The following is a 54567-nucleotide window of genomic DNA, read 5'->3' on the forward strand; positions in this document are numbered from 1 at the left end:
GGCGCCATTGGCGAGCTCGGGGCACAGGCCGTGCTCTTCTCGGTGGACTACCCCTACGAGTCGACCGCCGAGGCCTGCAACTTCATCGAAGCCGCCCCACTGGACGACACGACGCGGGCACAGGTGTGCCATGGCAATGCGCGCCGGCTCTTCAAGCTAGGCAGCCCGGAAGACCTAACGCTGCTTCAGTTCTAACACTTACTCGAAAGCGAAAAAATGGCAGTCAGCGACTATCAGATGATCAAGGCGTGGGACGAGGTTCTGAAGCTCAGCAAAGTGGAGCGCGGCCAGACCGTCTCCATTCTGTGCGGCCCCCACACACACCCGCAGACACTCCAGACGGCGACGATCGCCGCCCAGGCCGCGGGCGCGATCGTGACCCGGATCGAGCTGCAACCCATCAACGCGGAGAAAGCAACCAGCCGCGACAGGATGAATTATCTGGGTGAAACACCGCTCACGAACAATCCAGTCGCACTCGCTGCAATGAAGAATAGCGATCTCGTCCTCGACTTGATGGTTCTCCTGTTCTCTCCAGAGCAACTGGAAATTCTAGAGTCCGGAACAAAGATTCTTTTGGTCGCCGAGCCGCCCGAGGTATTGGTGCGAGCGATACCTACTGAGGACGATCGCAAGCGCGTCTTGGATGCGTCGAAGCTTCTCAAAAAGGCTAAAAAGATGCACGTGACGTCGCCGGCTGGAACGGATGTGACGTTCCAGCTCGGCGAATTTCCGGTCATCACCGAGTACGGTTTCTGCGAGCAACCCGGGCGCTGGGACCACTGGCCGAGCGGCTTCCTCTTCACTTTCGCCAACGAGGGCGGCAGCGACGGAACCATCGTGATCGATCGCGGCGACATCCTACTGCCACAGAGGAACTACGTCTCGGACAAGATCACATTGAACTTGCGCGGCGGTTTCGTGCGCAGCATTGAAGGGGATGTCGATGCCGCCATGCTGCGCGAGTTCATGGAGGCCTACAAGGATCCCGAAGCCTACGCTATCGCGCACATCGGCTGGGGAATGCAGCCCCGTTGCTACTGGCACACGTTGTCGCTGATGGACCGCGAGGCGACAACTGGTCAAGATGCGCGCGCGTTCGAAGGTAACTTCCTGTTTTCCCTGGGCCCGAACAACGAGGCTGGTGGCTCCCGCACCACGCCTTGCCACCTCGACATTCCGCTGCGCAATTGCACGGTGGCGCTGGACGGCACCGTCGTGGTCCGCGACGGCAAGGTAATCGACGAGGCCTTCCAATGAGCTTCGATCAGGCTATCTACCAGAAACAAGGATTCGGCAACGCCGTCGCGCCGCTGTCGCCCTATGGCCTGCTGATCATCGACTTCGTCAATGGTTTCGCTGATCCGCTCACCTTCGGTGGCGGCAACATCGCCGACGCCATCGAAAGCACGCGCGGGCTTCTCGACCAGGCGCGACAGCGCCAATGGCCGATCGTGCACACGCGGGTGGTGTACCAGGACGATGGCGCCGACGCCAACATCTTCGCGCTCAAGGTGCCCCCCATCCTTGCCTTGCGCGAGGATGCGCCGGAAAGCCAGATCGTGCCGCAACTGCAGCCGGTGGCCGGAGAACTGGTGCTGCGCAAGACCAGCCCCTCGGCCTTCTTCGGGACCTCGCTGGCCTCCTGGTTGTCCCTGCGCAGCATACGCACGCTGCTGATTGCCGGGTGCACGACCAGCGGCTGCGTGCGCGCCAGCGTGGTCGACGCGATGTGCCACGGGTTCCGCCCGCTGGTCGTGACCGACTGCGTGGGCGACCGTTCGCTGCAGGCCCACGACGCCAACCTGTTCGACATGAATCAGAAGTACGCGACCTTGATGGCCAGCGACGTCGCCCTCGAAGCGACCAGCAAGGCAGCAGACGTCGCCCCGGTCTGACACGCCGTTCGAAGCTCCGCCAATCCGTTCGACACCCGGTGCTCACCGCACCAGCCACCCCCCACTACCTGGATAGAACAATGACCATCAAACTCGTTGCCGCCCTGGCGGTTTCACTCGCGACGATCGCCTTTCAGTCCCGCGCCGACGTCATCAAGGTGGGCGTCATCGCTCCGATGTCCGGGCCGTTTTCGGCCGTGGGGCAAACCTGGGAGGGTGCGACCAAGGCCTATCAGAAGCTCAACGGCACGACCGTGGGCAAGCACACGATCGAAGTCGTCTACCGCGACCTTCCCGAGATCAACCCTGCTCAGGCCAAGGCGCTGGCACAGGAACTGATCGTCAAGGAAGGCGCGCAGTACATCGCTGGCCTCTACTTCACGCCCGACACCCTGGCCGTGGCTGCGCTCGCGCAGGAGGCCAAGGTACCGGTCGTGATCTTCAACGCATCCACGTCGTCGCTGCTCGACAAGTCGGACTTCCTGCTGCGCACTTCGTACACCCTGCCGCAGATGGCGGTGCCCGTGGCCAAGTACGCGCTCGAGAAAAACGTCCGCAGTGTCGTCACGCTGGTTAGCGACTTCGGCCCTGGCCTGGACGCCGAGAAATCTTTCACCACGGCCTTCGTCGCCGGCGGCGGCAAGCTGCTCGAGGCCATCCGCGCGCCGTTGAAGACCACCGACTTCGGTCCGCTGATGCAGCGCGTGATGGCACTCAAGCCCGATGCCCTCTACGTCTTCGCCCCGGGCGGCCCCGCAACGTATGCAATGGTCAAGGCCTACAACGAGGCCGGCCTCCGAACTGCCGGCGTGCGCTTTCTCGGCACCGCCGAGACCGACGAAGACCAGCTGCGGGCCATCGGCCCGGACCTTCTCGGCATCGAGACCGGCATGTACTATTCGGCCACGCATAACTCCGCGCTGAACAACGCCCTCATCAAGGCATTTGGCGAAGTGGCCCCCAAGGCCATTCCGACCGTTCAGCTCGCCAACGCCTACGATGGCCTCCACGTGATCTATCGCATGGTCCAGGCCACAGATGGGCAGCGCGATGGGGTCAAGGCGCTCGCCAGCGCCAAGGGGTACGCGTGGGAGAGTCCGCGAGGCCCGGTGAAGATCGACCCTGCCTCCCGCGAGCTCGTGCAAAACGTCTACATGCGCGTGGTCGAGAAAGACCCGTCAGGGCGCTTCGTGAACCGCGAGTTCCGCACGTTCGAGATGCAGCCCGATTACGGCCGCACCCAGAACGCGTCCAAGTAACGCAGAGCCTGCAGCATGTCTCTCTCGCTCCTGAGCAGCATTCTGATCGACGGGATCGCCTACGCGATGATCCTCTTCATGATCACGGTGGGCCTGTCGATGACGATGGGCCTCATGCGGGTGGTGAACCTGGCGCATGGCGCCTTCGCGATGCTCGGCGGCTTCTTTGCAGCCACCATTCCGCAGCGCCTGGGGGTGCCGGCCTGGCTGGGATTCCTGCTGGCCATCGCCCTGGTCGGGCTTGTTGCGCTGCTGTTCGAGCGCATCCTGCTGCGGCGCTTCTATGGACGCGACGATCTCGACCAGATGCTGGTGACGATCGGGCTGATGTTCCTGGCGACGGCCGCGGTGAACCTGATGTTCGGTTCTACCGTGACATCCGTGGCGCTGCCCGACCTGTTCAACGGCACGGTCGATCTGGGCTTCCGCTCCATCCCGCGGCATCGGCTTATCGTCGTGGGCTGCGGGCTCGTCGTCGTCTGCGTGCTCTGGCTGGCGGTGGACAGATCTTCCTTCGGCATCCGGGTGCGCGCCGCTGTCGACAACGCGCCCATCGCACGCGCGATCGGCATCGACACCACGAAGATCTACGCAGCCACCTTCGTGATGGGCGCAGCGCTTGCGGCACTGGGCGGCATCGCTGGTGCAGAACTTCTGCCCATGGAGTCGACGTACGCCTCCAAGTACCTGGTGATCCTGCTGGCCGTCGTCGCCGTCGGAGGCAACGGAAATTTCTTCGGCTCATTCTTCGCAGCGTTGCTGCTCGGTATTGTGGAAACTTCGATGAAATACATGGTCCCGCAGCTCGCATCGGCTGCGTTTTTCTTCACGATGATCATCGTCCTGCTGGTTCGGCCGCAAGGGCTGTTCGGGAGGCACGCATGAACACGGTCACTGCGCCGCGGGCGGTGCCCGCACCGTCTCGCGCCCGCCCATGGATGCAGCTGCGCGGAGAGCTCGTGCTGCTGCTGGTGGGGCTGCTGGCCTTCGTGCTGTTTCCGCAAGACCTCGGCTTGCTGACCAACATGGCGACCATGTCAATCTTCGCGCTGTCGCTGAGTCTCGTGCTGGGGCAGGCCGGCATTGCGACCCTGGGCCAGGCCGCGTTGTACGGCAGCGGCGCCTACGTCGCGGGCTGGACGGCGCTGTACCTGACGGCAGACCCGATCGCCGGCTTGCTGCTCGGCGGGCTCGGCGGCGGAGTGATCGCGGTGCTGAGCGGCGCCGTGATGCTGCGGTCGACCAAACTCACGTTGGTCATGCTGACCATCGCGGTCGCCCAACTGCTGCTCGAACTGGCCAACTGGGCGAGGTGGCTCACGGGCGGCGACGACGGCCTTGCCGGTTTCAACATCGCGCCGCTGTTCGGCATCTGGGAGTTCAGCTTCCTGAGCTACACGGGCTACTTCTATGCCCTGGGCGCGCTCGTGCTCGTGTACTTCCTGCTGAGGAACCTCGTGGAGTCGCCTTTCGGCCTGACGGCCAAGGCCATCCGCCAGGACCCTGGACGGGTTCAGGCGCTGGGGGGCCGCGTCTACCTTCACCTGCTGGCGGTCTACACCGTCGGCGGCATTGTGGCGGGGCTGGCCGGCGCATTGACGGCACAGACCAGCAAGGTCGCCAATCTCTTCATGCTGGACTTCTCGACGTCGGCGGGCGTGGTGGTCATGATCGTTCTGGGCGGAACGCGCCGCCTGTCGGGCGCCGTGCTCGGCACTGTCGCCTACATGACCATTCATCACATCGCATCGACCCTGAACCCCTACCACTGGCTGTTCATCATCGGGTCGATGCTGATCGTCGTGCTCATCGTGTTGCCCGAGGGGCTGATCGAGCTGTTCGACCGCGCCGTGGCGTACGCCCGGCAGTCTCGACGCAGCGGGGTGGCACGATGACTCACCGGCTCCAGACACACAACCTGAGTCACTCCTTTGGCGGCCTCGCGGTCACGCAGAACGTCTCGCTGTCGCTTCCCCACGGCGCGCGCACGGCATTGATCGGCCCCAACGGCGCCGGCAAGACGACGCTGGTCAACCTGCTGAGCGGCGCCCTGCGCCCGCAGTCGGGCGACATCCAGCTGGACGGGCGCTCGATCGTCCAGTTGCCGCAGTACGCTCGCGTGCGCAATGGCATCGTCCGCACGTTCCAGATCAGCCGCCTGTTCAAGGAACTGACCGTGGCGGACAACGTCAAGGTCGCGGTGCTGCAGCGGCATCGGGCCTCCATGCAGTGGTGGCCCTCGCCTTCACGTTCCGCGCGCGTGCAGCAGGATGTGGACGAGACGCTCGGCATGCTGGGCCTGCACCCGTATGCGAACCGGGTGGTGGGACAACTGGCACTGGGAGAACAACGGCTCGCGGAAATCGCCCTGGCACTCGCGATGCGGCCCCAGGTGCTGCTGCTCGATGAACCGGGCGCAGGCGTGCCGCAGGGCGAAGGCGGCCGCATCATGGAAGCCATTGCGCGCCTGCCGAAGGATTTGTCGGTATTGCTGATCGAGCACGACATGGACCTGGTGTTCCGGTTCGCGTCGCACATCATCGTGCTGGTCGCCGGTGCGGTGATGGTCGAAGGAACGCCGCAGGAAGTCGCTGCCAACGAGCAAGTCAAGCAAATCTATTTCGGACGAGACGGTCATGCCCCAGCCCACCACTGAACTCCGGTTCGACGACGTCACCGCAGGCTATGGCGGCCTGCCGGTGCTCGAGCATCTCAGCTTCAGCGTGCGCGAAGGCGAGCGACTCGGCCTGATCGGGCGCAACGGCGCGGGCAAGACCACCACGCTCGCGACCGCCATGGGCCTGGCCGACCTGATGAAGGGACGCATCCACTTCGGCGGCGCCGACATCAGCAACGCGAGCACCTATGCACGCTCGCGCGCCGGCCTCGGTTACGTTCCGCAGAGCCGCGACATCTTCCCCTCGCTGACAGTCGAGGAGAACCTGCTGTCCGGCTTGCAGGGGCGCTCGGCAAGCGTCGCCCTACCACCGATCTATGCACTGTTTCCGCGGCTCAAGGAGCGCCGACGCAACGGAGGCACGCAGCTGTCGGGCGGCGAGCAGCAAATGCTGTCGGTGGCACGCGCACTCGTGGGGCAGCCGCGCATCCTGTTGCTCGACGAACCGCTCGAAGGCCTGGCGCCGATGGTGCGCGAGGAGTTGATGGATGCCATCGTCCGGATGAGCGATCAGCTCGGCGTGGGCTGCATCATCGTGGAGCAGCACGTGGATGTCGTTCTCGAGTTTTCCAACAACGTGATCGTGCTGGAACGCGGACTGACCGCCTACGCTGGGTCTGCGGCGGTGCTGAGTGGCGAAGAGGCATTGCTCAACCGCACCATCGGCATCCAGAAGTGCTGAAGACGAACTCACCGGTGGCTCAACGTGATTCGCTCCAGAAGGAAGGCCCACGCTCATGCAGCAATGCGCATCTTTGATTGACTCGGTGCGGTCGAGCACTGAAGCCACCGATGAACCGGCTCCGTTCGATCGCGGTGTAGGCCAAGGCTGCTGCGCGTTTCTTATCGGCGTGCGTGACGACCTCGCCGTTCCACCGTTCACTTTCACTTCGTCATAAGGATCCGCACATGACGCCCTCTCCTCATTCGCCTTCAGAACTGCGGCAGCATTGGCGCTACGTCCTGGGTTGCTTCCTCGGACTGACCAGCGGCGTCTCGTCCCTGTACTTCTACAGCTCAGGTCTGTTTCTGAAGCCGCTCGCAGCCGAGTTCGGATGGACCAGAGGCACCGCGTCCCTAGGCTCGCTGATCAGCAGCGTGCTGCTCGGATGCGCGGCGCCTTTCATCGGGCAGGTGATCGACCGGTACGGCGCGCGACGCGTGACCCTGCTCTCCCTGGTGGGCCTGTCGATCTCATTCCTGCTCCTGGGCGTTTGGACGCAGGGGTTGGCCAGTTTTCTGGGGCTGGTCACTGTCCTGACATTGCTCGGCGGCGCGACCTCGCCCTTGTCTTTCACAAGGATCCTGGTGGGCAAGTTCTCTCGCCAGCGCGGACTAGCGCTGGGCATCTCCATCACCGGAACCGGGGTCGGGGCCATCCTGATCCCATTGATCGTCACGCCGGCTATCGCCCATTTCGGATGGCGAGCCACCTACCTGGGCCTTGCAGCGGTCGTCCTTGCACTGTTGCCATTGATTGCCTACTTCCTGCGAGGCGCGGATGCGGCCCCTGCAGACAAGGGCCGCCGTGCCTCAGCCGGAAATAATCTGAAGGCGCTGGCCGATCCGCACTTCTTCCGCATTGCCGCGGTCTTCCTGTTGTGCTCGGTCGGCATCTTCGGCACGATCGTGCACGTCGTTCCGATGCTCACCGACCTGGGGCTTTCCCCGAACCGTGCCGCCGGTCTCGCCAGCATCCTTGGCGTGGCGGTCATCGCCGGACGGATCGTCACCGGCTTTCTGCTGGACGTGTTCGATGCCGCGCGCTTGTCGGCGACGCTCTTCATGCTGTCCGCCACCGGCATGCTGCTTCTGGCAACGGGCCAACCGGCGCTGGTGCTTCCGGGGTTGCTCATGACAGGCTTCGCGGTCGGCGCGGAGTTCGACCTCGCAGCCTATCTGGTGAGCCGAAAATTCCCACTGAACCTCTACAGCACCCTCTTCGGGGGCGTCTATGCCACGGTGGCCATCGGCGCCGGCGTCGGCCCGTTCCTGGCGGGACGGTTCTTCGACAGTTCCGGCAGCTATATCTCGTGGCTCTGCCTGGCAGCGGGACTGCTGCTTGCAGCCGCAATGATCTGCCTCACCGAGCGTCCCGGCGCCAAGCACGCGACCGGCACCGTTGCAGTTGCAGGCTCAAGCGACAGCTGAGTTCGCTCAGCCCTCAGTTTGGTCGCGATGCACAACCTCCGTACGCTCCTAAGCCCTCTGCGGGTGTTCGATGCAGTGTGTCGCGCCAAGGGGATCACGCGCGCCGCTCAGGTGCTTCATGTGACGCCTGGTGCAGTCAGCCAGCAGGTCAAGCAGCTGGAGATCGGGCTCGGAGCGCAGTTGTTCCAGAAATCCGGCCGCGAAATCGAACTCACCGCGGTGGGCAAGCGACTGGCCCACCGCGTCTCGGATGCTTTCGATCGCCTGAATGATGCGCTGAAGGACGTGGCCGACATCCAACTGGACAAGCGGCTGCGCCTGAAAGCGACGCCGAGCCTTGCGATCCGATGGTTGGTACCTCGCCTGCGCGACTTCTCCGCGCAACACCCCGACATTGACCTTGAGATTTCGACCATTGCGATGGCCGACGACATCCGGCTCGAGGGCTCAGACTGCGCGATCCGACATGGCATGGGAGAGTGGGCCGATGTCGAGTTGGACCACCTCTTCGACGACGAATTTCTTCCTGTCTGCGCACCCAACCTGGCCGAGCATTTGAAGACACCTCAAGACCTGCTGCAAGCCAACCTGCTGCACTCCATGATGCGCCCGGAAGCCTGGTCGCTATGGTTCAGTTCGGCGGAACTTGTAGATTCCCCTCGCCTGCATGGAATCACATTGGCGAATGCTGCGCTGTGCTACCAGGCTGCGGCCGATGGATTGGGGGTTGCCGTCGCCCAGCGAGCCTACGTTGACAGCGACCTCCGCAGCGGGCGGCTCGTGATTGCCGTGGATCACGTCGCCAGAACGGAGTCTGGTTACTACTTGGTCTGCGATCCACTGAAAGCCGCAGAGGCTCCCGTGAAGCTTTTTAGAGATTGGATCCGCTCTGTCCGGTAGCAGCGATGCGAGGCGGCGCGCCGGATTCCCCCCTCGCGCGTCGGCAACACTTCTACGCAGGCTGCCGCACGAAGCCGCCGGGAGCCGATCAAGAAGGCATGCACCGCTGATCCATGGGGGTCCCTCGTACCAAGGCTGACACTCGTTAGAGACAACCAGTCGGCGCAACAGGCTGGGCGTCAGGATCAGGCTCTGCAGCAGCAGCGTAAAGGCGTAGTAGCTCAGGGGCGCCAGGTGCAGCCCGATGACCGAGTAGCCGTCCCAAAGCGTGTACGCAGCGATGGACGCCCCCGTCGCAGCGCCCCAGAGCAAGCCCTGCAGCGGGCGGCCGCCCCCGCGGCCGAACGGGTTGCCGGTGACCACGAGAATGCCGGCCACGACAAGCGACGCACCGAACATCGCGCCTGTGCTGAGCCGTTCACCCAGGAGCAGGATGGCGAAAAGCATCGTCAGCACCGGTCCGGTACCACGCGCGACCGGATAGACCCCTCCCAGCTCGGCACGGTCGTACCCGGCTTGCAAAATGAGCGAGTAGGCAGTGTGCAGCACGGCAGAGACAGCGGCACAGGCCTACAGCCGCCCGTCTAGCATCTGCTGCGGGCTTGCGCCGAAGACAAGGCTGATCGGGAAGCACAACAGCGCCGAAGCACAGGTATAGGCGCAGACGAACAGCACGGCATCACCGCGCTTGAACTTGGAGGCCAGGTTCCATACCGCGTGGGCGACCGCCGCGTCGAGGACCATCGCGACGGTGCCGGGCAGCATCAGCCGATGTCGGGCAGGTCGATGCCCGCCCGTTCCGCACGGCGGCTGCGCTCCGGGTCGCGCAGAGCAAGGGCCGCGACCAGTGCGTCAATCACCACGAGCTGCGCCAGCCGACTCCCGGCCGCAGCCATCTGGGCCGGCAGCGGGGCACCCCCAACAACCAGGGCGACGTCCGCGAGGGCCGCCAGGGGTGTGCCGTACTGGTTGGTGACGGCGATGAGCGAGGCACCGGCAGAAGACGCCGCATCGGCGATGGCGAGCGTCGTCGACGTGCGTCCGGTCGAACTGACGGCGATGACGGCGTCACCGGGTCCGAGGAGGCGCGTAGCAATCATCGCCGACAGGTGATCCGGGATGCCGATGGTCATCACGCCGACCGCGCGCAGACGGAACACCGCATCGGCGGCGACCGTCGCAGAGGGGCCGGCACCGAAGGCGATCACCTGGCGCGCACGCTGGATGGTGCTCGCCGCCTCGTCGAGCGCGGCCAACTCGACGGCCCCGCCGAGCGCGGTCAGCGCGTCGGCGCCTGCGCGGATCGCTGCCTCGAGCACCGCTGCCGTCGTCGCGCCTGCGGCGAGTGCGTCAGGGGGCGCGAAGAACCGGGTAGTTCCGCGTGCACGAGCGATTTCGATCTTCAGTTCGGTGAACCCGCTGAACCCGATTGCCCGTGCGGCACGGACCACGCTCGGCGGCGAGACCCCGGCACGGGCGGCCACCTGCGCTGTCGTGCTAGCCCCAACGAACAAGGGATCGGCAAGCAGGAGCTCAACGACCTTTGCTTCGCTTGCAGCGAGGTCGCCGCTGCGGGCCTGGATGCTTCCGATCCACTGCATCAGTCGTGCGTCACCCGGAACTGAATTACGATTGTCATTCATATTTCGTAATGTATTACATTGCCTACCGGTCGTTGCAAGCGCGACCGACACGACACCAAACACGCTAGTCGAAGGAGCCTGTCTTCATGAATGCACCCAACGTTTTATCCATCGCCGTTGTGGGCCCGGGGGCCATTGGCACCGCCATTGCGGTGGCCCTGCACGAAGTCGGTCGTACGCCGTTGCTGTGCGGCCGAACACATCGCGCCCGCCTAACGCTGGAGGATGGCGACCGCCTCATCACCGTTCCCGTCCCGGTATGGGTAGATCCCGCACAGTTCGGGTGCAACGTCGACCTCGTGTTTCTCGCGGTCAAGGCGACACAGATCGAGGCGTCCGCCGCATGGCTTGCCGCGTTGTGCGGCCCGAACACGGTGGTATGCGTGCTGCAGAACGGCGTCGAGCAGTTGGAGCGAGTCGTCCGCCATGCCCCACGCGCGCGGGTCGTTCCCACCGTCGTGTGGTTTCCTGCACAAGCGCAACCCGATGGCTCGGTGCGCCTGCGCGGGGACATGCGCCTCAGCCTGCCAATCACGCCGGAGGCAGGCGTACTGGCAGAGGCGCTACAAGGCAGCCGGTGCCGCGTCGAGCTGTCGTCGAGCTTCACCGCGCTAGCATGGCGCAAGCTGCTGCAAAACGCGGCGGCCGGACTCATGGCGCTCACGCACCGGCGCTCCGGCATGTTTAGGCGGTCCGATATCGCCGAGCTGGCCCTCGCCTATCTCCGGGAATGCCTTGCTGTAGCCCGCGCCGAGGGTGCGGAACTCGGCGACGAAGTGCTGCGGGAAATTCTCGACAAGTTCCAGGCATCTCCCGCGGACATGGGCACCTCCATCCTCACGGATCGCGAGACCGGCCGGCCGCTGGAATGGGATGTCCGCAACGGGATCATTGCGCGTCGCGGCCGCGCTCGTGGCATCCCGACGCCGATCAGCGACATCCTTGTGCCGCTCCTCGCGGCCGCGAGCGACGGCCCTGGCTAATCCTGCGGCCGACGAGCGCACTGTCGCGCCTCTTTCTCTTCGAAGCCGCAATCCTTGGTGGAGCTGCTCTCCGGAAGCGTGCGATCACCGGCCCTCACGGCCAAGGTCCTAGTCCGCTTTGAATCCCGAAGCTTTGACTACAGGCTCCCAGAAGGCACGCATCTCGCCGAACCTGGCTCGAGCCTCAGCCGGCGAGCTTCCCGTCTCCACAAAGCCGAGCGTGCGGATCTTGCGGGCGAACTGCTCGGTTGCAACGGCTTTTCGGATCGCAGTGCTCCGTTCGGAGACGACGACGGCAGGCGTTCCAGAAGGCAGGCATATGGCCAATACGCCAACTGCGGTGAGCTCCTTTCGGCCCAGCTCGCCGAACGTAAGAACATCAGGTAGAAGCGCAGAGCGTTGCGCAGAGGTCACCGCCAGCACGCGAAGCTTGCCGGCGTTGTGGTGCTGTGCGAAGTCTCCGACAGTTGAACTTCCCGCTGCGACATTGGCGCCTACGCGGTTCACGATCATCGGGGCAGCGCCCTGAAACAGCACGTCCTGTAGGGGGGTCCCGATGACTTTGGCGATCTGCAAACCCAAGAAATGGGTCGGGCCTCCCGATGCGGCATGGCCGAAGTTGGCATGCTCAGGATGGGCGCGCACCCCATTGGGCATATTCAGCAAAGGTTTTGACGGGCGAGGACGCTGGTACAGCCAGCGCCATCCGAAACTCGACCACCGTCGACGCCGGCAGGATATCCCGCTGCGCAGCGTAGTTGAGCTTGTTGAAGACGAATGCATAGATCAATTGCAGGAAGTCAGGACACAGCATGGCCACGCTTCCGTTGGCCGGGGCGGCACGCAACACATCAATCGCGAATTTTCCGCCGGCTCCTGGCCTGTTCTCCACCACGACGGTGCGGTTGAGCGGCTCGTGCAGCTGATCCGCAAGCGCCCGTGTGACGACATCGAGTGTCCCGCCAGGCGAGAAGCCCACCAGAATCCTGGCGGGCGGTTGGCTGGCCGACTGCGCGATGGCAGACGGCGCGCCGAAAGACGCGGCAACGATGAGTGCAAGGCTGTAGCGCCAAGCGGTACTTGGTTTGTTCAAGAGCTGCTCCAGAGAAATTCGGCAGGGTCACGTCGGTTGTCGCGACGTCAGCACGAGGCCACTCGAAGGACTCGATTGCTCAGCCACACACGACGCCTGCGCCCTTTGTGCGAGGCAAAGTCAGCGACCCCGGAAGACCGGCGCGCGCTTGTCGGCGAACGCACGGCGCCCTTCCAGTCGGTCCTCGCTGTCCCTGAGCACGCCAAAGGCCTGTCGCTCCAGTTCCAGTCCACCGGCAAGCGGCAGCTCCCGTCCGGTCATCGCCAGACGCTTGGCGGCGGTCATCGCCAATGGCGCATTGGCTGCCATTGCTCGCGCCAGGTTGATCGCCGTTTCCTGCAGCGCGGCAAGGGGAACCACCTTGCTGACCAGGCCGATCCGCAACGCTTCGTTGGCATCGATGCGTTCGCCCGTGAGCAGCATCCACATCGCGTCCGACTGGCCCACCGCGCGGATCAGGCGTTGCGTGCCCCCGGCGCCTGGGATGCTGCCGACGCGCACTTCCGGCAAGCCGAACTGCGCGTTGTCGGAACAGATGCGGATGTCCGCGAGCAACGCCAGTTCCAGGCCACCGCCGAGGGCATAGCCGTTGATCGCGGCGATGACAGGCTTGTCGGTCTGCAGCGTGCCGAAGTTGGAATGTCGGGTGCCGGCGCGAAAGACCTGCCGGGCTGCGCTGTCGGCAGGCGGCATCGTTTTCTTGAGGTCTGCACCAGTGCAAAACGCACGCTCGCCCGTACCGGTCAGGACGACTACGCGGACGTCCTCGTCGCTCGAGACTTGGTCCCAGATCGCGAGCAGCTGCTCGTTCGATTCCGGGTCGATGGAATTCATGGCTTCGGGCCGATTCAGGGTGACGATGGCGACGCCATCCTGGAATGTCTTGACGACGGGCATGGGCTTGTCTCAGTTGGAAGGAGAGTTGGCGGCGATGACCGCCTCGATGTTTTCCGGCGGCATGCCCAGTTCGACCAGCACCTCGCGGGTGTGCTGTCCGAGCGTGGGAGCCGCTCGTCGCGCCTGGGGCCGCTCGCCCACCGCACCGATGACGCTGCGCGGCATCGTCAGCACACCGGCGACCGGGTGCTGCAATGTCTCTGTGAGCGCGGCGTCGACGAAGGGCGCGGACTGCGCGACCTCGGCATAGTTGTTGATGGGACCGCAGATGATGTCCACGGCCGCGAACTGGTCGAGCCAGAAGGCACGGGGATGCGCAAGCATGCGTGCTTCGAGCAGGCGCAACAGCGCTTCGCGGTGCTGCAACCGACTCTTGTTTTCAGCGAAACGCGGGTCGGATGCGAGCTCTGGCGCACCGACTGCGGCACACAGGGCCTGCCATCGCGCAGGGTGATATGCCGCCACCATGATCCACCCGTCGGCGCAACGCAAGGCCTCGTTCGGCGTCGAATACGGCGCGGCATTTCCCTGCGGACCGGGCACATCGCCGTCTGCGAAATAGGATGCGAAACTCACATGCTGCAGCGCGATAGCGCTAGCGAACATGCTTGCTTCCACGTGCTGGCCCAGCCCCGTGCGTTGACGCTGTGCGAGGGCAGCCAAGATCGAGATGGTCGCGAACGACCCCGTGACAAGATCGACCACGGGCACCGGCACCTTGCACGGGTGGCCGCCCGGCGCGCCAGTGACGCTCATGAGCCCACTCACTGCTTGCAGCACGCCGTCCACCCCGGGCAGGTCTCTTGCGGCCCCATGCTGACCGTACGCGGAGACGGAACAGTAGATCAACCGCGGGTTCTCGGCAGATACCTCGGCGTATTCCAGGCCGAACCGGGCCATCACGCCCGGGCGAAAGCTCTCCACCACAACATCGGCTTCGGCGACGAGACGCGACGCCGCGAGCCGATGAGCTGGCTGCTTGAGATCCAGGACGATGCCGCGCTTGTTCCGGTTTAGCGCGAGAAACGGCACGCCTTCGCCATGGACCCAGGGCGAGAGAGCCCGCGAGAGATCGCCTGAGGGTGCCTCGACCTTCACGACATCGGCACCAAGATCGGCCAGGTATTGGGTGCAGCTTGGGCCAGCCATGACTTGGGTAAAGTCGATGACCCTCAAGCCATTTAGAGCATTCGCCAGCATTGTCATGAGCCCATTTGGATGTTGCCGGCGCGGATGACCGGCTCCCATTTCGCCCGCTCGGCCTGCAACATTCTTTGGTACTCTTCCTGTGTGGCCGTCATAGGCTCGAGCCCCACCGCCGTGAGCGTCGTCCGGACCTCGGGGTCCCGAAGGGCCCTGGTGACCTCCGCATGCAGGCGATTGACGACGACATTGGGTACATCCTTCGCCACGCAGACGTCATACCAGTAGCTCGCGTCGTACCCTTTCACTCCGCCTTCGGCCAGCGTCGGGATATCGGGTGCCAACTCGGAACGCTTTGCACTGCCGACGCCCAAAACCTTAAACTGACCGCTTCGGGCATATTGCATGGCGGTCGACAGCCCGACGATCGCAAGCGGCAAATGCCCGCCGATGACGTCCTGCACAGCAGGAGCGGTGCCGCGATAGCCGATGTGGGTCAATTGCAGCCCGGCCATTGACGCGAGCAGCACGCCAGCAAGGTGATGCGGAGTCGCGGGCCCAGGTGTTCCATAGCTCATACCCGGGTTCTGCCTGATATGCAAGATCAGTTCGGCCATGGTGCGGGCAGGAACCTCATTGCCCGCAATCAGCACAATCGGCACGCTCGACAGCGGAGCGATCTGCACCAGGTCCTTGGCGGCATCGAACGAGAGTTTGCTGTTCAGCAGATTCAGCAGCGACGTAATGCCGGAACCTGTCGTCAACGTGTATCCGTCGGGCTTGCTGCGCAAAACTTCGGCATACGCCAAGGTCGCCCCGGCTCCCGGCTTGTTCTCTACGACGATCGGCTGCCCCAACTGTTCGCCCAGCTGCTTCATCACCACGCGCGCCGCGAGGTCGGTGCCTCCCCCAGGGGTGTAGGGCACGATCATCCGAAGTGGCCTAGAAGGGTAGTCCTGCGCGATCGCTGGTTTGGCCGGTACGGACGCGAGCGCCGCGAAAGAGCTGATGAATGTCCTACGTCTCACCATGGTTCCCCCGATGCCGCTCGCCATCAGACAGACGGGCTGCTCAGGCTGCGGCCACCACAAACGTAAAGAAGTTGGCCGGTGACGTAGCTGGAGGCTGGTTCCGCGAAAAACCGGACTGCGCGAGCGATGTCTTCGGGCTGGCCGATGCGCTCCATCGGCACCGTCTTGTGAAGACTCTTCCGGACTTCCTCGGTCAGCGTCTCAAACAGTGGAGTTTCGACAATACCCGGCGCAATGGCATTCACAGTGATGCCCTTGCGCGCATATTCCAGCGCCAGCGAGCGGGTCAGGCTCACCACGGCGCCCTTGGACGCGGAATAGGCTGCCTGGCCGCGATTGCCCAGCCACGCGCGAGAGCCGATATTGACGATGCGCCCGAACCGGTTTTCCGCCATTCGGGTTAACACCGCCTTGGAGCAGATGAATTGCGAATGAAGGTTGACTTCGATCACGCGGCTCCAAAACGCCAGATCCATCTTGGAAACAAGCTTGTCTCCACCAATGCCGGCATTGTTGACCAGGATGTCGATGCGTGCATGAGATGCCAGTTGTTGGGCCACCGTCGACTCAACTTGCTCCACCGAGCTCACGTCAACCTTGAAGGTCTGCACGTCGACACCTTCACTCGCAAGACTGCGCTGGGCCGTTCGCAGGGCTTCGTCGTCGAAGTCCCACAGCGCGATGCGGCAGCCGCCCTGCGCAAGCTCGCGGGCGATGCCGAGGCCGATGCCCTTCGCCCCTCCGGTAACGACGGCAACGAGGCCCTGCAAAGAAGCAGGCGCGGTTGAATTAGTCTGGTTCATGTCGACCCGTTCAGAGCGAAAGAATATGGATGGAGCAGGCGGCGTGATCCACGCCCCAGATACCGCCGCCAGTCACCTGCGTGAGGCCGATGCGCGCCCCCTGCACCTGTCGTGCTCCCGCGCGGCCTTGCAACTGCTCGCAGACCTCCACGATCTGTGCGACGCCGGTCGCGCCGGGCGGATGCCCCTTGGCAAGAAGGCCGCCGCTCGGATTGACAGGTACCCGCCCGCCCAGAGTCGTCGCACCGCTGCGCAGCAACTCTGCCGCGTCGCCGCGATCGCAAAGCCCCAGCGCTTCGTAGTAGAGCAATTCGGAGATAGTGAAGGCGTCGTGCACTTCCAGCAGACTGAGGTCCTGCGGTCCCACACCGGCCTGCTCATAGGCCAGCCTGGCCGCACGCGCCGTGATCTCGGCCTCCGTCATGTCGACGGGCGTAGTTTCGAACAAGCCGGACTGCACCACTGACGCCAAGACCTGAACCGGCTTGGCAACGCCCTGGGAAGGCTTGGTGCTGAGCACGAGGGCCGCTGCCCCGTCGACCACGGCGGGACAGCATTGCAGCAGCGTGAGTGGCTCGGCCACAGGACGGGACGCAAGAATTTCCTCGCGGGTGGCCAGCTTCGCGAATTTGGCGATAGGATTGAGAACGCCGTGCTTGCGATTCTTCACGGAAATGTCCGCAAGCGTCTCGACCTTGAGGCCGTGGTCGTGCATGTAGCGACGCGCGCGCATGGCGTACAGGGCGGGCATGATCATCCCCCGTCGATTGTTCCAGTCTTGCTGGCTCAGCTGCAACGGCCCGCCGCCGAGTGCGCTCAGATGGTCCATGCCGAACACCAGGACGGTTTCGTACTGCCCGACCTTAAGCGCCTGCAATGCAAGGTTGAGTGCGGTCGCGCCGCTGGAGCAGGCGTTGTCCACGTTGTAGACCGCGCCCCCGTGCGCATGCAGTTCACGCAGTGCGCGCTGCCCCGGCAACATGGCGCCGAGCGCGTTGCCGCAGTAGAACGCCTGCACCTCGGAAAGCCGCGCGCCTGCATCTTCCAGGGCACCAAGAATGGCCGACTGGACCATGGCTTCTTCGGTAAGTTCAGGAAAGCGGCCGAAGTCGGTGATGCCGACGCCGGTGATGAGTGGCTGCTTCATTTCATTGCTCCTGGAAGGCGTAGTCGGGTGTGCCGTCCGGCAGTGCGAAGGGCACCACCCTCACGCGGCTTTCGATGGCAGGCAGAGTCCCATCGAAGAGGAGCCGACCGAAGGCACGAACGCCGGAATCGAAGTCGACCATCGAGAGTGCGTAGGCAGGCTTGTCCTTGCCGGGATGGACCACGGTGAAGCTGTAGAGAGACCCGGTGGGGCCGATCTCGATTTCCTCGATCGGCTGGTCGTGGTGGACAAATTCGATAGGCGGAAACTGCGCGGGCTGACCGCCTGCCTGTGTGGCCACAAGTACCATGCCGCCGGGGGTGTCACGGAAGTGCGAATCCGTGCGCTTGATGATCTTCAAAGGTGTCTCCTGTTCCGGTGGCGATGGCCACGGCAGCAGGAAGTGTGTTGAAGCAGGGCTGCTCCGTCATTGGATTTATGCTGGGAATTGTTTAGTTCGCCTAAACTACTCCAAGCATGTAGTTCTGCTAAAGCCAGCGCAGCCGAACTGCAAGGACGAGCGCCACTTGCCCTTGCATACTGAGCGGATGAAAGAACAAACAAGCGTTCCCGTCACCTTGATGCGCGGTGGCACCAGCAAGGCTGTTTTTCTCGCGCAGCGCGACGTGCCAACCGATCCACAAGCGCTGCAGCGATTTCTGCTCGCGCTGTTCGGCAGCCCCGACGTGCGACAGATCGACGGGCTCGGAGGCGCCGACATGCTCACGAGCAAATGCGCGATCATTGGGCCGCCTTCACGGCCCGACGCGGACATCGACTACACCTTCGTGCAGATCGGGGTCGACCAGCCCACCGTGAGCTTCGAGATCGTCTGCGGCAACATCTCATCGGCCACCGGGGTCTACGCGCTGCAGCAGGGGTTGCTTCCCGTGCAGGAGCCCACCACCACGGTGCGAGTGCACAACACCAACACCGGCAAGATCTTGCGCATGGTGGTGCAATGCGCCGACGGCGAACCGCGCGTGGAAGGCGACACCGAAGTAGACGGGGTGCCCGCCAAGGGAGCCGAGGTCGCGCTGGACTACTCCGGCACCAGCGGCGCCACGTCGGGCAGGCTGTTGCCGACCGGCCGGCCACGCGATTCGGTCTACGTCTCGAAGCTCGGCCGCGAAATACCGGTGTCGATCGTCGATGTGGGAACGGCGTGCGTATTCATCCGCGCGGCGGATCTGGGCGTGACGGGCACGGAGCTTCCCGGCCAGCTCGGTTCCGACGTCTACGACATGGCCGAGGAAGTCAGGCGCTGGGCCGCCGAACGCTGCAACCTGCCGGCCTCGGGAATCCTCACGCCCTACCAGATCCTCATCGGCGAAGCGCAGGCGTATCGAACCATCGGCGGCAACCGAATCGTCGAGCCGTCGGAGATCGACTTCGTTGCGCGCATGGTTCTCAATGGCGGTGCGATGCATAAGGCTTTTCCAGGCGGAGGCTCGGTCTGCCTTTCCGTGGCGGCGCAGATCGCGGGGACGATTCCGGCGGAAGCGCGAGGCAGTCATGCCGGGCCCACGCGCATCCGCATCGGCCACCCCAGCGGCGTGATCGGCATCTTTGCGGATGTGGCTCGCACTGCCGACGACGAGTGGGCGGTCCAAGAAGTGCATTTCACTCGAACGGCTCGGCGGCTTTTCGATGGCACCGCCTACGTGAGGCGTGCCCTTCTCGAGGTGGGCTGATCTCGACCGAGGCTGTGTGCAAACAGCTTTGACTTGCGAGTATGCCGAACACACGGGCTTGTTCCCGTCATTGGCGCCACGGAGTCATCCAGTGGTCTTGTCGCGCAAACTCGGCGTTGCTCACGCCTCAGAGTCGCTGCACGAGTCGCGAAGGTCACCGAAGGGGCTCATGCCCCCAGCAATCTCATCGCCTTCGTCGTTCTGGCAATACCCAGGATCGCGATCACCCGCTTCAGGTTGTATGCCAGCACGTGCAGACTCATCTCGGTGTTCACGTGCTCCAGTTTCTTCGTGAGGAAGTGCGTCCAACCCATCCAGTGTTTGAGTGTCCCGAACACGTGCTCCACGGTGCATCTGCGCAGTGTCATGGCAACAGGCTTGCGGTCCAGGCGTTGCTGTACGCGCTCGAGCACTGCTTCATGCTCCCATCGCCGGATGCGCCGATAGTCGCTGGGCGTGCACCGGTCCTTCAGCGGGCAGTTGGGGCAGGCACTGGTCCAGTAGAGATGTGCTTTCAGGCCACTCTTCTCGATCGTGCTGAACCTGAAGATGGCTCGCTGCCCTGCGGGACACTGATACTCGTCGTCCTTCGCGATATAGATGAAGTCGCTCTTGTCGAAGCGCCCCTCGGCCTTGGCGTTCGAGGTCATCGGCTTGGGTACGTAGGTCGTGATGCTCGCGTCCTCGCAGGCCTTGAGCTCCATGCCGTTGAAGTACCCACGATCAGCGAGCGCTTGCAGTTTGGTCTTGCCCATCGCCTCGCGCGCAGCCTTGGCCATTTTGCTCAGTTGTGCACGGTCATTGCCGACGTTCGTCACCTCGTGCGCCACGATCAGGTGGCGCCTGGCATCGACGGCCGCCTGGACGTTGTAGCCCACCAGACCCGAGCCTTTGGCTTGCGAGTTCATCGAGCGCGCATCGGGATCGGTGAGCGAGTGCTGCCCATCGGGTTCCTTCTTCAACTCTTCCTTGGTGTCGTCGAGCCGCTTCATCTGCTCGCGCAGTTTCTTGATCTTGTCCTGCAAGCGCTCGGTCTTGGCTTCGACCTCCGTCGGCTGTGTGCGGTCGGCCGTCTCCAGGGCGTCGAGATAGCGCTGGATGCTCTGCTCGATCTGCCGCTGGCGCGCGTCGATCTTGCCGGCAGTGAAGTTGCGGTCGCGGCTGTTGACCGCCTTGAACTTGCTGCCGTCGATGGCGACGATGGCATGAGAGAACAGCTTGAGGTCGCGGCACAGGCCGACGAAGCGCTTGCAGACGTTGCGGATGCCGGGACCGTTGTCGTGACGGAAGTCGGCAATGGTCTTGAAGTCCGGCGCCAAGCGACCCGTGAGCCACATCAGTTCAACGTTGCGCTGTGCCTCGCGCTCCAGGCGGCGGCTCGACTGGATGCGGTTGAGGTAACCGTAGATGTAGAGCTTCAACAGGACCGACGGGTGGTAAGAAGGCCGACCCGTTGCCGCCGGATCAACGCCTTCGAAGCCCAGTGCGTAGAGATTCAGTTCCTCGACGAACGCGTCCACGACTCGCACCGGGTTGTCTTCGCCGATATAGTCGTCAAGGCACTCGGGCAGCAGAGTGACCTGCTGTCGGTCCTCGCCTTCGATGAATCGCTTCATGGGCCACCACCTCGCTCAGACGGGTTGGCTCAATATAGGCGACCATCGAGGGAGTTTCCACACAACCTCGACCAATTGCCGATGGGACAGTTCTGAAGACAGCGGCGCAAAGGCCTATGCTCACCAACCTGGCGCGACATGGGCCAGCCGAGAGCAAGGGCTGCCTGTGCTCTGCCAGAGATCCCATCTCATTTTTATCGAGACCAGTACGTCATGGCGCCCAGAAGTCAGACAGGAGATATCTCACATGCGCAAGCACATAACGGCTGAGGCATCGCAATGACGACGCAGAATCTATTTTCTCTGCAAGGCCGCACCGCGCTCGTCACGGGTGGCTCACGGGGTATTGGCCGCATGATCGCCGGGGGATTTCTGGCGCAGGGTGCACGCGTCTACATCAGCGCGCGCAAAGCCGCGGCATGCGATCTGGCGGCTTCGGAACTGTCGAAGCACGGCCATTGCGTCTCGCTGCCCTACGACGTCTCGACGGTCGGCGGATGCCAGGCCCTGGCCGCCGCCTACGCTCGGCATGAGAGCAAGCTGGACATCTTGGTCAACAACGCCGGCGCCGCATGGGGAGAAGACTTTGATGCTTTCCCCGAAAGCGGCTGGGACAAGGTGGTCGATCTCAATATGAAGACACCCTTCTTCCTGACGAAGGCGCTGTCAGAGCCGCTGCGCGCCGCAGCCAAAGGGCGTGTGGGAAAGATCATCAACATCTCCTCCACGGACGGCATCGCGCTCAATCCTCAGGAGAATTACTCCTACGTCGCCAGCAAGGCGGGCTTGATCCACCTGACCCGGCGGATGGCGCTGCGCTTGGCGCAGGACAACATCGCGGTCAGCGCCATTGCACCTGGCGCGTTTCCATCCGAGATGAACCGCAACGCGCGCGACCGCGGCGACGAACTGTCCGAACACATACCCGCCAAGCGCATCGGCACTCCAGAGGACATCGCAGGCGCGGCGATCTTCTTGGCATCGCGTGCAGGTGACTACGTGATGGGCGCTACCCTTGTGGTGGACGGTGGTGTAACCCACGCTCGAGCCTACAGGTGAGTGCATCTATGGGATGGGCGCTGATGTCCGGCGACGCGCTGACCTGAAATCATCTGTCATCCATCTACGCGAAAGCGGTCGTTGATGTAGGTGGCGGGAGGTTTTCCAAAAGCCTTCTTGAACATCGTATTGACGGCAGAGGGCGACTCATAGCCCAAGTCATAGGCGACCTGCTGGACAGTTGCGCCACCGGACAACTCGCGAAGCGCCACGATCATCTGCAACTGGCGCCGCCAGCGGCCAATACAGCTAACATAACCCTGTCATCGTCAAACGCGTGATCGGCGTTGACTGACGTCGCGCTCGTTCAAGGAACGGTGGCGTACTTGATAGCACAGGACGAATGCCAAGGGCCAACTGAAGACTACGGTCACAAGTTTAAGGCGATGTCGGCGATTGCAGTCGCAACGGCAGGCACGTCGGTGTATCTAAACTGCGCTGTCTGATCGTCGCAGGAGGCTTTGAGGAATGGAGGGACGCCCTGGATCTCGGCTCTGCGCAAAAACAGAAAATCTTGAATCGCCTGATTTCCCCGGGCCATCCTGATGGCCAGCACATGCGAGCTTCCAGAAGCGGGCTCATGGGCCATCCTCCACCCCGAGCACCGGTAACTGATGGGTTCGCGGTGCCGGCAGACGCGGACCTCGATGGCGAACCGGTCTGCGAAAGCGATGAGGTTCGGCGCTGTCACTGAACACTCGATCGAGCGCGCTTCAAGGGCCTGCATCAAGGATTCTTGGGTTTGCTTCCTGACTGCGGCCAAGGCTCGCTCAATGTCATAGAACCGGTATCGAGACCCGATGGCAAACCCCAGGCGTTGATATGCACCCGTCACTCCGCCAAAGTGCGCCCTGATCGTGCTCGCCGCGGGAAGATCGGGATCACGCTCAATGATTTCGACCGTGAGCTTTCCTTCTCTTTTCAGAGCGACGCGAAGTGCCTCCAGAAGTTCAGCATCCGTGTAGGCTTTGACGTTGAAGCTTCGCACGCGCGCAGCAGCCTCAAACAGATCCCGGCTGACGATGGGCACGAACGCTCCTTCGAAGCGAGTCCACTTTTCGGGAGGGTTGTTGATGTTCGGCGCGGCAAGCCGTTGGATCGTGCGCCCGAGGATGTTGACGCCGATGTACTTCTCGTTGGTGAGAATCGTCCGCACGAGATGGCGAGACCAGGCTTTGCCGAAGAAGCTGTAGCCTTCAGCATTCAGGGCCCGCGCAATCTGAAGCTCGCCCTTGCGAAGGTAGATGTAGTCGCGATAGATCCTCGCCACGACGGCGACCTCTTCCGCAGGTCCAGGAACCAGGGTCACACGATCGGTTTGAAGGTACTTGAGCTGCCCTTTTCTCAAGAGCATGCCCCGGGCTTGACCATCCTCCAGCACCTGGCGTCGAAGGCCATAGCCGGCGATCCCACCCACTCGATAACCCAAGCTTGCGATTCGAGCCTTGCCCGCCGCGACTTTCACCGACAGTTCTCGACTGAACTCGCCCGCCATAGCTCTCTTGAGGGCCTTCAAAACGCTCGCAAGGGGATGGCCGTCTGCCCCGAACTGCTCGGCACAGTAGATCACCCGTATTCCGGCTTGGCGGCAGAGAAATTCGTAATGAGCGCTCTCGTCGGCATCTTGGAACCGACCCCAACGGCTCACGTCGTAGACGAGTACCACTTCGAAATCGACCTTCCCAGCGACGATGTCGGAGAGAAGCCGCGAGAGACCAGGTCGGCTGCGAAGCGTGAGCCCGCTCTTCCCAGGATCGGCATAGGTGGCAACGATCTCCATGCGGTTCGTCTCGGCGAACACATGGATGAGGGCTGACTGGTTGAGGATCGAGTACTTCTGATGGTCCGTGGACATGCGGACGTACTCAGCTGCTCGTATGACCCTTTCCGGGTCGAGCTGAGGCTTGAGTGACTTGACCATCTCGCGCTCCCAGCGTGTCGGTAGGAAGATGGTGCGCCTTTTCCAATGCGAAGGCCAGAATTGGACAGTCACCGGCATCGAGGAACCTACCCGTCAAGGGCTGGCTGCCGAAGCATCCTCTACCAGCGCCGGGACTGTGAGTTGATCGTGCGAGGCGCCCCTTAAGCGAAACTTAGGCCTCTGAAATTCGGAGCCCGCCATGGCCGCAACACCGGAAGAAGTCGCAGCGCTTCGTCGAACCTTTGAGCAGGATCACCGCAAGCCCGCGCGGGCCCTAGCCGAGCTGCTGCTGATGGGCAACGTCCTGCTTGAGTCACACGAGGCTCTTGAAGGCCGGCTCGGCGAGCGGTTCGAGGCCTTCGTGCTTGAGAGCCTTGATGATGAGGGCGTCAGCCATGCCGAGTTTGCGCGCGCAGTGCAGGCGCTACAGGATCTCCGCGCTACGCTGGCGAATTTGGACGAACTGCCCGACTAGCTACGGCAGGCGTTCGTCAAAATCTTTCATCGCTTTTCTGACGGTGGTGATGAGGGCTGTGATTCTGCAACTCTCGCGGACTCACGCAACCCCATCGGCCGAAGCCACTCGGCGGCAGCAGCAGCCGGCGTCAACACCTGTAGCCGCTCATCCCGCCAGATTTCGGCCGCCACGCGCTCGAGTTCCGCGGGGTCCACGCTGCGCCATCGGTGCTGCAAGCGATGTGCACAGATTGCAATCCAGTCGTCTCGGTCCATGGCTTCCAGCATAGCAAAATACTGTATGCTTAACCAGTATTTTGCGCAGCCCGTCGGGGATCAGGCAACAGGGTCAGAAAAGAGCCCGGGATGAGGTGCGGGCCGATCGGAGCATGGGAGAGCTGCTGTACAACGTGTGCCGCTGGGGGCCTCGCGCCCGCTACCGAGTCATGAAGGCAATGCTGCTGGCCGGCGATGGCGAGACCTATGTGATCCCCGTTCTCGATCACGCAAGAGTAGTGGTGCGGCTCCACGGGCCTGGCATCTTGATTACTGGCACGGGGCTGATCCCACACGGGCGCAGCCCGATCAAAAACATCAAGGTCGAGCGTTATCCGCAGACGTGGTGGTGCATCCCAACAACGTGGCCCGTCAAGCGCGGCGCCCCCGATCCCGCTGTCGCACGCGCGGATGCTCGCCGGTGAGGCGAAATTGTGGGGCCTCGATGGTCAACCACTATGCCCGGCGCGGTACGTTCAATCCCCGGACAGATCAATGAATCTCCCCACTCTGCTTCGCATGCCCTCGTGGCTCGGCCTGGGCATCCATGAAGAGCACGACTTGCCATTTGCCCCTCGCGACTACGAAGTGCCCCCGGTGACGAGTCATGAGCCGCCTTTGTGACGTTGTCAGTTGTACGGAAGCGATCGGCTCAGGCCGCTTCCTTTACCTCACCCACAGGCGCATAGTGTCGTGGGCTACGCAGCGCGCGATCAATTCGCGGTACCGCGCGGGACGCCCGGACTTCTCCTTTCTCAGCGATGTGGCCTATCTGCAAGCATGCGTCGATGCAATCGACGGGATCGCGAGGATTGAAGGGCACGCCGGGTCGTATGGTGCCGAGGGTTCGTATCACCGGCTGCTGCGCGTCGCGCAGCGGAAAGCGGGCGGTCAATGATCGGCTCACAGCTCGGTGAAGTCAGTATCTCCTGTGTGCTCACGAGCATCCCATTGGACGATGAATGCCAAGCTCCGGAGGCGCAGCGATTCGATTGCTTCGTCGTCGTTGGAAAACTTGGATGCCAGCGCAATGCGGCACCTGTGTTCGCTCTTCAAATGCAGATCTGCACAGCCCGCGCAAAATCCGTCTTCTCCGCGCTTCGTCAGGCGGATAAGAACCTGCCAACCTTCGTAGTCGAAGCGATCGACCTCGCCGTCCGTTTCCATCGACCATCCTCCGCACTATTATCGATCCGCCGCAATGCGGTTTCTCCGATCCCATCGACGCCAGCTTACGACCTTCGTCAGGGCGCCGCGCTAAGACATCTGCGCAAAAAGGGGCAACCATGGTGCCCTGGTACCGCGCCAAAAGCATGCCGGCCCTGATCCACATGAAGGGTAGCAAATTGCCGCCCAGCGGCGAGCAGTTGCTGCTCGATGGCAAGACAGCAGTTTGCCTCGCTGCCAGCGCCTACCTGCGCGATGGCCCCGTCCAAGATCGTCCCACTTGCGACCGGCCTCTGTGCGAAGCACATGCGACCCAGGTCGGTCCCAACGCGCACCTATGCCCCAGGTGTCGTACCGAAGCACTCGACGAGATCGGGCAGCGCAACCTTTTCACCCACCTCGTTCAATCATGAGCACCTATTCCATGCCTGTCGTCACCACCGCATCTGGCCGCATTCCGCTGGCGCTCAGTTGAGAGCGGCTAACACAACTGCCTCAGGGATCGGGCGCAGATGACGCAGCAAGCCAAGGAGAGCAAGGCAACATGAGTGTGGATGCTTCGCTCGAAGCGCACGCGCAGCTTGCTGTGATACGAACGGCCATGGCGACATCGACGGCGACGATCACGATGACGCTGTGGCCAACCGATCGACTCAAGACGGTCCAGGGCGTGGTGAGCCGCATGGAACGCGTCAGTCATTCCAGACAGTGGTCAGCTATCGTTTCCTCGTCCGAATCCGCGGCGTCACAATTTTTTTGATTTTCGCGTGATCGGCTCCGAGGAATATTTAGCTGTGTGCGACTTCCACCGTCAGCTTGAACCCCAAGGCCCGCATAACCTTGAACAGCGTTTCGCTGCTGGGTGCTCGATCGCCCGAGAGGCCCTTGTAGAGGCTCTCGCGCGAAAGGCCGGTGTCTTGTGCGAGTTGGGCCATCCCACGGGCTCGCGCGATCGCCCCGAGCGCGCCGGCGAGTTCGGCGGGATCGTTGTCTTCGATCACCTGCCGAAGGTATTCAGCCATGTCCTCATCGTTGGTGAGGTAGTTGGCGATATCAAACTGACGGGTCTTGATCTTGCTCATTTCGCAACTCCTGAGCCATTCTTTTGGCTCGCTCAATGTCGCTCTCCTGGGCGGACTTGTCGCCGCCGCCCAGCATAAAGATGATGGTCCCTGACCGTTCAAAGTAATACATACGCCAGCCGGGTCCAAAGAACTCGCGCATTTCGAAGACACCGCCGCCGACAGGCTTGACGTCCCCCAGATTCCCGCGGCGCGCCTTGTCGAGCCTGCGCGCCAGCCGAATTCGGGTCGGGCGGTCCTTCACCCCTGACAGCCATGCCTCGAACTCCTCTGATTCGACGACCGTGTACATGCTTCGATTGTAGCCTAGTGGCTACAAAAAGCAAGTGTCACGCATGGCTTGGCGGAGCGCCAAGGGCGTCATCCATGATTTGCGCAGCGCGTGAACTTGTGGGCAGGCCATGGCCGCTGCGTTCCGAGGAGAAGCTGAATTTGTCCGTTGAGCCGCTTGAGGTAGCCGCATCTCCCTCAACACTGGGCCTTCGCCGGCTCCGCGCGATATATTTAGCTGCCCAAAAAGGTCTTCCGGTAACGCGTTGATCGGGCAAACTCATCCAGTCCAGGTAGCCTCTACCCGCCATCTATGACAACTGAAAGCACCGTATCGCCGCACAGGAAGTGGGCGCACGAGCAAGCACTTGCGAGCGCCAGGATCGAAGGCCACGAACCTTCGCCCGACTTCCTAAAAGACTGCGATGAGTTGATGGCCGAGCAAATCGACCTCGAAGAGTTTCAGCGACGCGTTGCTCGCCGCGCTGCAGCTCTTGAGCAAGCTGCAAATCCTCGCAATGGCTAAGGTGTGGGCTCGATCTCCCTTCCTTGGCCTGCTCGCCCGCGCACAAGGCCTGTGGTTGCGGATCGACTTCGGGCTTGATCGCAAACGGTCCCGCTCGTATGTCTGCATGTCGTCCATGAAGTTGGCGCAGCTGGAGAAGTGGCGCGCGGAACACGCTGCATGAATGCCGCTGATGAGCAGCAACAGAAGGTCGACCCGAAGCGCGAGACGCTCAATCGGTGGAAGTCGTATCACTACGCTGGCACTGATGTCCTCATCAACAAGCCAGGCCTGCGCGACGCCGGCGGGCTGCGCGCGTTCGAATATGAAAGCGCGTACCTGCGCACGCTGCGGCTCCGGCAGCAGCCGATCCGCGGCAACTTCGATCTGGCCCACCTTCAGGCCTTGCATGAATTCCTGTTTCAGGACACGTATGAGTGGGCCGGCCAGCTTCGCGATGTGGGCATCGCGAAGGCGCACTCAAACTTCACTGAGCCAGCGCACATAAAGTGCGAAGCCGACCGGATCCACAAAGGGCTCGCGGCGGCGAATTTCTACGAAGGATCGGACAAGCGAAAGTTCGTCGGCCAACTCGCCAAGCACTACGCCGAACTCAACCGCCTGCATCCCTTTCGCGAGGGAAACGGTCGCGCGACGCGCGAGTACCTCAGTCAACTCGCTGAGCGCAATGGGTTCGCGCTCGACCAGAGGCGCATAGACGTAGACAAGGCTGCGTGGAACGCTGCCTCGGCCAAGGCGGTGGCCGGCGATGCCAGCGGCATCGAGAAGATCTTTTCCGAGGCCATCCGGCCTTGCATGGCTGTCGCGTTCGAAATCTTCCCGCGTGATCGCGCGCTCGCCAAGCATCCTGACCTGTTGCCGGCTTACACCCAGCTCGACGGCAAGGCAGCAGGCATCGCGCAGCGCTACGCCGGCAACGAGAAGGCGCAAGCACACTTCCTGGCGCATGCAAAGGCCGAGATCATTCGCACGCTTGATAGCGGCGCAACGATCGCCGCGATTCCGACCTCTGCACCGTCGATCGCGCCGGCGCCAACTGTGCCCGCACCGCGAGATAGCTTCCGGCAGCAGGCCGAAGCCTTTGCCTTGAAGCGGTACAAAACGCCCGAAGAGCGTGAATCGTTCCTCGCGCAGCTCGAAAGCCGCTACAAGGTTCGCATGCAAGAGGCGCCTCGCCGAGGGCAGCGGCTCAAGATCTGAACGCTTGCCACTGGTGAGACGCATGAGGGTGCGTCCTGCCGGTCGCGCCCCTTTTTCATACCCCGCCCTCCCACGCCTTCGGCCGCGGCGAGTCGTGCTTGCGCACCAGCGCGTGCAACATGTTCGCGCGTGCTTCGTCGACGCCGAGCCTGCGCAGCTCCTCGAGTCCATCTGTCGCCCAGCTGTGTAACGCCTCGACCTCTCCTATCAGGCTTTCGATTCGTCCTGGGCGTCTCCTCATGCGCTGCAGGCACGCAACACCATCAGTCAGATGCGGCCTGTCTATTCCAAGTCATAGAGGATGCTGGCGCGGCTGCTCAAGGAGTGGACCTTGACGTTGTCGTGGATCGGCATTGTCATGTCGACGCTGACGCGCCACATCGGCGTGCTCATGCTCGGAAACTCTTCATCAAGATCTATTTTCATGGCGTTCAGACGCGGGCGATCGATGCCCTGAGCGCGGCCGACGCGCACGCCGCCTTGCTGCGGTCCCGTTGTGGTCTGTGCCCTCCTGGATCTTCCTGTCCCAAAGGGTGCAACCGAAGATCCACATCGAGGTCGTAGTTTGCGTCCGGGTCTCCTGGTAGACATTGGGGTCGACCTTACCGTGGAAGATGCCCTTTGCAAGCTGGTCGAGCCAGATGGGCGTGTCGTTTTCAGTACTGCTGAGCCGGCCGTCTCTCGGTTGTCGTTCTCGAGGGACTCTCGGATCTGTTTCGAGGTGATGAAGTCGAAGCTGGGCATGCAGCGGCCGTTGATGGTTCGGTACCGCGTTCTACCTTGCCCAATTTGGCGTGCGAAGACTCAGGACTCGTGGCTTTCCTCTTCGAGAAATCGGGATGCCCGTTCTTGGCGCGCGCATTCGCGCTTGGTCCTTTCGTGACTGCCGGCTGCGCCGTCCCCTTCCAGGCCACCCTAGCCCTGCGCGGCGCGTTCCGCACCTTGCCCAACAGCCATCGCTAGATGCGCCTGCGGCACATGGAGGCCCTCGCCGCGCGGCAGTTTGCGTCGCCATCGGCCGGCTGGTTCGTGCTCCCGTTCGCCTGTGTTCTCTCGCTCTTTCCGAGGACTTTGCTTCGTGCTGTCAGGGCTGGTGAGATTCCAGTTCGTGCCCGCAGCTCTTGCGAGTCGGTCCAAGGCCAACCCGCACCCCATGTCGGTCAAGACATCGATGCGGCCGCCTGATCCTGATCCGTCGTCTCTGCCATGCATGTTTACTCCCACGAACAGCTTCTTCGCGCTCTTCTGTAGCCGCGCGGCTTATCCCAACCTCCAACAGCTAGACGCACCTGGCGGTGCGTAGGGGCGCTTCCCGCACGGCGGTTTGCATCGCCATCGGCCGCTTGGTCCGGTATTCCCGGCTGTGTTCTCTCGCGATTTCCGGTGACGTTGCTACGCGCCGTCAGGGCCTGCTCGCGCAACTACGCGTTGTCGCGCCCTGTGATGGTGAGCAATGCATCCCATAAACATGTGAACAAGGGTGGAATGCCGCTCTTGTTCCTCGCAGTGATTGTTGTCGGCACCCGGAATAATCGCTGCATCATGAACGTTGACTTATCGGCGCATGACAAGTTGTCGCTCGCCGAGCTGCACTTCCATGCGCAATCCAAACTCCAACCCGGACCCGACGAACTCGCTCAGCTCGCTCAAATGATGGCGGCTGAGCGGTTCTGCGCGATCAATGCAGGCGTCACCGACGCAGAAGCCGCTTCGATTCGACTGGCTGCGAAAATCATCGTCGCTGCACAGCGCAGGCCGCCGAAGTAGGGCCGATTCGGCACAGGGGCGCGGACGCGCCGTCAGAGATAAATGCGAGCCCCTGTTGAGACATGCACGCTTCAGCTCCCGGGTCAGACGTGGACTTTCCGCAGCGCGTCTCGCAACCCTTGTTCGCTTTACCCCGACCGGTGGTGAGCGGCTCCGAGGGTTGGACTCAGCAGATCGATCCCGGCTCCCTTGCACTTGATCCAAGGGCGATTTGGATGGTCTCGGCCGTTCCATACATCGAGCGCCTCGATCGCATCCTCGGCGAACTCGTGACAGTAGCGTCTGTCGTATCCGAGCCGGAAGACGCTAAGACCGTCTTTCATGAGGTCTCGATGCCTTTTGGGGGGAGCCGCCCTATGGACCGCCTTTTCTTCGACGCATAGCGCGAACCTGCCGACTCCCTGCAGCAAGGCCTGCGGCCGCGTCCTCACCCGTTCGGTGCTCGCCTTCGGCTGCGCTCCGCATGCGGCTTGCGGGCGCGCTGCGACTCGCAGGCAGAACCCCGCTTCACATGCGTCCAGGCGGACCAAGAGGTCGCCTCTCAACCCTCTCAAAGGATCAGCATGCACGCATCAATCGACAGCACTCCCAGCGCCGAAGGCGCAGCGGGGATTCCCCGCACCCCTGACGAACGCCATGAGGAAGGCCTGGAGGTACAGGCAGCCGAATTCGAATTGCTTGGTGATGACGAAGCAGAGCCTTTCTTTGCTCCGGTCTCCTCTGACGCGATCGATTCGCTTCTCGGCCAATACAACCAGGCGCGCAGGCAGATCGAGGAATTGGCCGGCGTCGTCGCGGGCGACCTCGGCAACGCGGTTCACTACTTCATCGAAGGCAATGCCGGTGACGATCGTTTCCATCGCTCGATCTACCTCGACAAGCTCTTCAAGCTCGAAGGTGCCGTGGCAGCCCTGAACGCGGCCTATTGGTCCAAGACGCTCGCCCTGACCGATGTCGTCGACTGCATGCCGCAAAAGCGCCGCGACGAGTGGAATCAATCGATCAGGGAGATGAGCACGCCAGATTTCAATGAGGAGTCTGTGCGGCCGACGATTGCGACCTGAGCTGGCCCCTTGAATGACAGGACACGGTCCATCGCTTATCTTTGAAGATAGGAGTAGGACTGTGAGTACGAATAGGAATACGGATACCGTCGAAGTGATCATGAGGGACCAGCGCCGCAGGCGCTGGTCCCTCGCTGAGAAGTCTGCCCTCGTCAAGCGCACCTACGAGCCGGGCATGAGCGTGTCGCTGGTGGCCCGCCAGGAAGGTGTTGCCGCCAGCCTGCTGTTCCAGTGGCGCAAGCTCGAGCGGCAAGGCGCCCTGATGGCTGTGTCCGCTGGCGAGGCGGTGGTGCCGGCCTCTGAACTGGCCGCGGCACGCGCCGAGATCGCCAAGCTGCAACGTGTGCTGGGCAAGAAGACGCTGGAGAACGAAATCCTCAAAGAGGCCGTGGAGTACGCCGCCGAAAAAAAGTGGATTGCGCGCTCGCCCTTGTTGCCCGGGGATGGCCAATGATGGTCGTCTGCCAGGCATTGGGGTTGGCGCGCTCGAACGTCCATCTGCTGCGCAACCGATCGGCCTCGTGGACCGATGGCCGCACCCACCGCACGCCGCGCGGTGACGAGCAACTACTGTCAGACATCCGCGAGCAGATCACCGACTTGCCGAGCTACGGCTATCGGCGAGCGTGCGCGCTGGTCAATCGCCAGCGCGCGAGCGCCGGCACGGCGCGTGTGAATCCAAAGCGCGTGTATCGGGTCATGGCCGCCAATGCCTTGCTGTTGCCGAAGGCGCCGCGACGCCCGGAATCCAGCCGCAAGCACACCGGCACCGTCTCTGTATCTGCCAGCGACACGCGCTGGTGCTCGGACGGCTTCGAGATCAAGTGTGACTCGGGACAAACCGTCACCGCGACGTTCGCCAAGGATTGCTGTGATCGCGAGATCATGGCCTTCCGGGCATGGGAGGGCAAAGGGCTGCCGGGCGAGCCGGTGCGCGAGATACTCATCGAGGCGGTGGAGAAGCGCTTCGGCGCGGTGGAGGCCCTTCCTGCGGGCTACCTGCTGCAATTCCTGACGGACAACGGCAGCGCCTACATCGCCCACGAGACTCGACGCATCGCGAGGTCGCTGGGTTTGACGCCGGTCAATACGCCGGTGTGCAGTCCGCAGAGCAATGGCATGGCCGAAAGCTTCGTCAACACCTTCAAGCGCGACTACGTTGGACGCATGGACCTCAGCGACGCCCCAACCGTCCTGGCGCAATTGCCAGCCGCGTTCGAGCACTTCAACGAGATCCATCCGCACTCGAGCTTGAAGATGAAATCGCCGCGCGAGTTCAGGCGGCAACGGGTTGAGCAGACACGCCGCGCTCAACTTGAACAACCGGCGCTACATTGCGTATAGGCCGTGTCCTGAGATACGGGGGCAAGATCAGAACATGCTGGCCATGCGGCAGCAGTTCTTTGCAGAGCGTATCGATGGGATCTTTCGCACGCTCTCGCACGAGCACGTGACCAACGTTCCGGAGGGGTTCAACAAACGAATGATCCTGGCGTACGTGGTGAGCGAATGGGGAAGCCCGGACAGCAGTCGCTGCGGGTACATCAACGACCTGCGCGCAGTCATCGCAAAGTTCATGGGGCGCGACGAGCCGAAGTGGAATGCGACTTCCTCGGTGATCGCTGCATGCCGACGCCGCAGCGGCGAATGGATGACAGTGGACGGCGGCGCGCTTCGCATCCGCGTCTACAAGAAGGGTACCGCGCACCTTGAGGTCCACCCGGACATGGCGTATCGCCTGAATCAAATCCTCGCCCACCTGCACCCGTTTGCAATCCCTGCCGAGTTCCGCACCAAGCCGAAGCAGAAGGCTCGCGAATTCAAGATGATGAATCGCCCTCTTCCCTTTGCTGTCGTCTCGTTGCTTGCTTCCATGCGCGTTGCGCGCGAGCGGGTCGGCAGCGACTACATTGAGCGCTATGCCGAGATCCGCAACGCCCGATGCTTCGAGTACGGCGATAGGGACAAAGCCGTGACCCGCGAAGCAGAGCGAGTCCTGGAAGCCATCGGTGGCGTGCGTGCGGGCAAAGGCTGGGGATACTTTCAATTCGACTATGACCCGGACCAGGTCATCGACGAGATTGTTTCGTCGGGCTGCGTTCCACATATTCAGTCCCACCAGTTCTATCCGACCCCTGCGCGGCTGGCTGCCATCGCGGTCGAGCTGGCCGGCATCGGTGACGCGGACACCGTTCTCGAGCCAGAGGCTGGACAAGGCGGTTTGGCCGAGTTCCTGCCGAAGGGGCGGACAACGTGCGTGGAGATCTCGCCCCTGCACTGCGCTGTACTCGCAGCACGTGGCTTCAGGCATGTGGAGGCGGACTTCCTTCAGTGGGCAGAGACGGCGCCGAAGTTCTCGCGGGTGGTGATGAATCCCCCGTTCTCGCAAGACCGGGCAGCGCTTCACCTTGCAGCGGCTGCCGAGCTTGTGCAACCAGGCGGGCGACTTGTGGCAATCCTGCCTGCATCGATGCGCGGCAAGGACGTCCTCCCAGGTTGGGAAACGCAATGGTCCAGCGTGTACGCCGGCGAGTTCGCAGGCACGAGCGCGGCCGTGGTCTTTCTCACTGCGGATCGTCCGCTCGAACCCAACGGGAAGACAGACGCCGGCTACTAACCGCGCTGAGGAAACGCCCCGCATTTCTGCGGAGCGTTCACCCGCGCGGCCATAACGGAGCCAAGCAAGGCGCGCGGCCTCATGACGAAGAAGCACCAGAATCAAGGTCAAGAATCATGACGAAGATCATCATCAAGTCTCCGGGGGTCGCCCACGCGGTGGCGCCTGCACCAAGCAACCCGTCGCGCCGGCTCGCCTCGCTGCTGCGTGTGTCGTGGATCCTTGTCGCTCTCGTGTCGCCGCCAATCCGGTGGTTCCTGGGGTTCGACGTGGTGTTCCAGTTCGGGCGCTTTCTCTTCCATCAGAACCTGGCGAATGGCCTCACGTGCCTGGCGCACTTCTCGGTGTATGCCGCGCTCGCCTACTACACCGTGTTCTTCAAGCCGAGGGACCTATGAATTCCAGTTCGGCTATATCCGCTATTTTTTAGCGGCTAAAATTCTGCGCCGATGGATGTTTAGCTAAACAAGCTGTATGTGGGAGATTGGCGGACCTGCATCATCAACCGAGCCGCGGCGCAAGTTCTATGGACGAGTCATGAAGAAGCGATTGACGGAATCTCAGTTCGAGGCCGCTCTCGGACGGCTAAAGCTGAAGGATGGGCACACCCGGCAGATCGCGCGCAACGTGCTCGTAGCGGGGATGGAGCAGGCGCTGGTCGCTAAGAACCTGGATCTGACGCGCGGAGCCGTTTCCCAGGCCGTAAAGCGGGTTTGGGCGGCACACAAAGAGGCGACGCTGCCAGCGGGGTTCGAGCAAGTCTCAGTCGTCCTGCCTGGGTACATGGCATTCATCGTGAGAAAGTGGGCGAAGGACACGGCGAAGCTCATGGAAACCGCCCAATGAAAACTCATGTCGTTTCACACGAAAAGGGCGGTGTCGACAAGACGGCCGCTCGCAAGGCCGGCAAGGAAGTCCGCGCCCTCGTCGCCGATGTATCCAAAAAAATGGGGATTGCTTGATGACCGACGCAACAACGAAGGCACAACCGACCGTGACCTTCAAGACTTCCAAGTTGGCCTCCATCAAAGCATTGGCGCCGACGCAATCGCCTGGGCCCGGCCTGCCCGGGATGGGTGATCGGGGTGACGCCCTTGACGCTCCTACGGCCGCTGCGAACGCAGGTGGACCCATTGAGCTTTCGCTGGATCTGATCGACCAGGATCCCAACCAGCCGCGCAAGACCTTTGATCCGACCACGTTGGCCGAGCTGGCAGCAACGATCACGGCGCGCGGCGTCAAGACGCCGATCTCGGTGCGCCTGAATCCCGAAGCCGAAGGCCGCTATCTCATCAACCACGGCGCGCGTCGATACCGTGCATCCATCCTGGCGGGCAAGTCGACGATCCCCGGATTCATCGACAAGGAATACACGAAGGCCGACCAGGTCATCGAGAACCTGCAACGCGACGCCCTCACACCGCGCGAGATCGCCGACTTCATCGGCGCTGAGCTGTCGAAGGGCATCAAGAAGGGCGACATCGCCTTGAGCATCGGCGTGTCGAAGTCCTTCGTCTCGCAGCACGTCACTCTTTTGGATTTGCCAGACCCGATTGCGACCGCTTTCAATACCGGCCGCGTCAATGACGTCACCGTCGTCAACGAGCTGGTCAAGGCCTACCAAAAGGATGCGAGAGAAGTCTCGGAGTGGCTCGGCAACGACACTCAAGAAATCACCCGGGGGACGACCAGAATGCTGCGGGAGTACTTGGACGACAAGACCGGTGACGGGGTCGACGGGGTCGACGGTGACGGTGGTGGCGGCAGCTCGGACAAGGATCAATCCGGCAAGTATGGGAAGAGTGCACCCAAGGAAAAAGATCCCGAAACGATCAAGAAGGCGGTCGTGCAGGTTCGGCACGATGGCCGAGCTGGCCGGCTGATCCTTACACGCCGAGCGCCTGCAGAAGGCCTTGCGTGGGTGAAGTACGACGACGACGGGCACGAGTTCGCAGCACGCTTGGCTGAAGTGCAGCTCGTCGCACTGCTTGAAGGCTGACCGATTTACGCCTTCATTTTCCTGACTCCCGCCTAACCAGATGGGGGTTTCTTGAACCGAACCGGCGCCGGCGTGGATTTCTGCGCATGGAGTACGTATGTTCTAACCTCGCGTTACAAATTGGCAACCTCTCACACCTGAACGCAAATTTCAGTCGACATAATCGGCGGCCCCGCAAGCTCCAATCGAAGGCTCGATTCGCTTCTATGTCCTCTGATACCGCCGACCCTCGCGTCTCTCGTTTAGTCGTCATGAACGGACAACGCATCCTTCAGGCCTTGAAGGGAACGACCTGGGCCGTCGAAAAAGTATCCAGAGCTCAGAACGTCAAGCCAGGTTTTTACAACCTGCATGAAGCCAAGGCGGCGTCGAAGGCCGAAGCCCATGAGGGCACCATCATTCATTCGGACGAGGCCAAGGTTTACCAGAGCGTCGGCCGCGCCGTCGTCTTTCACGCGCGCGCAGATTTCAGCAAACTTCCTGAAATCGGTGCCAACTTGGTCATCAGTTACGACGACCAGTCCCGCGCTGTCGTCACTCCTGCCCTTCGTGGCTTGAAGCAATCGCGGTCCGCGAAGATTTAGCCGCTAAAAAGCGGCACGCTCATGGACCGCCTTCCCTCCCGCGTCCAAGCTGCCACCGTGGCAATCCCCTCTCCGCTTCGCGGATCTCGAACCTGGACGCGAGGCCCTTTCTTCTGAGCCTGCATCGCCTCAGGGGATCAGCGGGGCTTTGAGACAGGACCCTCCTGAGGCCGGCCTTCTTTGTCATTCCTCATACCCGACTTCCCGCTGGTGCCGCACCGCCAAGACGACCGCCGTTTCGCCATCCAAACGGTACTTCGCCACATAGCCACCGGCACCGAAGTCGATAAGCCATTCCCTGTATTCAGGCTCCATGTCGGCAATGGGTCGCCCGATGCCTGGCTGTTGCGCCACAACCATCATGCCGTCGCGGATGGTTCGGACTGCGCGTCGGGCAGCATCCGGGTTCTTCCCGCAGAGGAAGCGGTAAAGACGCTGCACGTCGCTAAGCGCGTGCGGCGACCAGATCAACCGTGGCATTCAGGCGGCTCAACGTCCTGCCCGGTCTCGAGCTTGGCCATCCAGGCATCTGCCTCCGCCGCTGTGACGTGCAAGCCGGTCAGTCGGTATTCGTCCCATGCCCTGATCGCGTCCTGGCGAAATGCTTCTCGCTTTTCCTCACGTTCGACAAACTGGAGAATGGCCTCGTGCATCACCCAATGAGGCGTACGGTGGCGTGCCTTTGCCAAACGCTGCACTCGCAGTTTGACCGAGGGTTCGATCTTGACCGTGACGGGACGAAGAGCTGAAGTATTCATAGGTAATACCTCATCTTACGTCATTCGCCGCGCCAGTGTCCAAGTCGTTCCATCATTAATCATCGAGCCTGTCGGTTTGCCGTCGCACTGACGCGCGGTCAGTGCCTGAGCACGGACCACAACACGATCACAGCGGATGCGATGGTGAGGCCTCCGGCCACGAGGTTCATGGTTGCCACGTGGCGCGCGTTTTCGATCGCTCCAGCAAACTTCTGAGACATGGTTTGAATCTCAGCGCGCACGGCCCCTGCCGCTGCCGTTGCGCTTTCGTTCATGGCTAAGGCCATCGCTTCCTTGCTGGAGGAAAGAGCCGCCGTCAGGATGCGTTCCGCCTTTTCCTTGGCGTCGCGGCCCCATTGCTGAGCAATGGATTCCAGCTCTTCCTTGTGCTGGGCAAGCAGGCTTTGCTGAGCTGCGTCAGCCTTTTCCTGCAGGAGTTGGTTGATCGTCAAGAGGACAAGGATCGGATCGTCGCGGCCAACGGCCACGCCGTTCTTCGACGCAATCTGTCGGATCGCATCGTCGATGTCATCTTTCTCGCCCATCAGAGCACGGCAGCCATGTCGAGCTGGAGAAAGAGCTGCGAGCGGATGGTCTTCAGGCGCTGTCGCGTCATGATCGTCAGGGCGGGATCCCCTTCCGCTTCCGCGAAGGTCAAGCGGTCCTGAAGCATGTCCGAGAGATCCCGGCCAAAGGTTTCGCCCTTGAAAGTCGGAAGCGTAATGACAGCGGACACGCGCTCCTTGTTTTCCTTGTACGCCCGCATGCTTTCGAAATCTTTGCCATCGTGCTCGATCGGACCCCAATACGGGTTCAACCAAACCACGAAATTCGCCTCGCCGGGGAATTGCTTCACCAAGTGGGTGAAGCCGCTGAGCGTGTCGGATTGCGCCTGACTGCCCGTCACGACGGTATGCACCACCAGCTCATGCCCCATGCTTTGGAGCAGCTCGGGCACGTGGTTCGTGACCAGGTAGTGGGAGAGCTGGACGAACGAGCTGGCGCCGTTGTCGATGACAACGTCATGCTTGGCGGGCGCGATCAGCTCGACCAGCGCATCGAAGTTGCGCGTGTTGATTTCGTCACCCTCCATCAGCTGCAGGCGCTTGACCCGCAAAGCCTTGTAACTTGCGAATGTCGCGTTGACGGGGTCGGTGTCGATGCAAATCGGCGCCTGGTTCTTGCCCAGCTTGTACTGCGCGAGGATGGTGGCTATGAAGGACTTTCCGACGCCCCCCTTGCCCTGCAGGATCATGTGGATCTTGGCCATCAGTAGAGTTCCTCCTCGTTGGGGATCGGATTGAAAGTGAAGCCGGCCATGCCGGCTTTTGTCTTGGCAACGGTCAGTTCGACCGCTGTCGGTTTCCTCGAGCCCGCCTGGCCAGACGACTTCGTCGGAACTGGCGGTTCGGGTTTGGCGTTGCATGCCGGCAGTAGCGCCCGCGATCGCCCGGGGGCGGCCCGCGCGCGGATCGCGCTGATATGCCTCACGAAAGTCGGGTACGCGAAGTCGACGATGCCCTCCTCCTTGAGCGTCTCCCAGAGCGCTCGCAGGCTGAAGCCGCCCTCAGCCGTCTCTTCGATCTCCTGCCAGTGAACGAGTACGACAGCGCGATTGGCCGCGCGTGCAACCACCGGCTCTCCCCTCTCCTGCAAGCGTTTCGCGACACGATCGACCAGACGCCCCTTTTGAGCCGTGGCTGAGCCGGGACTGAGATTTGACTGAGATTTCTTGGTACGCGGCATGGAGGACATTGCGCCCGACCCAGAGGGCGGAAGAGGCTTTTTTGTGGCCAATAGCATATCTTATATCGGATGAAATGAACATGGCTTATCTGCTTCTCACATAGACTATGGCGTATGACTCACTTGTTTTCCGGGCAAGATAGGCGAAGTACCCCTACCGCAAGCGGCAGAGCTACTTCGCCTTGCCCTTTATTCGCACTACGTGCTCAACAGGGCTCTTGCTCTGCGAGGCAGACGGCTGCCGCCTCCTTCATCGCGGCTGTGCCGCGGCATCGCCATGAATGAAGACGCGGGGACGGCGCCCCGCGCGACGAGAAAAGGCAGCACCGCCCTGAACGTCTACTGCCTGCCCGAGGAACACCAAGCGATCCATGTCCGGGCGGCGCAGTCTGGGCTCAGCACGTCTGCCTACCTTCGGCAGCTCGGCCTTGGCTACCAGCCGAAAAGCGTCTACGACCTTGACCAGGTCGAGGTGCTCGCCAGGGTCAATGCGGACCAGGCGCGGCTCGGAAACCTTTTGAAGATGTGGCTCGCCGATGACGCTCGGCTGAAGCGTTTCGATGAAGCGCAGATGCGCGCCACGATCGTTCTTGCCATGGAGCGGATTCAGGCCTGCCAAGCGGCGCTGCTGGACGCGGCGAAGAAGGCGTGACGTTTTTAGCCGCTAAATTTTTGCCTGGCCGCGGATGATCGTCCGGCGCGTCGCGATGAAGGATCCGAAGAAAAGCAGCTTCGCCGGGCTCTCCCGCTATATCACCGACTCACAGGGCAAGGCCGAGCGCCTCGGCGAAGTTCGGCTCACCAACTTCGCGAGCGATGCGGTCGATTGGGCAGTCCGCGAAGCTGAGGCTCTCCAGGCGCACAACACACGCGCCCAGTCAGACAAGACCTATCACCTGCTGATCTCGTTCGCCCCGGGCGAGTCCCCGGCCCCTGAAGCCCTGCGCGTCATCGAAGACAGGATCTGCACCGCACTCGGTTACCAAGAACACCAGCGCATCAGCGCCGTGCATCGAGACACGGACTGTCTGCATATCCATGTCGCGATCAACAAGATCCATCCCAAGCGCCACACGATCCATGAGCCGCTGCGCGATTTCAAGCTCATGGGAGAGGCTGCGGCTAAGCTCGAAGTCGAGTTTGGCCTGCAGCGGCTCGATCACGCGGGCCGCAAGTCGCAATCCGAGAACCGCGCCGATGACCTGGAGCGGCACTCGGGCGTGCAGAGTCTGCTGGCTTGGATCAAGGCGGAATGCCTGGGAGAGTTCCGTTGCGCAAAGTCATGGCATGAATTGCACGCCACGATGCGCTCGGCTGGCCTTGCGCTGCGACTACAGGGCAATGGCCTGGTCATTGAAGATGACAAGGGGTGTTCAGTCAAGGCATCGTCGGTCGCGCGAGAAATGTCCAAGGCCCAGCTCGAAAAGAAGCTCGGACCGTTCACGCCGAGCTCGGACAAGGGTGCTCAGATCCGCCAGCCCGCAAAGCGGTACGAAGCAAAGCCGATTCGCTCGCGCTTGGACACCTCCCGGCTCTACGAGGCCTACAAGGCCGAGCAGGACGCCATGGCAGTCACGAGGAGTGAGGCGACGCGCCTCGAGCGTAGTCGCTATACACAGGAGGTGGAGGCGGCCAAGAGGGCCGGGCGCTTGCGCCGAGCCACCATCAAGCTCATGGGCGATAGCCCGGCGAACAAGCGTCTGCTGTACCTCCTCTCCAGCAGGAAGCTCAAGGACGACCTGCAGAAAGCACGCAACCACAACGTGCTGGCTCGGCAACGCATTGCCAATGAAAACACCCAGCGCGCCTGGGCCGACTGGTTGCGTCTGAAGGCGGCCAATGGGCATAAAGATGCTCTTGAAGCGCTGAGGGCTCGCGAGGCAAGCCGCGGCCTGCGTGGCAACACCGTCGCCGGTGAGGGAATCCGAAACGGCCCGGAGACCAGGATGCTTGTTCAAGACAGCGTCACCAAGCAGGGGACCGTGATCTATCGCGCTGTCGGCAACGCAACTGTGCGAGACGACGGCAAGCGGATCCAGCTCGAGAGCGGCTCTCGCGCATCGGCGATGGCCCAGGCACTGAGGCTCGCAGCGCACCGCTACGGCACTCGAATCTCACTCACCGGCACCGCCGACTTCAAAGAGCTCGCGGTTCGTGCTGCCGCAGCCGCTCGCCTTCCCATCACCTTTGCCGATGCGGCGCTTGAACAGCGGCGCATCGCGCTCATCCAGTTTTTAAACCAGCGAGAGAGAAATGACGAACGCACACAACGACAACGACAGCGACGACCTGGAACTGGCGATGGCCGCGCTGGACGAAGCGCCCCGCCCCGCGAGCGCAGCACCCGAGGTTTCCGAGGTGCCCTCGGAGAACTCATGGCCACAGGAGCCTACTGGCTGGGGTCGCCCTCCCGAATCGGTAAGCCCAACATTGGCCGGGCTGGCACCCGACCTCCGCCCACAAACCAAAAGCGCCTGCGAAACCTGCATCAACTCGCTGTGGTTCGCATCGCCAGCGGAAGCGAAGTGCTACTGCCGCGTGATGTTCCTGATCACGTGGAGCAGCGCCACCCAGGACCTGATCACCACGTGCGACGGCCAGTGGATCGGCCAGGAGTAGCTGTCGGCGCTCCGAAGTCGACATCCGCCACCGCTGCAGTGGACATGTTCGTCGCCGAACGCGATAGCAAACGCCTCAAAGGAATAGATATACCGAAATACATCCGATATACTGATGATTTTGGGGCCGCTGCGCTGTATGCTGGAACTCGCAGAAGTGCCGGCGCCACGCTCGCCTTGGTGAAGCGGGGCGATGTGGTCGCGGTGTTGGAGATCGACGCGGCCACGGCTCGGCGTCTGAAGCGCATCAAGGTCGGCGATCCCGTCTCACTCACACCCGATGGAGCGATCCGGATCAAGGGAATTAAAGCGATTAAAGGACGCAGCCGATGACCGACAAACGCAACAACGCCGTAGGCCCGCAGATACGCGGCAAGAGGGAAAGGCCGAGCAGGGGCATCCCGCTTCTAGCAGGGGGCACGCTTTTGGCAGCGCTCGGTGCGTCGTCGCAGTACTTCGCTCACACCTTTCAGTACAACCCACAGCTCGGCTCAAGCCTTGGCCACGTGTATGCACCTTGGTCGATCATCGGCTGGGCCATGAGGTGGTACGGGATCTACCCAGACGCGGTCACCCGCGCTGGCGGCATCGGCATTTCAATCGCCGCCGCGGGCCTCCTGGCTCTGTCGATCACCCGCATGGCGCTGGCCAACAGCTCGAAGCCCAATCAATATCTTCATGGCTCGGCGCGCTGGGCGAACGAAGAGGACATCCGAAAGGCCGGATTGCTTCCTCGGAAGGAACCCCTCCTTGACCGCCTACGCGGCCTTGCGCCAGTTCGAAATGACGGGGTCTACGTCGGCGCATGGGTCGATGACGCCGGCGTGATGCATTACCTGCGGCACGCAGGCCCGGAGCATGTGCTTTGCTACGCGCCCACGCGTTCCGGAAAGGGCGTGGGCCTCGTGGTGCCCACGCTTTTGTCCTGGTCGGGCAGCACGATCATCACGGACCTCAAGGGCGAGCTTTGGGCGCTCACGTCGGGCTGGCGGCAAAAGCACGCGAAGAACAAGGTGCTTCGCTTCGAGCCTGCTGCGGCTGATGGCAGCGTCCGCTGGAACCCGCTGGACGAGCTGCGCATCGGCACTGAACATGAGGTCGGCGATGTGCAGAACCTGGCGACGTTGATCGTCGATCCGGACGGCAAGGGCCTCGAATCCCACTGGCAGAAGACGGCGCAAGCGCTCCTGGTCGGCCTCATCCTGCATTCGCTCTACAAGGCCAGGGACGAAGGCACGACGGCGACTCTGCCGGCCATCGATGCGATGGTTTCGGACCCCAGCCGCAACGCCGCCGAAGTCTGGATGGAAATGGCGACTTACGGCCACATCGACGGCACGAACCACCCGGTTGTCGGCGCCGCTGCGCGCGACATGCTGGACCGTCCCGACGAAGAAGGCGGCTCGGTTCTGTCGACGACCAAGTCATACCTCTCGCTGTACCGGGATCCGGTTGTTGCTCGGAACGTCGGCGCCTCGCAATTTCAGATCCGGGACTTGATGCACGCGGACTCACCCGTGAGTCTCTACATCGTCACCCAGCCCAACGACAAGGCTCGGCTGCGCCCGCTTGTACGAGTGCTCGTGAACATGGCGTTCCGACTCCTCGCCGACAAGATGAGCTTCGAGAGCGGCCGGCCCGTTGCGCACTACAAGCATCGCTTGCTCTTCATGGCCGACGAATTCCCAAGCCTCGGAAAGCTGGAGATCATTCAAGAGTCGCTCGCCTTCGTCGCTGGCTATGGCATCAAGTGCTACTTGATCTGCCAGGACTTGAACCAGCTCAAGAGCCGTGAGACGGGCTACGGTCCCGACGAAACCGTGACCTCGAACTGCCACGTGCAGAACGCCTATCCGCCGAATCGCCTGGAGACGGCCGAACACCTTTCGAAGCTGACCGGTCAGACGACGATCGTCAAGGAGCAGGTCACGACCAGCGGGCGGCGAATGTCGGCGATGCTGAGCCAGGTGTCGCGCACCACGCAGGAAGTGCAGCGCCCGCTTCTGACCGTCGACGAGTGCCTGCGCATGCCCGGTCCCGTCAAAGGCTTCCAGGACGGCAGGGACGTCATCAAGGCACCAGGCGACATGGTTGTTTATGTTGCTGGCTTTCCGGCGATCTACGGCCAGCAGCCGCTTTATTTCATGAACGGGACCTTCCAGGCACGCGCGCAAGTGCCGGCGCCAACGAACAGCGACGTGATTCGCAACATCGGCACGCCGGCAGCTGAAGCGGGCGTCACGATATGAGTGCTCTTTCCCTCACGCTCTGCGTGGCGCTTGCGGCTGCAGTTTTCAAGCTGGTCGCGCAATGGCAGACCCTGTATGAGATGCGAACGCGACTGGTGCATGCCGAGCATCGAAACTTACGTCTGCGGCCCTTGGAGGAAGAAATCCTCGAATACCGTCGCGTGCTCGGCGTGACCCTCGTGACGCAGGGCGGCGTCGGCAAGAGGATCAAGGAATGCCGCGAGATCACCGCGGCGATCCACCAGAGCGCGCCAGATCTGTTCGTGAAGGAAGAAGGCCTCATCCACTGGCTCAGCGCTACCGACCAGTTCCTGACCGAGTTACGCGCGGCCCAAATCGCTGCACAGGCGAATGTCGAGCAAGAGCCGAGCGCCATCGACCCCTCGATCTACAGGAAGATCTCCAGTCGCTTGCCAACGTCCATGGTGCCGCTTTGAGCTGGTCCACTCGGCTCGCCAAGCGCGGTGCGATCGGCGCGACCGCCCTCTTTCTGTTCGCGCTCGCAATCGGCTGCGCAGGCGCTCGCCTGAACACCACGCCGAGCATTCCCATCGGTCTCTACTGGCGCACAACGGCATCTGTCGAGCGCGGCGCCTACGTGATGTTCTGCCCTCCTGCCGGCGCTTCCTTCAGCCAGGTCAAGGACCGTGGCTATGTCGGTCCCGGTTTTTGCCCGGGCGGCTACGGCTACCTCATGAAGCGAGTTTTAGCCGCTGGCACTGACCGCATCAGCGTTCGCCTTGACGGCGTCCGCGTCAACGGCGCTCTGCTGCCTCTGAGCGCGCCCCTGCTGGCAGACAAAGCCGGAAGGCCCCTGGCGCACTTCCAAGCCTTCAACCGCACCTTGGGCGCGCAGGAGGTTCTGCCCATGTCCGATGTGAATCCGCTCTCCTATGACGGCCGCTACTTCGGACCCATCACCCGTTCCCAAATCGAGGCCGTGATCGTCCCGGTCCTCACCTGGTAGGCGCAGCGGCTTGATCTTGCGGCGCGACACCAAGAAACCATGGGAGCAGGTCGCAGGGCCGTGGTGGAGTCGTTCTGACTTTCCCACGTGCAAGCAGACCTATCCCGACATGGGCGCCAAGCCCGATGACAGCAGCAGGAAGAAAGAGAGCAAGCATGAAGGACCACCCTATCCCGGTCGGGATGATTCCGGGCGACCGTGCGAATGACGATGCGGCGTTGCGCGAGAAGCTCACCGATGCGCTGACGCCCGGGTTCGTCGCGGAGTTCGATCCGGACGAGGCCGAGCGTGCCGGTGCATTTGAAGAAGACGCCTTGAGCGAAGCCGATGCGGCCGACAGCTCCGAGGATTTGCCCGCCGCTCTCGATTCGGCCTCTGTGACCAAGGAGGCCTGACACCATGGTGAAAGCGAAGGCAGCGAAGGCAGCGAAAGAACCGAGAAAGCCGTTTCACGAGCTGGTCGCGGACAAGCTCATCGAGCAGCTCAGGCAAGGCACGGCGCCGTGGCAGCGGCCGTGGGTGCCGGGCGAGCCATCGGCGTTCATTCCGATGAACCCGACGACTGGCAAGCGCTACAGAGGCATCAACGCCGTGTTCCTGATGGCGCAGGGCCGAGACGACCCACGCTGGCTGACATTCAAGCAGGCAATCGCGATCGGCGCCCAGGTTCGCAAGGGCGAACACGGCACGCCGATCCAGTACTGGAAGTTCGCGGAAGAGCAGCAGAAGGTTGACGGGCAAGGCAGGCCGATCGTCGACGCAAACGGACAGCCGGTGATGCAACGCGTCGAGCTGGAGCGCCCGCGCGTTTTCTTCGCGACCGTCTTCAATGCGCAGCAGATCGACGGCATGCCGCCGATGGAGCGCAAGCCGGCCGAGCAGACGTGGAGCGCCCAGGAGCGGGCCGAAGCCATCCTCGACGCATCCGGCGCCGTGATTCGCCATGGCGAACACGACCGCGCCTTCTATCGCCCGTCCACCGACAGCATCCACCTCCCCGATCGCGCCCAGTTTCCTACGGCCGACAACTACTATGCAACCGCGCTGCACGAGCTGGGCCATTGGAGCGGACATGCGTCGCGCCTGAACCGCGACCTCGCGAATCCATTCGGAAGCGTCGCCTATGCGAAAGAGGAGTTGCGCGCCGAAATTGCCAGCATGATCCTCGGCGACGAGCTGGGCATCGGACACGATCCCGAGCAGCATGCGGCCTATGTGAAGGCGTGGATCCAGGTGCTGCAGGACGATCCGATGGAGATCGTTCGCGCTGCAGCGGACGCTGAGAAGATCCAGGATTTTGTTCTTGGCTTCGAGCAGACGCAGAGCCAGCAGCAGGCAACCGCGCAGGACGAATCGCAACGCCCGACCGTCGTCGAGCTCACGGCGACGCAGTACCAAACCATGAAGGCCGCTGACACGGTGCTTCATCAGGAATTGCTTCGCGCCTATGGCGAAGCCAAGGCCGGCGACGCGCGCTATCAGCTGACCCACGAAGACGGTGCCGTACAGCAAGCCGCAGAGGACTTCCGCGCCGCGACAGGCGCTTGGCACGAAGCCGTGACGGCAGCGAGAAAGACGGTCGACGGATACAAGGCGATCACACCGCAGGCGGTGCGGACGCACGCTCCCGAAGACCTCGCCGACACACGTTCGCTTCCTGTCGTCGACGGCCAACCTGGCCGTCTGGTCGACAAGCTCGAATGGAGCGGCGTCATGAGCCGGGCCGATGCAGTCCTTGCCAGTGCGTGGCGCGACCTTCACGCGGGCACCGATGCAACGCGATCGATCGACGTCCAGGCACTGCACGAGGCGTCGCAGAAGGCCTTTGGGTTCGACCTCCCCGATCGTTGGAATGGGCACTTGGAAGTGCAGCCGATGGTGCGGGTCGAGGTCGATGACCGCTGGGCACTCGTTGCCCCGACCATGGGCCAGATTTCAAACGCATGGGTTGTGGTCGCCGCGCTGGAATCCGGCGCGACGGCCGTCCTTCAACCCTGCGACACGCAAGCCCAGGCCCAGAAGGTTGTCGATCGGCTGAAACTGATCGACGCCTACGCTGAGATGAACCATCAAATGAGGGATAGCAAGATGCAGAGGATTCGCGAGGACTGGCTTAGGAACGACCCGCCGAGCACGGACCCTGAAAAGTCAGCCGCAAGGCAAGCGCGCAAGCTCTCGGAAGCGGCAGCGTTGCGAAGCGATTCGCTGCAGCAAGAAGTGTCCGAGGCGCCTGCGCGCGACTTCATCAACGTGCCGTTCAAAGAGAGGAACGAGGCGAAGGCCTTGGGCGCGAAGTGGGACCGTGCAGAGCAGTCTTGGTATGTGCCGGCAAGCGTGGATCTGACGGCGTTTTCCAAGTGGGAAAAGGGCCTAGCCAGCACTGCGGTCGTAGGCTCGGCGTCGGCGCAAGCCGCCGGTGCCGATCCAGAGCGCAAGTCGGCAAACAAACGGCAGTATCTGGCCGTTCCCTACGGCGAACGCGAGCTGGCCAAGCAGGCCGGCGCGCTGTGGGACCGCGCAGTGAAGTCTTGGTATGCCGGCGCGAACGCTGATCCTGAAATGCTTGCTCGCTGGGCACCAGAGAAGGTCCTCGCTGAGCAGTCGCCAGCGCTCGATCCGCGCACGGAGTTCACCGAGGCCCTGGTCGCTTTGGGGTTCGTTGTCGAAGGTGAACATCCGATCATGGATGGCAGGACGCACCGCGCGCCCGTCGAAGGCGACAAAAGGAGCGAAGCCTCAGGCTTCTACGTTGGGCATTTGGACGGGCACCCAGCCGGCTATATCCGCAACAACCGCAGCTCGATAGAAGTCAAGTGGAAGAGTAAAGGCTACACGTTGGATCCGGCCCAGAAGGCGGCCATGCAGGCTGAAGCCGGAGCAAAACTCGAGGCGCGTGCGGCGGCCCAGGCGCAGTTGCACGAGGCCACTGCCCAGCGCATTGCCGGCAAGCTGCAGGATCTCAAGCCCGTCGACAACCCGACGCCTTACCTCGCCGCAAAGGGCATCCGACCCCATCCAGGCGCGTTCACCGATGGCGATGGCAAGACGACGCTCATTCCGGCGATCGACACGGACAACCGCATCTGGACCATGCAGTACATCCAGGAGGACGGGACCAAGCGCTTTGCAAAAAACAGCCGCAAGGACGGGTGCTTTCACGCCGTGGGCGGACTGGACGCCCTTGCGAATGCTCCCGTCATTGTGATCGCCGAGGGCTATGCCACGGCAGCCACGCTTTCAGAAGTCCTCGGCCACGCCACCGTCGCTGCCTTCGACGCCGGCAATCTGCCTGCCGTCGCATTGGCGTTGAGAGATCGCTTCCCTGACAAGCCATTCGTGATCGCTGGCGACAACGATCAACATCAGGAGTTCACTCTTGGCGTCAATGCGGGCCGCTCGAAGGCCGAAGCCGCTGCTGCCGCGGTTGGCGGCAAGGCCATGTTCCCGATCTTCGCGCCAGGCGAATCCACCTACCCGGCCGATCTCCCTGTTGTAACGCCAAAGCACTTCCGCGCGCATTCGATCGCAAACGGCGAGCTGGAGAAGGCCGATGCAGACGGCGTTCAGCTCTCGGATGCTCGCCGGGAAGAACTGACCGCACAGCTACTTTCCGGCGCCCAGCTCGGCGCCATTGCACGGATGAAGAAGCACACGGATTTCAACGACCTGGCGAACAACAGTTTGTTTGGTCGCGAAGGCGTCGAGCGTCAGGCTCGCGCGGTCGTCGAAAGCGCGGTTGCGAAGCATGCTGCTGGCGTAAGCCAGCAGGAAGAGCAGCGCCTTGTCCAAGCGCGCGAGAAGCGTCAGGGCCAAACCCTTGACACGGACGCGCCAGAACCGCGCAAACGTCGAGCGACGGTCAAGATGTGACCGCCCTCGCCTGACGAGGAAGCCGGGATCGAGCCCGGCTTCCAATTTTCTCTGTGCAGATCGCTGCGCGTGATCTCTGCTCGCATCCTGGCCACGCCTGAACGCTCGGCGCAGCTGCTTGCCTCATATAGAGGCAATGCGCCGCGAGTCCGCGTGGATGCACGCTCTGCCATCGCTCCTTGCGAACTAGACACAGCGTTATCCACAGAAAGGAAGGACAACCTCGCAGCGCGTGCACCCGCGCAACGCGCGAAGAAGCCATGGCACGCAAACGTGCTTCCTTTGAGCAAGATATTCGAACCACAGCCCGGCGTGGTCGTCCTTTGACAGATGCAAGTCGCAGTCGCAACGGCAGGAGAATCCATAGCGTTTCTGAAATGCGAGTACGCGTTTGGTTTAAGCATCCTCCCCGAAGTCCAGCAACACCTTGCAGCTGTATCGTGGATTGCGTTCGGCGATGTCGAACGCGCCTGCCACGTCGCGGAAGTCCACCTTGTGGCTGATGATGCGACCCGGATCGACCAGGCCGCGCTCGATCCAGTCGATCACGGTCGGGAACATCGCGCAGTTCAGCCGCGACGCATACAGGGTGAGCTCTTTCTTGGTCAGCTCCTGCTGCGGAATGGCGGAAGGCGTTGCCGAGAAGCCCAGGATGCCGATGCGCCCCGCGGGCGCCGCGATCTGCACGGCTTCCTCGATGATCGAAGGGTGGCACACGGCGTCGTAGATCAGGGTCGGTCCGCCTTCGACGCCACGCTTGAGCAGTGCCTCGGCCAGCGCTTCGCGCGAGGTGTTGATGATCTCGTCCTCGGCGGCACCGCAATCCAGCGCCAGCGCGAGCCGCTCGTCGAAGTGGTCGGTGATGAAGGCGCGGATGCCGTAGACGCGCTTGAGCACCTGCATCAGGTTCAGGCCCACCGGCCCCGCGCCGTAGATCAAGGCCACGTCGCTGGGGAAGACGCCGGTGCGATGCGTCACGTTGGCCGCCACCGCGAAGGGTTCGATCACGGACGCGCTGGCATGCGCCAGGCCCTTGGGCACGACGTACGCGTTCTTTTCGGGTGCGCACGCGTATTCGCTGAAACCGCCGTCGCGGTGCACGCCGATCACCTGCAGTCGGCTGCACACGTTCTGCCGGCCGATCAGGCAGGCGTGGCACTGGCCGCAGCTGATGACGGGGTCGACCACCACCGTCTCTCCGATCCGCGAGGCGCTGACGCCGGTGCCGACGGACTCGATGCGGCCGACGAACTCATGGCCGATCACGCGCGGATAGGACACGAAGGGGTTGTGCCCACGGAAGATATGCAGGTCAGAGCCGCAGATGCCGGCAAAGCGCACGCGTACGCGCACTTCGCCGGCCTGGGGCTCGGGCATCGGCAGCTCGCGCACGGCCATGCTGTTGGGTTGATCGACAACGACGCTCAACATGATGAAGGGTTCCTTTGGGTTGGGATGCGGTGAAGCGGCTGCGTCACCAGTTCCACATCGAGCCGTCGGCGAGCCGGGCCACCGGCAGGTACGCGCGCTCGTACGGATACTTCGCCGCCAGTTCCTCGTCGATGTCGACGCCCAGGCCGGGCACCTCGTCCATCACGAGATAGCCGTCTTCGTAGCGGTAGTTGTGCGGGAAGACCTCGTCGGTGAGCGGCGAGTGCGGCATCAATTCCTGGATGCCGAAGTTGGGCACCCAGAGACCGAAGTTCACCGCCGCGGCCATGCACACGGGCGACAGGTCCGTCGCGCCATGGAAGCCCGTGCGCACTTGGTACATCGCCGCAAAGTCCGCGATGCGCCGCACGTGCGTGATGCCGCCGGCATGGACGATGGTGGAGCGGATGTAGTCGACCAGCTGTTCGCTGATCAGGTCCTTGCAGTCCCAGATCGAGTTGAACACCTCGCCGATCGCCAGCGGCGTGGTGGTGTGATGGCGGATCAGCCGAAAGGCTTCCTGGTTCTCCGCCGGCGTCGCGTCCTCGATCCAGAACAGGCTGTAGGGCTCCAGCGATTTGCCGAGCCGTCCGGCTTCGATCGGCGTCAGGCGATGGTGCGCATCGTGCAGCAAGTGCGGCTCGAAACCGACCGCCTCGCGCACCTTGCGGAACAACTCGGGCGTGTGGCGCAGGTAGAGCGAGGTGTCCCACGGCTCTTCGGGCGGCAATCCCTTTTCGGCCGGCTCGTAGTGGCCCTGGGTCTTGCCGACGCCATAGGTCTTGGCCAGGCCCGGCACGCCGGACTGCACGCGGATCGCCTTGTAGCCCTCTTCCACGTGCTTCTGCACGGCTTCGACGGCCTCGGCATGGTCGCGGCCGTTGGCATGGCCGTACACCATCAGGCCGTTGCGGCTCTTGCCGCCCAGCAGCTGGTAGACGGGCATCCCGGCGAGCTTGCCCTTGATGTCCCACAGCGCCATGTCAATGGCGGCGATGGCCGTCATCGTCACCGGTCCGCGCCGCCAGTAGGCACCGCGGTACAGGTACTGCCAGATGTCCTCGATGTTGCGCGGGTCGCGGCCGAGGAGGCACGGGAACAGGTGCTCTTCGAGGTACGACTTGACCGCGAGTTCGCGGCCGTTGAGGGTGGCGTCGCCGAGCCCGACCACGCCTTCGTCGGTGACGATCTTCACCGTCACGAAGTTGCGGCCCGGGCAGGTCACGATGGTCTGGATGCGTTCGATTTTCAAGGGAGTCTCCAGGAGAAATGAGGGATGTCGCGCATCACAGGAATCCGACCGAGAACCACGGGACGAAGACCAGCAGCAAGAGCGCGATGAACAGCGCCGCCATGTGCGGCCAGACGCGCGGCATCGCTACGTCCGGCGACACCCGGCCGATGGCGCAGGCGGCATAGAAGCCGACGCCGAAGGGCGGCGCGAAGAGCCCCAGCCCCATCGCGAAGATGACGACCATCGCGTAGTGCACCTCGTTGACACCGACCAGCTTGGCGATCGGGAACAGCAGCGGCCCGAACAGCACGATGGCCGGAATCCCTTCGAGCAGGCTGCCCAGCACGACGAAGGCCAGCGCCGACACCAGCAGGAAGCCCAGCTTGCCGCCCGGGACGGCGGTCATGATCTTGACCAGGTCCTGTGCGAAGCCCGATTGCGTGAGCGCCCAGGCCATCGCCGTGGCGCAGCCCACGATCAGCAGGATGGCGCCCGACAGCGATGCGGTGTCGAGCAGCATCGGATAGAGGCGGCGCCAGTCGAACTGCCGGTAGATGAAGAGGCCGGCGAGCACGGTGTAGAAAATGCCGATCGTCGACACCTCGGTCGCGGTCGCCACGCCCTCGACCACCGCGGTGCGGATGATCACCGGCAAGGCCAGAGCGGGCAGTGCCACCAGCAGCAGCTTGCCGATCTGCTGGCGCGTGGCCCTCGTCACGCCCGTCATGTCCTCGCGGCGCGTCTGCCACCAGACGACGAAAGCCATCAACACGAGGCCGACGACCGCGGGCATCAGGCCGCCGACGAACAGCGCGGTGATCGACACGCCGGTCACCGAACCCACCGTGATCAGCACGATGCTCGGCGGAATGGTCTCGGACATCGCGCCGGAAGCCGACAGCAATCCGATCAGGTCGCCGTCCTTGCTGCCGCGCTTCTTCATCTCCGGGAACAGCGCCGGTGCGACCGCGGCCATGTCGGCCGCCTTGGCGCCCGAGATGCCCGAGACGATGTAGATCGCACCCAGCAGCACGTACTGCAGGCCGCCGCGCACATGGCCGATCAGGCTCACGAGGAAGTTGATCATCGCGCGCGCCAGCCCCGTCATCTCGATCAGCGAACCGAGGAAGACGAACAGCGGCACCGCCAGCAGGATCAGGTGCGACATGCCTTCCTGCATCCGGTTGGGCATGATCGACATCGGCGTGCTGGTCGAGAACGCGAGGTAGGACATCGTGGCCAATCCGAACGCGAACGCGATCGGCACGCCGATCACGATGCAGCCGACCAGCATCACGAGGAAGAAGAGCACGAGGTTGAGGTTGCCCAGGCTGGACAGCGCCGGCGTAAGCAGCCACAACGCACCGCCGCCGAGTGCCACCGCCACGCCGCATACGGCGATCTGCTTCCAGGAAGCCTGTTCGACCAGCCGCGTTACTGCGGTCACCAGCATCAGGATCGCACCCGCGAACACCGCGCCCGAGCGCCATCCTTCGCTGATGCCGAGCACCGGCGTCGAGACCTCGAGTTCCTCCTGCCAATGCTCCCACGCCGGCCCGCTCAGCATGACCAGGAACGCGACCACGAGGCACATGCCCAGCGCGTCGACCCAGGCGCGCGTCGATGGCGTCAGGTCCTTGACGAAGGTCGTCAGGTGCATGTGCGCGGTTCGCCGCAGCGCGATGCACGATCCCAGCATGGCCAGCCAGAGGAACAGGATGCTCGCGAGTTCGTCGGTCCAGGTGATCGGCTCGTGCAGCGCATAGCGCGAGAAGGCGCCACCGCCGAGGATGATGATCTCGGCCACCACGATGGCGGCCGCAGGCACGTCGGTCACCCACGCGAGCAACCGGTCGAACCAGCGCGGGCTCGTCTCCGGGGCGATGTCGAGGGGGTCGACGGTGGACTGCATGGTGCCGCTCCCTCAGACCAGCTTGCCGGAGTACTTCTCCAGCTTGGCCCACACTTCGTCACCGTACTTGGACTTCCATTCGGTGTAGAAGCCGGCGCTCTTGAGCATGTCGCGGAATGGCGCCGCGTCGGGCTTGTTGAAGGTGACGCCGAGCTGGGTCAGCTGGGCCTGCGCATCGACGTTGAGCTTGGCGATGTCCTCGCGCTGCCTGAGCGCGGCGGCGTTGAGGTTCTTCGCCAGCGAGGCCTGCACTTCCTTCGGCAGAGACTGCAGCTTCTTCGCGTTGCCGAAGATGAAGTGGCCGTCCCAGGTGTGGGCGGTCAGCGAGCAGAATTTCTGCACCTCGTAGAGCTTGGCGCTCTGGATCAATGCGAGCGGGTTCTCCTGGCCATCGACCACCTTGGTCTGCAGCGACGAGTAGAGCTCGCCGAACGGAATCGCCGTCGGCGATGCGCCGAGCGCCTTGAACATCGAGATCCAGAGCGGAATGCCCGGCACGCGGATCTTGAAGCCCTTGAGGTCGGCCGGAGTCACGATCGGCTTGCTGGCGGAGGTGATGTTGCGGTAGCCGTTGTCGAGGCACTTGTCGTATGCGAGCAGGTTGACCTTGAGCAGTGCACCTCGCACGTAGTTGCCGAGGTCGCCGTCCATCGCGGCCCACACGGCGTTGTAGTCCTTGAAGGCGAAGGCCACGCCGTTGATTCCGGCCGTGGGCACCAGCGTCTGCAGGTTGGTGCCGGCGGTGGACATGATGTCGATGGCACCGGCGCGGGTCTGCGAAATCATGTCGGGCTCGCTGCCGAGCTGGCTGGTCGGGTAGACCTGCAGGTCGACCTTGCCGCCGGTGTCCTTGCGGATC

At 62.8% G+C, this 54567-nt stretch carries 59 protein-coding genes and 3 pseudogenes (2 of these 62 running past the window's edge); 36 read left to right on the plus strand and 26 right to left on the minus strand.

The window, feature by feature from the left end; genetic code table 11:
- The 10 genes from E5P2_RS34350 to E5P2_RS34395 form a co-directional block, all read left to right on the plus strand.
- On the plus strand, window positions 1-195 hold the final stretch of the coding sequence (locus E5P2_RS34350; protein WP_162571520.1) for an amidohydrolase family protein. 801 nt of this gene lie to the left of the window's left edge; 195 of the gene's 996 nt are visible here — the last part of the coding sequence; its start codon lies off the left edge, out of view; the stop codon is at window positions 193-195.
- A gap of 21 nt (window positions 196-216) precedes the next feature.
- Window positions 217-1260, plus strand: coding sequence for a 2,5-dihydroxypyridine 5,6-dioxygenase (locus tag E5P2_RS34355; RefSeq protein ID WP_162571521.1), 1044 nt, complete (start codon window positions 217-219; stop codon window positions 1258-1260).
- The gene (locus tag E5P2_RS34360) at window positions 1257-1898 is read left to right on the plus strand and encodes an isochorismatase family protein (protein WP_162571522.1); all 642 of its coding nucleotides are present in this window, start codon (window positions 1257-1259) and stop codon (window positions 1896-1898) included. The genes E5P2_RS34355 and E5P2_RS34360 overlap by 4 nt, the downstream gene beginning before the upstream one ends.
- 80 nt (window positions 1899-1978) lie before the next feature.
- Window positions 1979-3157, plus strand: coding sequence for an ABC transporter substrate-binding protein (locus tag E5P2_RS34365; RefSeq protein ID WP_162571523.1), 1179 nt, complete (start codon window positions 1979-1981; stop codon window positions 3155-3157).
- A 15-nt stretch (window positions 3158-3172) separates the two neighbouring features.
- On the plus strand, window positions 3173-4042 hold the full coding sequence (locus tag E5P2_RS34370; RefSeq protein ID WP_162571524.1) for a branched-chain amino acid ABC transporter permease: 870 nt from the start codon (window positions 3173-3175) through the stop codon (window positions 4040-4042).
- Window positions 4039-5052 carry a branched-chain amino acid ABC transporter permease gene (locus tag E5P2_RS34375; protein WP_162571525.1) on the plus strand — a complete coding sequence of 338 codons (1014 nt, stop codon included), beginning with the start codon at window positions 4039-4041 and terminating at the stop codon, window positions 5050-5052. Before E5P2_RS34370 ends, E5P2_RS34375 begins: the two co-directional genes overlap by 4 nt.
- A complete protein-coding gene (locus tag E5P2_RS34380) occupies window positions 5049-5813 on the plus strand; it encodes an ABC transporter ATP-binding protein (RefSeq protein ID WP_081270295.1) in 765 nt (254 codons plus the stop codon). The genes E5P2_RS34375 and E5P2_RS34380 overlap by 4 nt, the downstream gene beginning before the upstream one ends.
- The gene (locus E5P2_RS34385; protein WP_162571526.1) at window positions 5794-6516 is read left to right on the plus strand and encodes an ABC transporter ATP-binding protein; all 723 of its coding nucleotides are present in this window, start codon (window positions 5794-5796) and stop codon (window positions 6514-6516) included. Before E5P2_RS34380 ends, E5P2_RS34385 begins: the two co-directional genes overlap by 20 nt.
- 227 nt (window positions 6517-6743) lie before the next feature.
- Complete coding sequence (locus E5P2_RS34390) at window positions 6744-7985, plus strand: MFS transporter (protein WP_162571527.1); 1242 nt, start codon at window positions 6744-6746, stop codon at window positions 7983-7985.
- 63 nt (window positions 7986-8048) lie between these two features.
- The gene (locus tag E5P2_RS34395; RefSeq protein ID WP_232080996.1) at window positions 8049-8885 is read left to right on the plus strand and encodes a LysR substrate-binding domain-containing protein; all 837 of its coding nucleotides are present in this window, start codon (window positions 8049-8051) and stop codon (window positions 8883-8885) included.
- Between the two features lie 159 nt (window positions 8886-9044).
- Here E5P2_RS34395 and E5P2_RS34400 read toward each other — a convergent pair.
- Window positions 9045-9650, minus strand: a pseudogene (locus tag E5P2_RS34400) (EamA family transporter); the annotation flags it as partial.
- A complete protein-coding gene (locus tag E5P2_RS34405) occupies window positions 9650-10528 on the minus strand; it encodes a MurR/RpiR family transcriptional regulator (RefSeq protein WP_162571529.1) in 879 nt (292 codons plus the stop codon). The gene E5P2_RS34405 and the pseudogene E5P2_RS34400, both read right to left, overlap by 1 nt.
- 86 nt (window positions 10529-10614) lie before the next feature.
- On the opposite strand from E5P2_RS34405, the gene E5P2_RS34410 reads away from it, so the two are divergent.
- Window positions 10615-11511: an oxidoreductase gene (locus E5P2_RS34410; RefSeq protein WP_162571530.1), complete on the plus strand. Its 897-nt coding sequence runs from the start codon at window positions 10615-10617 to the stop codon at window positions 11509-11511.
- 108 nt (window positions 11512-11619) lie between these two features.
- Here the strand turns inward: E5P2_RS34410 and E5P2_RS38030 are convergent, their stop codons facing one another.
- The 8 genes from E5P2_RS38030 to E5P2_RS34445 form a co-directional block, all read right to left on the minus strand.
- A complete protein-coding gene (locus tag E5P2_RS38030; protein WP_232081014.1) occupies window positions 11620-12168 on the minus strand; it encodes a tripartite tricarboxylate transporter substrate-binding protein in 549 nt (182 codons plus the stop codon).
- Window positions 12140-12604, minus strand: coding sequence for a tripartite tricarboxylate transporter substrate-binding protein (locus E5P2_RS38035; RefSeq protein ID WP_232080997.1), 465 nt, complete (start codon window positions 12602-12604; stop codon window positions 12140-12142). Before E5P2_RS38035 ends, E5P2_RS38030 begins: the two co-directional genes overlap by 29 nt.
- 120 nt (window positions 12605-12724) lie before the next feature.
- Window positions 12725-13501 carry an enoyl-CoA hydratase/isomerase family protein gene (locus E5P2_RS34420; RefSeq protein ID WP_162571531.1) on the minus strand — a complete coding sequence of 259 codons (777 nt, stop codon included), beginning with the start codon at window positions 13499-13501 and terminating at the stop codon, window positions 12725-12727.
- A 9-nt stretch (window positions 13502-13510) separates the two neighbouring features.
- Window positions 13511-14707 carry a CaiB/BaiF CoA transferase family protein gene (locus E5P2_RS34425; protein ID WP_232080998.1) on the minus strand — a complete coding sequence of 399 codons (1197 nt, stop codon included), beginning with the start codon at window positions 14705-14707 and terminating at the stop codon, window positions 13511-13513.
- Window positions 14704-15576 carry a Bug family tripartite tricarboxylate transporter substrate binding protein gene (locus E5P2_RS34430; RefSeq protein WP_162571532.1) on the minus strand — a complete coding sequence of 291 codons (873 nt, stop codon included), beginning with the start codon at window positions 15574-15576 and terminating at the stop codon, window positions 14704-14706. Before E5P2_RS34430 ends, E5P2_RS34425 begins: the two co-directional genes overlap by 4 nt.
- Before the next feature lie 122 nt (window positions 15577-15698).
- Entirely contained in the window at window positions 15699-16478 is a 780-nt protein-coding gene (locus tag E5P2_RS34435; RefSeq protein WP_162571533.1) for an SDR family NAD(P)-dependent oxidoreductase, read from the minus strand.
- 10 nt (window positions 16479-16488) lie between these two features.
- Window positions 16489-17625 carry a thiolase family protein gene (locus E5P2_RS34440; RefSeq protein WP_162571534.1) on the minus strand — a complete coding sequence of 379 codons (1137 nt, stop codon included), beginning with the start codon at window positions 17623-17625 and terminating at the stop codon, window positions 16489-16491.
- A gap of 1 nt (window position 17626) precedes the next feature.
- Window positions 17627-17986, minus strand: coding sequence for a Zn-ribbon domain-containing OB-fold protein (locus tag E5P2_RS34445; protein WP_162571535.1), 360 nt, complete (start codon window positions 17984-17986; stop codon window positions 17627-17629).
- A 172-nt stretch (window positions 17987-18158) separates the two neighbouring features.
- On the opposite strand from E5P2_RS34445, the gene E5P2_RS34450 reads away from it, so the two are divergent.
- On the plus strand, window positions 18159-19319 hold the full coding sequence (locus tag E5P2_RS34450) for a PrpF domain-containing protein (protein WP_232080999.1): 1161 nt from the start codon (window positions 18159-18161) through the stop codon (window positions 19317-19319).
- Window positions 19320-19486: 167 nt separating this feature from the next.
- On the opposite strand, the gene E5P2_RS34455 is transcribed toward E5P2_RS34450, so the two are convergent.
- On the minus strand, window positions 19487-20935 hold the full coding sequence (locus E5P2_RS34455; protein ID WP_162569187.1) for an IS1182 family transposase: 1449 nt from the start codon (window positions 20933-20935) through the stop codon (window positions 19487-19489).
- Between the two features lie 279 nt (window positions 20936-21214).
- Between E5P2_RS34455 and E5P2_RS34460 the strand changes: the two genes are divergently transcribed.
- Window positions 21215-21994 (plus strand): SDR family oxidoreductase, encoded by a 780-nt coding sequence (locus tag E5P2_RS34460; RefSeq protein ID WP_162571536.1) that lies wholly within the window; start codon window positions 21215-21217, stop codon window positions 21992-21994.
- Window positions 21995-22050: 56 nt separating this feature from the next.
- On the opposite strand, the pseudogene E5P2_RS34465 reads toward E5P2_RS34460, so the two are convergent.
- Together E5P2_RS34465 and E5P2_RS34470 are read right to left on the minus strand one after the other, a co-directional pair.
- Window positions 22051-22236 (minus strand): annotated as a pseudogene (locus tag E5P2_RS34465) (helix-turn-helix domain-containing protein); the annotation flags it as partial.
- A gap of 128 nt (window positions 22237-22364) precedes the next feature.
- Window positions 22365-23915: a recombinase family protein gene (locus E5P2_RS34470; protein ID WP_162571537.1), complete on the minus strand. Its 1551-nt coding sequence runs from the start codon at window positions 23913-23915 to the stop codon at window positions 22365-22367.
- Window positions 23916-24114: 199 nt separating this feature from the next.
- Between E5P2_RS34470 and E5P2_RS34475 the strand changes: the two genes are divergently transcribed.
- From E5P2_RS34475 to E5P2_RS38240, 3 genes are all read left to right on the plus strand, one after another.
- Window positions 24115-24390, plus strand: a complete 276-nt coding sequence (locus E5P2_RS34475) for a hypothetical protein (protein WP_162571538.1) — start codon at window positions 24115-24117, stop codon at window positions 24388-24390.
- A gap of 427 nt (window positions 24391-24817) precedes the next feature.
- Window positions 24818-25072, plus strand: coding sequence for a hypothetical protein (locus E5P2_RS34480; RefSeq protein WP_232081000.1), 255 nt, complete (start codon window positions 24818-24820; stop codon window positions 25070-25072).
- A gap of 70 nt (window positions 25073-25142) precedes the next feature.
- Window positions 25143-25271, plus strand: coding sequence for a hypothetical protein (locus tag E5P2_RS38240; protein ID WP_269475716.1), 129 nt, complete (start codon window positions 25143-25145; stop codon window positions 25269-25271).
- A 279-nt stretch (window positions 25272-25550) separates the two neighbouring features.
- Here E5P2_RS38240 and E5P2_RS34485 read toward each other — a convergent pair whose 3' ends face one another.
- Entirely contained in the window at window positions 25551-25814 is a 264-nt protein-coding gene (locus tag E5P2_RS34485) for a hypothetical protein (RefSeq protein ID WP_162571540.1), read from the minus strand.
- Between the two features lie 119 nt (window positions 25815-25933).
- Here E5P2_RS34485 and E5P2_RS34490 point away from each other — a divergent pair, with 119 nt between their 5' ends.
- Complete coding sequence (locus E5P2_RS34490; RefSeq protein ID WP_232081001.1) at window positions 25934-26227, plus strand: hypothetical protein; 294 nt, start codon at window positions 25934-25936, stop codon at window positions 26225-26227.
- A 131-nt stretch (window positions 26228-26358) separates the two neighbouring features.
- Window positions 26359-26574, plus strand: coding sequence for a hypothetical protein (locus E5P2_RS34495; protein ID WP_162571153.1), 216 nt, complete (start codon window positions 26359-26361; stop codon window positions 26572-26574).
- A gap of 28 nt (window positions 26575-26602) precedes the next feature.
- Here E5P2_RS34495 and E5P2_RS34500 read toward each other — a convergent pair whose 3' ends face one another.
- Together E5P2_RS34500 and E5P2_RS34505 are read right to left on the minus strand one after the other, a co-directional pair.
- Complete coding sequence (locus E5P2_RS34500) at window positions 26603-26896, minus strand: addiction module antidote protein (protein WP_162571541.1); 294 nt, start codon at window positions 26894-26896, stop codon at window positions 26603-26605.
- Window positions 26868-27188, minus strand: a complete 321-nt coding sequence (locus E5P2_RS34505) for a type II toxin-antitoxin system RelE/ParE family toxin (protein ID WP_162571542.1) — start codon at window positions 27186-27188, stop codon at window positions 26868-26870. Before E5P2_RS34505 ends, E5P2_RS34500 begins: the two co-directional genes overlap by 29 nt.
- A 291-nt stretch (window positions 27189-27479) precedes the next feature.
- Between E5P2_RS34505 and E5P2_RS38460 the strand changes: the two genes are divergently transcribed.
- Genes E5P2_RS38460 through E5P2_RS34520 form a run of 3 tightly spaced genes read left to right on the plus strand, consistent with a single transcriptional unit; the run spans window position 27480 to window position 28892 of the window.
- Window positions 27480-27692 carry an antitoxin VbhA family protein gene (locus E5P2_RS38460; protein WP_162571543.1) on the plus strand — a complete coding sequence of 71 codons (213 nt, stop codon included), beginning with the start codon at window positions 27480-27482 and terminating at the stop codon, window positions 27690-27692.
- A complete protein-coding gene (locus E5P2_RS34515; protein ID WP_162571154.1) occupies window positions 27661-27855 on the plus strand; it encodes a hypothetical protein in 195 nt (64 codons plus the stop codon). Before E5P2_RS38460 ends, E5P2_RS34515 begins: the two co-directional genes overlap by 32 nt.
- Window positions 27852-28892, plus strand: coding sequence for a Fic/DOC family protein (locus E5P2_RS34520; RefSeq protein WP_162571544.1), 1041 nt, complete (start codon window positions 27852-27854; stop codon window positions 28890-28892). The genes E5P2_RS34515 and E5P2_RS34520 overlap by 4 nt, the downstream gene beginning before the upstream one ends.
- A 282-nt stretch (window positions 28893-29174) precedes the next feature.
- On the opposite strand, the gene E5P2_RS34525 is transcribed toward E5P2_RS34520, so the two are convergent.
- Window positions 29175-29366 (minus strand): hypothetical protein, encoded by a 192-nt coding sequence (locus tag E5P2_RS34525; protein WP_162571545.1) that lies wholly within the window; start codon window positions 29364-29366, stop codon window positions 29175-29177.
- A 1011-nt stretch (window positions 29367-30377) separates the two neighbouring features.
- Here E5P2_RS34525 and E5P2_RS34530 point away from each other — a divergent pair.
- The 8 genes from E5P2_RS34530 (at window position 30378) to E5P2_RS34565 (ending at window position 36923) form a co-directional block, all read left to right on the plus strand.
- On the plus strand, window positions 30378-30659 hold the full coding sequence (locus tag E5P2_RS34530) for a hypothetical protein (protein WP_232081002.1): 282 nt from the start codon (window positions 30378-30380) through the stop codon (window positions 30657-30659).
- Window positions 30660-31222: 563 nt separating this feature from the next.
- The gene (locus tag E5P2_RS34535) at window positions 31223-31723 is read left to right on the plus strand and encodes a DUF4942 domain-containing protein (RefSeq protein ID WP_162571547.1); all 501 of its coding nucleotides are present in this window, start codon (window positions 31223-31225) and stop codon (window positions 31721-31723) included.
- A 100-nt stretch (window positions 31724-31823) separates the two neighbouring features.
- Window positions 31824-33067 (plus strand): IS3 family transposase gene (locus E5P2_RS34540; protein WP_162571548.1). Its coding sequence is split into 2 segments (ribosomal slippage): window positions 31824-32121 and window positions 32121-33067, totalling 1245 coding nucleotides; the frame shifts between segments, so codons are not numbered across the junction.
- Window positions 33039-34340: a DUF4942 domain-containing protein gene (locus E5P2_RS34545; RefSeq protein ID WP_269475722.1), complete on the plus strand. Its 1302-nt coding sequence runs from the start codon at window positions 33039-33041 to the stop codon at window positions 34338-34340. Before E5P2_RS34540 ends, E5P2_RS34545 begins: the two co-directional genes overlap by 29 nt.
- 116 nt (window positions 34341-34456) lie before the next feature.
- The gene (kleE, locus tag E5P2_RS34550; RefSeq protein ID WP_162571550.1) at window positions 34457-34738 is read left to right on the plus strand and encodes a KleE stable inheritance protein; all 282 of its coding nucleotides are present in this window, start codon (window positions 34457-34459) and stop codon (window positions 34736-34738) included.
- A gap of 139 nt (window positions 34739-34877) precedes the next feature.
- A complete protein-coding gene (locus E5P2_RS34555; protein WP_162571551.1) occupies window positions 34878-35186 on the plus strand; it encodes a TrfB-related DNA-binding protein in 309 nt (102 codons plus the stop codon).
- 226 nt (window positions 35187-35412) lie between these two features.
- Entirely contained in the window at window positions 35413-36339 is a 927-nt protein-coding gene (locus E5P2_RS34560) for a ParB/RepB/Spo0J family partition protein (RefSeq protein ID WP_232081015.1), read from the plus strand.
- A 206-nt stretch (window positions 36340-36545) separates the two neighbouring features.
- Window positions 36546-36923 carry a KfrB domain-containing protein gene (locus E5P2_RS34565; RefSeq protein ID WP_162571553.1) on the plus strand — a complete coding sequence of 126 codons (378 nt, stop codon included), beginning with the start codon at window positions 36546-36548 and terminating at the stop codon, window positions 36921-36923.
- A 183-nt stretch (window positions 36924-37106) separates the two neighbouring features.
- Here E5P2_RS34565 and E5P2_RS34570 read toward each other — a convergent pair whose 3' ends face one another.
- From E5P2_RS34570 to E5P2_RS34590, 5 genes are all read right to left on the minus strand, one after another.
- Window positions 37107-37403, minus strand: a complete 297-nt coding sequence (locus tag E5P2_RS34570; RefSeq protein WP_162571554.1) for a type II toxin-antitoxin system RelE/ParE family toxin — start codon at window positions 37401-37403, stop codon at window positions 37107-37109.
- Window positions 37391-37681, minus strand: a complete 291-nt coding sequence (locus E5P2_RS34575) for a CopG family ribbon-helix-helix protein (protein WP_162571555.1) — start codon at window positions 37679-37681, stop codon at window positions 37391-37393. Before E5P2_RS34575 ends, E5P2_RS34570 begins: the two co-directional genes overlap by 13 nt.
- Before the next feature lie 98 nt (window positions 37682-37779).
- Window positions 37780-38226, minus strand: coding sequence for a conjugal transfer protein TraM (locus E5P2_RS34580; protein ID WP_162571556.1), 447 nt, complete (start codon window positions 38224-38226; stop codon window positions 37780-37782).
- Window positions 38226-38951, minus strand: a complete 726-nt coding sequence (locus tag E5P2_RS34585) for a nucleotide-binding protein (protein WP_162571557.1) — start codon at window positions 38949-38951, stop codon at window positions 38226-38228. The genes E5P2_RS34580 and E5P2_RS34585 overlap by 1 nt, the downstream gene beginning before the upstream one ends.
- Window positions 38951-39427 carry a TraK family protein gene (locus E5P2_RS34590; protein ID WP_162571558.1) on the minus strand — a complete coding sequence of 159 codons (477 nt, stop codon included), beginning with the start codon at window positions 39425-39427 and terminating at the stop codon, window positions 38951-38953. Before E5P2_RS34590 ends, E5P2_RS34585 begins: the two co-directional genes overlap by 1 nt.
- A 277-nt stretch (window positions 39428-39704) precedes the next feature.
- On the opposite strand from E5P2_RS34590, the gene E5P2_RS34595 reads away from it, so the two are divergent.
- From E5P2_RS34595 to E5P2_RS34620, 7 genes and pseudogenes are all read left to right on the plus strand, one after another.
- A complete protein-coding gene (locus E5P2_RS34595; RefSeq protein WP_162571559.1) occupies window positions 39705-40079 on the plus strand; it encodes a plasmid mobilization protein in 375 nt (124 codons plus the stop codon).
- A gap of 34 nt (window positions 40080-40113) precedes the next feature.
- A complete protein-coding gene (gene traI / locus E5P2_RS34600; protein WP_162571560.1) occupies window positions 40114-42378 on the plus strand; it encodes a TraI/MobA(P) family conjugative relaxase in 2265 nt (754 codons plus the stop codon).
- Entirely contained in the window at window positions 42375-44294 is a 1920-nt protein-coding gene (locus E5P2_RS34605; RefSeq protein ID WP_162571561.1) for a type IV secretory system conjugative DNA transfer family protein, read from the plus strand. Before traI ends, E5P2_RS34605 begins: the two co-directional genes overlap by 4 nt.
- A complete protein-coding gene (locus E5P2_RS38045; protein WP_232081004.1) occupies window positions 44291-44731 on the plus strand; it encodes a hypothetical protein in 441 nt (146 codons plus the stop codon). The genes E5P2_RS34605 and E5P2_RS38045 overlap by 4 nt, the downstream gene beginning before the upstream one ends.
- Window positions 44728-45261, plus strand: coding sequence for a conjugative transfer signal peptidase TraF (gene traF / locus E5P2_RS34610; protein ID WP_269475717.1), 534 nt, complete (start codon window positions 44728-44730; stop codon window positions 45259-45261). The genes E5P2_RS38045 and traF overlap by 4 nt, the downstream gene beginning before the upstream one ends.
- 155 nt (window positions 45262-45416) lie before the next feature.
- Window positions 45417-45614: pseudogene (locus tag E5P2_RS34615) on the plus strand (hypothetical protein); the annotation flags it as partial.
- Between the two features lie 46 nt (window positions 45615-45660).
- A complete protein-coding gene (locus E5P2_RS34620; protein WP_162571564.1) occupies window positions 45661-49131 on the plus strand; it encodes a zincin-like metallopeptidase domain-containing protein in 3471 nt (1156 codons plus the stop codon).
- 396 nt (window positions 49132-49527) lie between these two features.
- Here the strand turns inward: E5P2_RS34620 and E5P2_RS34625 are convergent, their stop codons facing one another.
- The 4 genes in view from E5P2_RS34625 to E5P2_RS34640 are tightly spaced (at most 43 nt apart) and all read right to left on the minus strand, a layout consistent with a single transcriptional unit that may run on beyond the window.
- The gene (locus E5P2_RS34625; protein WP_162571565.1) at window positions 49528-50562 is read right to left on the minus strand and encodes a Zn-dependent oxidoreductase; all 1035 of its coding nucleotides are present in this window, start codon (window positions 50560-50562) and stop codon (window positions 49528-49530) included.
- A gap of 43 nt (window positions 50563-50605) precedes the next feature.
- Window positions 50606-51814, minus strand: a complete 1209-nt coding sequence (manD, locus tag E5P2_RS34630; RefSeq protein ID WP_162571566.1) for a D-mannonate dehydratase ManD — start codon at window positions 51812-51814, stop codon at window positions 50606-50608.
- Between the two features lie 34 nt (window positions 51815-51848).
- Window positions 51849-53708 carry a TRAP transporter large permease gene (locus E5P2_RS34635; protein WP_162571567.1) on the minus strand — a complete coding sequence of 620 codons (1860 nt, stop codon included), beginning with the start codon at window positions 53706-53708 and terminating at the stop codon, window positions 51849-51851.
- Window positions 53709-53720: 12 nt separating this feature from the next.
- Window positions 53721-54567, minus strand: the 3' portion of a protein-coding gene (locus E5P2_RS34640) for a TRAP transporter substrate-binding protein (protein ID WP_162571568.1). 173 nt of this gene lie beyond the right edge of the window; 847 of the gene's 1020 nt are visible here — the last part of the coding sequence; its start codon lies off the right edge, out of view; its stop codon occupies window positions 53721-53723.

It is taken from the genome of Variovorax sp. SRS16 (genome assembly GCF_901827165.1).
Taxonomy (GTDB): domain Bacteria; phylum Pseudomonadota; class Gammaproteobacteria; order Burkholderiales; family Burkholderiaceae_C; genus Variovorax.

Excerpts from the sequence above, each read along its gene's own strand:
- E5P2_RS34355 (WP_162571521.1), top strand. The coding sequence starts at position 217 with ATGGCAGTCAGCGACTATCAGATGATCAAGGCGTGGGACGAGGTTCTG.
- E5P2_RS34360 (WP_162571522.1), top strand. The coding sequence starts at position 1,257 with ATGAGCTTCGATCAGGCTATCTACCAGAAACAAGGATTCGGCAACGCC.
- E5P2_RS34365 (WP_162571523.1), top strand. The coding sequence starts at position 1,979 with ATGACCATCAAACTCGTTGCCGCCCTGGCGGTTTCACTCGCGACGATC.
- E5P2_RS34370 (WP_162571524.1), top strand. The coding sequence starts at position 3,173 with ATGTCTCTCTCGCTCCTGAGCAGCATTCTGATCGACGGGATCGCCTAC.
- E5P2_RS34375 (WP_162571525.1), top strand. The coding sequence starts at position 4,039 with ATGAACACGGTCACTGCGCCGCGGGCGGTGCCCGCACCGTCTCGCGCC.
- E5P2_RS34380 (WP_081270295.1), top strand. The coding sequence starts at position 5,049 with ATGACTCACCGGCTCCAGACACACAACCTGAGTCACTCCTTTGGCGGC.
- E5P2_RS34385 (WP_162571526.1), top strand. The coding sequence starts at position 5,794 with ATGCCCCAGCCCACCACTGAACTCCGGTTCGACGACGTCACCGCAGGC.
- E5P2_RS34390 (WP_162571527.1), top strand. The coding sequence starts at position 6,744 with ATGACGCCCTCTCCTCATTCGCCTTCAGAACTGCGGCAGCATTGGCGC.
- E5P2_RS34405 (WP_162571529.1), bottom strand. The coding sequence starts at position 10,528 with ATGAATGACAATCGTAATTCAGTTCCGGGTGACGCACGACTGATGCAG.
- E5P2_RS34410 (WP_162571530.1), top strand. The coding sequence starts at position 10,615 with ATGAATGCACCCAACGTTTTATCCATCGCCGTTGTGGGCCCGGGGGCC.
- E5P2_RS38030 (WP_232081014.1), bottom strand. The coding sequence starts at position 12,168 with ATGCCCAATGGGGTGCGCGCCCATCCTGAGCATGCCAACTTCGGCCAT.
- E5P2_RS34420 (WP_162571531.1), bottom strand. The coding sequence starts at position 13,501 with ATGCCCGTCGTCAAGACATTCCAGGATGGCGTCGCCATCGTCACCCTG.
- E5P2_RS34425 (WP_232080998.1), bottom strand. The coding sequence starts at position 14,707 with ATGACAATGCTGGCGAATGCTCTAAATGGCTTGAGGGTCATCGACTTT.
- E5P2_RS34430 (WP_162571532.1), bottom strand. The coding sequence starts at position 15,576 with ATGATCGTGCCCTACACCCCTGGGGGAGGCACCGACCTCGCGGCGCGC.
- E5P2_RS34435 (WP_162571533.1), bottom strand. The coding sequence starts at position 16,478 with ATGAACCAGACTAATTCAACCGCGCCTGCTTCTTTGCAGGGCCTCGTT.
- E5P2_RS34440 (WP_162571534.1), bottom strand. The coding sequence starts at position 17,625 with ATGAAGCAGCCACTCATCACCGGCGTCGGCATCACCGACTTCGGCCGC.
- E5P2_RS34455 (WP_162569187.1), bottom strand. The coding sequence starts at position 20,935 with ATGAAGCGATTCATCGAAGGCGAGGACCGACAGCAGGTCACTCTGCTG.
- E5P2_RS34460 (WP_162571536.1), top strand. The coding sequence starts at position 21,215 with ATGACGACGCAGAATCTATTTTCTCTGCAAGGCCGCACCGCGCTCGTC.
- E5P2_RS34470 (WP_162571537.1), bottom strand. The coding sequence starts at position 23,915 with ATGGTCAAGTCACTCAAGCCTCAGCTCGACCCGGAAAGGGTCATACGA.
- E5P2_RS34475 (WP_162571538.1), top strand. The coding sequence starts at position 24,115 with ATGGCCGCAACACCGGAAGAAGTCGCAGCGCTTCGTCGAACCTTTGAG.
- E5P2_RS34480 (WP_232081000.1), top strand. The coding sequence starts at position 24,818 with ATGAAGGCAATGCTGCTGGCCGGCGATGGCGAGACCTATGTGATCCCC.
- E5P2_RS38240 (WP_269475716.1), top strand. The coding sequence starts at position 25,143 with ATGAATCTCCCCACTCTGCTTCGCATGCCCTCGTGGCTCGGCCTGGGC.
- E5P2_RS34485 (WP_162571540.1), bottom strand. The coding sequence starts at position 25,814 with ATGGAAACGGACGGCGAGGTCGATCGCTTCGACTACGAAGGTTGGCAG.
- E5P2_RS34490 (WP_232081001.1), top strand. The coding sequence starts at position 25,934 with ATGGTGCCCTGGTACCGCGCCAAAAGCATGCCGGCCCTGATCCACATG.
- E5P2_RS34495 (WP_162571153.1), top strand. The coding sequence starts at position 26,359 with ATGAGTGTGGATGCTTCGCTCGAAGCGCACGCGCAGCTTGCTGTGATA.
- E5P2_RS34500 (WP_162571541.1), bottom strand. The coding sequence starts at position 26,896 with ATGAGCAAGATCAAGACCCGTCAGTTTGATATCGCCAACTACCTCACC.
- E5P2_RS34505 (WP_162571542.1), bottom strand. The coding sequence starts at position 27,188 with ATGTACACGGTCGTCGAATCAGAGGAGTTCGAGGCATGGCTGTCAGGG.
- E5P2_RS38460 (WP_162571543.1), top strand. The coding sequence starts at position 27,480 with ATGACAACTGAAAGCACCGTATCGCCGCACAGGAAGTGGGCGCACGAG.
- E5P2_RS34520 (WP_162571544.1), top strand. The coding sequence starts at position 27,852 with ATGAATGCCGCTGATGAGCAGCAACAGAAGGTCGACCCGAAGCGCGAG.
- E5P2_RS34530 (WP_232081002.1), top strand. The coding sequence starts at position 30,378 with ATGCCGCTCTTGTTCCTCGCAGTGATTGTTGTCGGCACCCGGAATAAT.
- E5P2_RS34535 (WP_162571547.1), top strand. The coding sequence starts at position 31,223 with ATGCACGCATCAATCGACAGCACTCCCAGCGCCGAAGGCGCAGCGGGG.
- kleE (WP_162571550.1), top strand. The coding sequence starts at position 34,457 with ATGACGAAGATCATCATCAAGTCTCCGGGGGTCGCCCACGCGGTGGCG.
- E5P2_RS34555 (WP_162571551.1), top strand. The coding sequence starts at position 34,878 with ATGAAGAAGCGATTGACGGAATCTCAGTTCGAGGCCGCTCTCGGACGG.
- E5P2_RS34560 (WP_232081015.1), top strand. The coding sequence starts at position 35,413 with ATGGGTGATCGGGGTGACGCCCTTGACGCTCCTACGGCCGCTGCGAAC.
- E5P2_RS34565 (WP_162571553.1), top strand. The coding sequence starts at position 36,546 with ATGTCCTCTGATACCGCCGACCCTCGCGTCTCTCGTTTAGTCGTCATG.
- E5P2_RS34570 (WP_162571554.1), bottom strand. The coding sequence starts at position 37,403 with ATGCCACGGTTGATCTGGTCGCCGCACGCGCTTAGCGACGTGCAGCGT.
- E5P2_RS34575 (WP_162571555.1), bottom strand. The coding sequence starts at position 37,681 with ATGAATACTTCAGCTCTTCGTCCCGTCACGGTCAAGATCGAACCCTCG.
- E5P2_RS34580 (WP_162571556.1), bottom strand. The coding sequence starts at position 38,226 with ATGGGCGAGAAAGATGACATCGACGATGCGATCCGACAGATTGCGTCG.
- E5P2_RS34585 (WP_162571557.1), bottom strand. The coding sequence starts at position 38,951 with ATGGCCAAGATCCACATGATCCTGCAGGGCAAGGGGGGCGTCGGAAAG.
- E5P2_RS34590 (WP_162571558.1), bottom strand. The coding sequence starts at position 39,427 with ATGCCGCGTACCAAGAAATCTCAGTCAAATCTCAGTCCCGGCTCAGCC.
- E5P2_RS34595 (WP_162571559.1), top strand. The coding sequence starts at position 39,705 with ATGAATGAAGACGCGGGGACGGCGCCCCGCGCGACGAGAAAAGGCAGC.
- traI (WP_162571560.1), top strand. The coding sequence starts at position 40,114 with ATGATCGTCCGGCGCGTCGCGATGAAGGATCCGAAGAAAAGCAGCTTC.
- E5P2_RS34605 (WP_162571561.1), top strand. The coding sequence starts at position 42,375 with ATGACCGACAAACGCAACAACGCCGTAGGCCCGCAGATACGCGGCAAG.
- E5P2_RS38045 (WP_232081004.1), top strand. The coding sequence starts at position 44,291 with ATGAGTGCTCTTTCCCTCACGCTCTGCGTGGCGCTTGCGGCTGCAGTT.
- E5P2_RS34620 (WP_162571564.1), top strand. The coding sequence starts at position 45,661 with ATGGTGAAAGCGAAGGCAGCGAAGGCAGCGAAAGAACCGAGAAAGCCG.
- E5P2_RS34625 (WP_162571565.1), bottom strand. The coding sequence starts at position 50,562 with ATGTTGAGCGTCGTTGTCGATCAACCCAACAGCATGGCCGTGCGCGAG.
- E5P2_RS34635 (WP_162571567.1), bottom strand. The coding sequence starts at position 53,708 with ATGCAGTCCACCGTCGACCCCCTCGACATCGCCCCGGAGACGAGCCCG.